General features: G+C 68.2%; 51 protein-coding genes and 1 pseudogene (2 of these 52 running past the window's edge). 27 read left to right on the top strand and 25 right to left on the bottom strand.

Translation table 11 applies throughout. The features are described from left to right. From ITP53_RS00270 to ITP53_RS00280, 3 genes are all read left to right on the top strand, one after another. On the top strand, positions 1-526 hold the 3' portion of the coding sequence (locus ITP53_RS00270) for a helix-turn-helix transcriptional regulator (RefSeq protein ID WP_195893198.1). It extends 437 nt beyond the left edge of the window; only the last 526 of its 963 coding nucleotides appear in the window; the start codon falls outside the window, past its left edge; the stop codon is at positions 524-526. 58 nt (positions 527-584) lie between these two features. Then, positions 585-1,826 (top strand): hypothetical protein, encoded by a 1,242-nt coding sequence (locus ITP53_RS00275; protein ID WP_195893199.1) that lies wholly within the window; start codon positions 585-587, stop codon positions 1,824-1,826. Positions 1,827-2,095: 269 nt separating this feature from the next. Then, positions 2,096-3,730 (top strand): phosphodiester glycosidase family protein, encoded by a 1,635-nt coding sequence (locus tag ITP53_RS00280; protein WP_195893200.1) that lies wholly within the window; start codon positions 2,096-2,098, stop codon positions 3,728-3,730. Positions 3,731-3,757: 27 nt separating this feature from the next. Here ITP53_RS00280 and ITP53_RS00285 read toward each other — a convergent pair. The 14 genes and pseudogenes from ITP53_RS00285 to ITP53_RS00350 all read right to left on the bottom strand — a co-directional run. Continuing rightward, a pseudogene (locus ITP53_RS00285) lies at positions 3,758-3,904 on the bottom strand (VOC family protein); the annotation flags it as partial. Positions 3,905-4,051: 147 nt separating this feature from the next. Then, complete coding sequence (locus ITP53_RS00290) at positions 4,052-4,291, bottom strand: helix-turn-helix domain-containing protein (RefSeq protein WP_195893201.1); 240 nt, start codon at positions 4,289-4,291, stop codon at positions 4,052-4,054. Further along, the gene (locus tag ITP53_RS00295) at positions 4,291-4,869 is read right to left on the bottom strand and encodes a DUF2975 domain-containing protein (RefSeq protein WP_195893202.1); all 579 of its coding nucleotides are present in this window, start codon (positions 4,867-4,869) and stop codon (positions 4,291-4,293) included. Before ITP53_RS00295 ends, ITP53_RS00290 begins: the two co-directional genes overlap by 1 nt. A 230-nt stretch (positions 4,870-5,099) precedes the next feature. Further along, a complete protein-coding gene (locus tag ITP53_RS00300) occupies positions 5,100-5,786 on the bottom strand; it encodes an MFS transporter (RefSeq protein ID WP_195893203.1) in 687 nt (228 codons plus the stop codon). A gap of 122 nt (positions 5,787-5,908) precedes the next feature. Further along, on the bottom strand, positions 5,909-7,636 hold the full coding sequence (locus ITP53_RS00305; RefSeq protein WP_195893204.1) for a gamma-glutamyltransferase family protein: 1,728 nt from the start codon (positions 7,634-7,636) through the stop codon (positions 5,909-5,911). Positions 7,637-7,718: 82 nt separating this feature from the next. After that, the gene (locus ITP53_RS00310; RefSeq protein WP_195893205.1) at positions 7,719-8,864 is read right to left on the bottom strand and encodes an NAD(P)/FAD-dependent oxidoreductase; all 1,146 of its coding nucleotides are present in this window, start codon (positions 8,862-8,864) and stop codon (positions 7,719-7,721) included. Between the two features lie 29 nt (positions 8,865-8,893). Beyond that, positions 8,894-10,237 (bottom strand): M20/M25/M40 family metallo-hydrolase, encoded by a 1,344-nt coding sequence (locus ITP53_RS00315; RefSeq protein ID WP_195893206.1) that lies wholly within the window; start codon positions 10,235-10,237, stop codon positions 8,894-8,896. A 20-nt stretch (positions 10,238-10,257) separates the two neighbouring features. Beyond that, a complete protein-coding gene (locus tag ITP53_RS00320; RefSeq protein WP_195893207.1) occupies positions 10,258-11,784 on the bottom strand; it encodes an amidohydrolase family protein in 1,527 nt (508 codons plus the stop codon). Between the two features lie 40 nt (positions 11,785-11,824). Beyond that, positions 11,825-13,543 carry a gamma-glutamyltransferase family protein gene (locus tag ITP53_RS00325; protein WP_195893208.1) on the bottom strand — a complete coding sequence of 573 codons (1,719 nt, stop codon included), beginning with the start codon at positions 13,541-13,543 and terminating at the stop codon, positions 11,825-11,827. Beyond that, entirely contained in the window at positions 13,540-14,562 is a 1,023-nt protein-coding gene (locus ITP53_RS00330; protein ID WP_195893209.1) for an ABC transporter ATP-binding protein, read from the bottom strand. The genes ITP53_RS00325 and ITP53_RS00330 overlap by 4 nt, the downstream gene beginning before the upstream one ends. Next, positions 14,444-15,559, bottom strand: coding sequence for an ABC transporter ATP-binding protein (locus ITP53_RS00335; RefSeq protein WP_195893210.1), 1,116 nt, complete (start codon positions 15,557-15,559; stop codon positions 14,444-14,446). The genes ITP53_RS00330 and ITP53_RS00335 overlap by 119 nt, the downstream gene beginning before the upstream one ends. 81 nt (positions 15,560-15,640) lie before the next feature. Then, a complete protein-coding gene (locus ITP53_RS00340; protein ID WP_195893211.1) occupies positions 15,641-16,489 on the bottom strand; it encodes an ABC transporter permease in 849 nt (282 codons plus the stop codon). After that, a complete protein-coding gene (locus tag ITP53_RS00345; RefSeq protein WP_195893212.1) occupies positions 16,486-17,442 on the bottom strand; it encodes an ABC transporter permease in 957 nt (318 codons plus the stop codon). Before ITP53_RS00345 ends, ITP53_RS00340 begins: the two co-directional genes overlap by 4 nt. A gap of 20 nt (positions 17,443-17,462) precedes the next feature. Continuing rightward, positions 17,463-19,070: an ABC transporter substrate-binding protein gene (locus ITP53_RS00350; protein WP_195893213.1), complete on the bottom strand. Its 1,608-nt coding sequence runs from the start codon at positions 19,068-19,070 to the stop codon at positions 17,463-17,465. A gap of 336 nt (positions 19,071-19,406) precedes the next feature. On the opposite strand from ITP53_RS00350, the gene ITP53_RS00355 reads away from it, so the two are divergent. Beyond that, positions 19,407-20,066 (top strand): GntR family transcriptional regulator, encoded by a 660-nt coding sequence (locus ITP53_RS00355; RefSeq protein WP_195893214.1) that lies wholly within the window; start codon positions 19,407-19,409, stop codon positions 20,064-20,066. Positions 20,067-20,094: 28 nt separating this feature from the next. Here ITP53_RS00355 and ITP53_RS00360 read toward each other — a convergent pair whose 3' ends face one another. Next, positions 20,095-20,508, bottom strand: a complete 414-nt coding sequence (locus ITP53_RS00360; protein WP_195893215.1) for a DUF7737 domain-containing protein — start codon at positions 20,506-20,508, stop codon at positions 20,095-20,097. Positions 20,509-20,567: 59 nt separating this feature from the next. Between ITP53_RS00360 and ITP53_RS00365 the strand changes: the two genes are divergently transcribed. Further along, positions 20,568-20,798, top strand: a complete 231-nt coding sequence (locus ITP53_RS00365; RefSeq protein WP_195893216.1) for a hypothetical protein — start codon at positions 20,568-20,570, stop codon at positions 20,796-20,798. A gap of 323 nt (positions 20,799-21,121) precedes the next feature. Then, positions 21,122-22,837 (top strand): ATP-binding protein, encoded by a 1,716-nt coding sequence (locus ITP53_RS00370; protein ID WP_195893217.1) that lies wholly within the window; start codon positions 21,122-21,124, stop codon positions 22,835-22,837. Positions 22,838-23,186: 349 nt separating this feature from the next. Here the strand turns inward: ITP53_RS00370 and cynS are convergent, their stop codons facing one another. From cynS to ITP53_RS00390, 5 genes are all read right to left on the bottom strand, one after another. After that, positions 23,187-23,627 (bottom strand): cyanase, encoded by a 441-nt coding sequence (cynS, locus tag ITP53_RS00375; protein WP_195893218.1) that lies wholly within the window; start codon positions 23,625-23,627, stop codon positions 23,187-23,189. Positions 23,628-23,681: 54 nt separating this feature from the next. After that, positions 23,682-23,807, bottom strand: a complete 126-nt coding sequence (locus ITP53_RS58875) for a hypothetical protein (protein WP_268960860.1) — start codon at positions 23,805-23,807, stop codon at positions 23,682-23,684. A 25-nt stretch (positions 23,808-23,832) separates the two neighbouring features. Further along, complete coding sequence (locus ITP53_RS00380) at positions 23,833-24,393, bottom strand: hypothetical protein (protein ID WP_195893219.1); 561 nt, start codon at positions 24,391-24,393, stop codon at positions 23,833-23,835. A 159-nt stretch (positions 24,394-24,552) separates the two neighbouring features. Further along, a complete protein-coding gene (locus ITP53_RS00385; protein ID WP_207755365.1) occupies positions 24,553-24,777 on the bottom strand; it encodes a hypothetical protein in 225 nt (74 codons plus the stop codon). An 84-nt stretch (positions 24,778-24,861) separates the two neighbouring features. Next, positions 24,862-25,716, bottom strand: a complete 855-nt coding sequence (locus tag ITP53_RS00390) for an NAD(P)H-binding protein (RefSeq protein WP_195893298.1) — start codon at positions 25,714-25,716, stop codon at positions 24,862-24,864. 82 nt (positions 25,717-25,798) lie between these two features. Here ITP53_RS00390 and ITP53_RS00395 point away from each other — a divergent pair, with 82 nt between their 5' ends. Further along, positions 25,799-26,755 (top strand): AraC family transcriptional regulator, encoded by a 957-nt coding sequence (locus ITP53_RS00395; protein WP_195893220.1) that lies wholly within the window; start codon positions 25,799-25,801, stop codon positions 26,753-26,755. Between the two features lie 181 nt (positions 26,756-26,936). Here the strand turns inward: ITP53_RS00395 and ITP53_RS00400 are convergent, their stop codons facing one another. Continuing rightward, positions 26,937-27,962 (bottom strand): LacI family DNA-binding transcriptional regulator, encoded by a 1,026-nt coding sequence (locus ITP53_RS00400; RefSeq protein ID WP_207755366.1) that lies wholly within the window; start codon positions 27,960-27,962, stop codon positions 26,937-26,939. A 47-nt stretch (positions 27,963-28,009) separates the two neighbouring features. Then, positions 28,010-28,924 carry an ABC transporter substrate-binding protein gene (locus tag ITP53_RS00405; RefSeq protein WP_195893222.1) on the bottom strand — a complete coding sequence of 305 codons (915 nt, stop codon included), beginning with the start codon at positions 28,922-28,924 and terminating at the stop codon, positions 28,010-28,012. Positions 28,925-29,227: 303 nt separating this feature from the next. Here ITP53_RS00405 and ITP53_RS00410 point away from each other — a divergent pair, with 303 nt between their 5' ends. The 4 genes from ITP53_RS00410 (at position 29,228) to ITP53_RS00425 (ending at position 33,316) form a co-directional block, all read left to right on the top strand. Further along, entirely contained in the window at positions 29,228-30,118 is an 891-nt protein-coding gene (locus tag ITP53_RS00410) for an ABC transporter ATP-binding protein (RefSeq protein ID WP_195893223.1), read from the top strand. Positions 30,119-30,231: 113 nt separating this feature from the next. Continuing rightward, positions 30,232-30,954: an ABC transporter permease gene (locus tag ITP53_RS00415; protein ID WP_195893224.1), complete on the top strand. Its 723-nt coding sequence runs from the start codon at positions 30,232-30,234 to the stop codon at positions 30,952-30,954. A gap of 76 nt (positions 30,955-31,030) precedes the next feature. Further along, positions 31,031-32,143, top strand: coding sequence for an ABC transporter substrate-binding protein (locus tag ITP53_RS00420; RefSeq protein ID WP_195893225.1), 1,113 nt, complete (start codon positions 31,031-31,033; stop codon positions 32,141-32,143). 3 nt (positions 32,144-32,146) lie between these two features. Beyond that, positions 32,147-33,316, top strand: coding sequence for an LVIVD repeat-containing protein (locus ITP53_RS00425; protein WP_195893226.1), 1,170 nt, complete (start codon positions 32,147-32,149; stop codon positions 33,314-33,316). Positions 33,317-33,320: 4 nt separating this feature from the next. Here the strand turns inward: ITP53_RS00425 and ITP53_RS00430 are convergent, their stop codons facing one another. After that, positions 33,321-34,538 (bottom strand): M24 family metallopeptidase, encoded by a 1,218-nt coding sequence (locus tag ITP53_RS00430; RefSeq protein ID WP_195893227.1) that lies wholly within the window; start codon positions 34,536-34,538, stop codon positions 33,321-33,323. Positions 34,539-34,589: 51 nt separating this feature from the next. Here ITP53_RS00430 and ITP53_RS00435 point away from each other — a divergent pair, with 51 nt between their 5' ends. From ITP53_RS00435 to ITP53_RS00470, 7 genes are all read left to right on the top strand, one after another. Beyond that, positions 34,590-35,654 (top strand): alpha/beta hydrolase family protein, encoded by a 1,065-nt coding sequence (locus ITP53_RS00435; RefSeq protein ID WP_195893228.1) that lies wholly within the window; start codon positions 34,590-34,592, stop codon positions 35,652-35,654. A 59-nt stretch (positions 35,655-35,713) separates the two neighbouring features. Further along, positions 35,714-36,661 (top strand): NAD(P)-dependent oxidoreductase, encoded by a 948-nt coding sequence (locus ITP53_RS00440; protein ID WP_195893229.1) that lies wholly within the window; start codon positions 35,714-35,716, stop codon positions 36,659-36,661. Positions 36,662-36,771: 110 nt separating this feature from the next. After that, complete coding sequence (locus ITP53_RS00445) at positions 36,772-38,022, top strand: M24 family metallopeptidase (protein ID WP_195893230.1); 1,251 nt, start codon at positions 36,772-36,774, stop codon at positions 38,020-38,022. Beyond that, entirely contained in the window at positions 38,006-39,037 is a 1,032-nt protein-coding gene (locus ITP53_RS00450) for a thiamine pyrophosphate-dependent dehydrogenase E1 component subunit alpha (RefSeq protein WP_207755367.1), read from the top strand. Before ITP53_RS00445 ends, ITP53_RS00450 begins: the two co-directional genes overlap by 17 nt. Before the next feature lie 34 nt (positions 39,038-39,071). Continuing rightward, positions 39,072-40,046 (top strand): alpha-ketoacid dehydrogenase subunit beta, encoded by a 975-nt coding sequence (locus ITP53_RS00455; RefSeq protein ID WP_195893231.1) that lies wholly within the window; start codon positions 39,072-39,074, stop codon positions 40,044-40,046. Between the two features lie 670 nt (positions 40,047-40,716). Further along, positions 40,717-43,680, top strand: coding sequence for a family 20 glycosylhydrolase (locus tag ITP53_RS00465; RefSeq protein ID WP_195893232.1), 2,964 nt, complete (start codon positions 40,717-40,719; stop codon positions 43,678-43,680). Between the two features lie 225 nt (positions 43,681-43,905). Further along, positions 43,906-45,057 carry a serine hydrolase domain-containing protein gene (locus tag ITP53_RS00470; protein WP_195893233.1) on the top strand — a complete coding sequence of 384 codons (1,152 nt, stop codon included), beginning with the start codon at positions 43,906-43,908 and terminating at the stop codon, positions 45,055-45,057. A gap of 222 nt (positions 45,058-45,279) precedes the next feature. On the opposite strand, the gene ITP53_RS00475 is transcribed toward ITP53_RS00470, so the two are convergent. Then, the gene (locus tag ITP53_RS00475) at positions 45,280-45,711 is read right to left on the bottom strand and encodes a VOC family protein (protein ID WP_195893234.1); all 432 of its coding nucleotides are present in this window, start codon (positions 45,709-45,711) and stop codon (positions 45,280-45,282) included. Between the two features lie 418 nt (positions 45,712-46,129). On the opposite strand from ITP53_RS00475, the gene ITP53_RS00480 reads away from it, so the two are divergent. From ITP53_RS00480 to ITP53_RS00495, 4 genes are all read left to right on the top strand, one after another. Then, on the top strand, positions 46,130-46,822 hold the full coding sequence (locus tag ITP53_RS00480; protein WP_195893235.1) for a TetR/AcrR family transcriptional regulator: 693 nt from the start codon (positions 46,130-46,132) through the stop codon (positions 46,820-46,822). 255 nt (positions 46,823-47,077) lie between these two features. Next, positions 47,078-47,665 carry a (2Fe-2S)-binding protein gene (locus ITP53_RS00485; protein WP_195893236.1) on the top strand — a complete coding sequence of 196 codons (588 nt, stop codon included), beginning with the start codon at positions 47,078-47,080 and terminating at the stop codon, positions 47,663-47,665. Next, positions 47,665-48,645 (top strand): FAD binding domain-containing protein, encoded by a 981-nt coding sequence (locus ITP53_RS00490; RefSeq protein ID WP_195893237.1) that lies wholly within the window; start codon positions 47,665-47,667, stop codon positions 48,643-48,645. The genes ITP53_RS00485 and ITP53_RS00490 overlap by 1 nt, the downstream gene beginning before the upstream one ends. Beyond that, positions 48,642-50,840: a xanthine dehydrogenase family protein molybdopterin-binding subunit gene (locus ITP53_RS00495; protein ID WP_195893238.1), complete on the top strand. Its 2,199-nt coding sequence runs from the start codon at positions 48,642-48,644 to the stop codon at positions 50,838-50,840. Before ITP53_RS00490 ends, ITP53_RS00495 begins: the two co-directional genes overlap by 4 nt. 16 nt (positions 50,841-50,856) lie before the next feature. Here ITP53_RS00495 and ITP53_RS00500 read toward each other — a convergent pair whose 3' ends face one another. After that, on the bottom strand, positions 50,857-51,864 hold the full coding sequence (locus tag ITP53_RS00500; RefSeq protein ID WP_195893239.1) for a LacI family DNA-binding transcriptional regulator: 1,008 nt from the start codon (positions 51,862-51,864) through the stop codon (positions 50,857-50,859). 223 nt (positions 51,865-52,087) lie between these two features. Here ITP53_RS00500 and ITP53_RS00505 point away from each other — a divergent pair, with 223 nt between their 5' ends. The 5 genes in view from ITP53_RS00505 to ITP53_RS00525 are tightly spaced (at most 26 nt apart) and all read left to right on the top strand, a layout consistent with a single transcriptional unit that may run on beyond the window. Then, positions 52,088-53,572 carry an ABC transporter substrate-binding protein gene (locus tag ITP53_RS00505; protein WP_195893240.1) on the top strand — a complete coding sequence of 495 codons (1,485 nt, stop codon included), beginning with the start codon at positions 52,088-52,090 and terminating at the stop codon, positions 53,570-53,572. Further along, positions 53,572-54,543 carry a carbohydrate ABC transporter permease gene (locus ITP53_RS00510; RefSeq protein WP_195893241.1) on the top strand — a complete coding sequence of 324 codons (972 nt, stop codon included), beginning with the start codon at positions 53,572-53,574 and terminating at the stop codon, positions 54,541-54,543. The genes ITP53_RS00505 and ITP53_RS00510 overlap by 1 nt, the downstream gene beginning before the upstream one ends. Then, positions 54,540-55,382, top strand: coding sequence for a carbohydrate ABC transporter permease (locus tag ITP53_RS00515; RefSeq protein ID WP_195893242.1), 843 nt, complete (start codon positions 54,540-54,542; stop codon positions 55,380-55,382). Before ITP53_RS00510 ends, ITP53_RS00515 begins: the two co-directional genes overlap by 4 nt. A gap of 25 nt (positions 55,383-55,407) precedes the next feature. After that, positions 55,408-56,850, top strand: a complete 1,443-nt coding sequence (locus tag ITP53_RS00520) for a sulfatase family protein (protein ID WP_195893243.1) — start codon at positions 55,408-55,410, stop codon at positions 56,848-56,850. Between the two features lie 26 nt (positions 56,851-56,876). Then, positions 56,877-57,345, top strand: partial view of a glycoside hydrolase family 2 protein gene (locus tag ITP53_RS00525; RefSeq protein WP_195893244.1) — the start only. Its footprint extends 1,352 nt past the window's final position; 469 of the gene's 1,821 nt are visible here — the first part of the coding sequence; the start codon lies at positions 56,877-56,879; its stop codon lies off the right edge, out of view.

The raw sequence follows: 57,345 nt of genomic DNA on the forward strand, positions 1-57,345 counted from the left end.
CGCACTCGTCGCCGCCATCGGAAACCGACGTCGCGTGCTGGTCACGTATCGAAGCGAGTCAGGCAACGAGTGGGAGGCCGAGGTGGATCCTTGGGCGGTCGTCGTACGCCATGGGCGCTGGTACCTCCTGTGTCACTCCCATCGCGCGGACGCGATCCGTACCTACCGGGTCGACCGGGTCCACGCGGTCCAGCAGACCGCGTACGAGTTCGAGCCGCCTGAGGATCTCGACCCGGTGGCGGCGCTGGAGGAGAACCTGGGCACCGGGTGGGAGTTCCCCACGCGCGTCGTGTTCGACGCCCCACTGGCTGAGGTGGCGCCATGGGTCCGGCCTCCCATGGGGCGGCTCGAACCGTCGGGAGACGGCTGCGTGCTCGTCGGCAGCACGAGCAATCCGGCGATGTACGCCCAGGAGTGGCTGGCCTGCGTGCCGTTCGCCTTCCGCGTCGACGGCGGGCGGGAACTGCGTGCCGCGGTCGCCGCGCTCGCTTCGCGTTTCTCCGCCGCCCTGGCCGGCCAACCCTGAAGGCGGCCCCGATGAGCGACGGCACGTACGCCCTCTGCTCGTGCGTCATGATTGTTCCATGAGTTGGCTCAAGCGCCTCCTGAGCAAGGACCGCAAGCCCTTCCGGCAGCCGGGGTCGGAGTCGCCCGCAGATGAGACCGTATCCAAGGGTGAGCTGCGCGATCTGGTGGAGCGGTTCCCGCTCCGCTCCGGTTCGTACGTCACCCTGCTGCCGCCCCTGACCGGCGAGTTGGTCCGCGCCCAGCGCGCCGGCACGTTCTTCGCCACCGACATCCTGCGTGGGTACGCCGACCGGTTGCACACCGCCATCCGGACCGCCATCGGCAGTGACGAGCCGCCGGTTCCCCGCCACAGCCTGCTGGTCCGGGCGGGAAGCCTGGCGTGGGCCGATGACCCGGCGCAGCCGGCGGTGCCACTGCAGGAGGAGGGCTTCTCCGGGACTCGGGGCACCTTGATCCGGCTCGACGAACGCGGCATCGTCCCGTACCTCCACCTGACGGCGGCCGCACGGACACTCTCGGGCGCGCGCTCGGCCGCCGAGACCGGAGCCCAGGCGGAGCTGCCGGACCTCCTCGACCAGGCGTGGTTCCTGCTGGCGTTCTGGCTCTCCAACAGCCTCGGCGACGGGCGGATGCTGGACGCGGAACGCAGGCTGATCGTCCACCTCGTCGAATGCTGCTCCCGCCTGCACGTCCTCGGTGAGGAAGCCGAACCGCCCCCGTTCGTCCTCGACGCCATCGACACCGACCTCGTCGTACGTCACTTCGGCGAGGAGTGGGTCACCACCGCGCACGTCCAGATGCCCGACGGCGAGATCAGTCAGGAAGGCCACATGTCGACCTACGACACGGGCCGGCCCCTGCACGTGGGCGCGCTCCTCCGCGCCCAGCTCCACCGCGACACGTCCCCCGGCGACCCCGCCGCCGAGTTCGCCCTGGGCCGGTTGAAGGCCGAGGCGGATGACCTCACCGGCGCCCGAACGGCCCTCGAAGCCGCCCGCTCCCACCCCGACTGGTCGCACCGGGCGGAGAGCTCCCTGAAGGACCTGCGGCCGGAAGAGGCGAGCATGGAGCTCCTGACGATCTTCACCAACTGGGGGATCGAGACCCGCGCCAACAGGCCACCCGACCCCGGCAGCCCAGCCAGGGCACAGGTCGTGGAGATCGGGGAGCGGCTCCACCTGGCCGGTGGAACGACACTCATGCGCCAAACCCACGAGGCCTTCCGCCGGCGTACGGACCGGGAGGAGACGAACTGGCTGGCGATGATCTGGAACGGGATCGGCGACTGGCAGAACTAGCCGGCGGCTTCCTCGCGCTGGAGGCGCTTGGCCTGTCCGGCATCCTCCTCTCCCAGGGCGCCGACGGCAGCGGCGGGAGCTCGGCCGGCGACGAGCGGCGCGGATGCGCAAACCGACCGCATGCCGCTGCCGATCATTCATTCTCCCGTCCACCGCCACACCCATAACTCCGCCCCGGAGTTCGTCTGGCTGCGCTGGACTGCCGACTCGGTCATATTGCCCCGAACCGGTCACTTTACCCGGCCGTCCACCGAGTCTAAGGATGTGTCATGGACAACAGCCACAGCAGCGACCGCAACTCTCGTGCGCGACTCCTGCTCGGCGCGGCGGCGCTGGCGGTCATAGCACCTTTGTCGATCCCCGGAGTGGCCGTCGCCGCGGACACGCCGGCCGCACCTGCTGCGTCCGCCGCCCCGGCCACCAGCGGCACCACGGCGCAGTGGACGACGCGGACGGTCGCGCCGGGGGTGGAGGTACGCACCGGGACCCTCAAGAACCCCGCCGCCGCGCCCAGTTGGACGATCACCGTGCAGGCCGAGGTGAAGGCGCGGTTCACCGGCGCCCAGGCGTGGGCCGCTGTGGGCACGGAGTCGTGGGCGTCGCAGACCGCAGACCGCTTGCGCGCTGCCGGTTTCGAGCCGGTGGTGACCAGGATCTCGTGGCCGGACTACTCCGACACGCCGAGCGGCCTCATGGGTGTGCGGGTCCGGATCGGCTCCTTCCCGACCCAGGACGCGGCGCGTAGTGCGGCCTCGCAGGTCACCGCGGCGGGATTCCGCAACGCCGTGGAGTGGACCGGCTATGACGCCGACCAGCCGGCCGACGTGGAGAACATCAACATCGCGGTCATCGACCCGCGTAGGTTCCGCGGCACGGTCGAGGCCACCCACGACGGCAACGTGGCCGACCGGGAGACGACCTCCTCGGTGGCGGCCGAGCTCGGCTCGCTGGTAGGCGTCAACGGCGGTTTCTTCCTCACCTCCAGCGCGGACGGCGTACAGGGCACCATGGCGGGCATCGGCGCCTACGATGGGGAACTCACCTCGATGGCGGTGGGATCGCGGGCGGCGCTGATCCTTGAGGACGGCGGCCGGCGCACCCGGATCGCCGACCTCACCACCACCGTGACCGCCCGCGCCGGCCGCGCCGAACACGCCGTCGAGGGCATCAACCGCACGCCTGGACTCCTCCGTAACTGCGGCCGGCCGGGCGCGGCCCCCACCGCCGAGCCGCGCCACGACACCACCTGCACCACGACCGACGAGCTGGTGAAGTTCACCGACGACTACGTCCACGCCCTGCCTACCGGCGCCGGAACACAGGCGGTGCTGGACTCCAAGGACCGTGTCGTGTCGGTCGGAGACCGGACCGGTGCCGTCGCGCCCGGCCAGACCGTGCTCCAGGGCATCGGCGCGGCAGCCGGCTGGCTCACCGAGCACGCGAAGGCGGGCAAGAAGATCTCCATGACGGAGGACGTCCGCGACGGCGACGGTCGCAAGATCAGGCTGGGCGCGGACGACAGCATCGTCAGCGCCGCCCCGACGCTGGTGGAGAACGGACGTACTCGCATCGACGCCGCCACGGAGGGCGTACTCGACCCGCGGGACCTGTCCTTCGGCTTCGCGTGGGCGAACAACCGCCAGCCCCGCGCGATGGCCGGCATCGACCGGCAGGGACGGCTGCTGCTGGTGACCGTGGACGGCCGGCTCAGCGGTGGCAGCGAGGGCTTCACGCTCGCCGAGGGCGCGGCCTTCATGCGCTCCCTCGGCGCGGTCGACGCCCTCAACCTGGACGGCGGCGGCTCCTCCGCCCTGGCGGTGAACGGCGTCCTCGTCAACCGTCCGTCGGATGCGACAGGCGAGCGGCCCGTAGGCGACACGATCCAGGTGCTGCCTACCCGCTGACGCCCCACCGGGACGGGGCCGGAGCCTTCAGCCGAGCTGCTCCGCCAGTCCGACGATGATGCCCTCGGGGCCGCGGACGTAACAGAGCCGATAGACGTCCTCGTACTGCTCCAGCTCGCCGACGAGTTCGGCCCCGTGGGTGCGCAGGCAGGCGATGACGTCCTCGATATCCTCCGCTCCATCGCCTTCGAGAACTGCGGGGTCTGTCAGGATCATGGAGTCTCAGCGAGCGGCCTGCACCACTCAGAGGTTCAGTGGCACAGGACCATTGGCCTGAGGTCACCCTTGATCATCAGGAAGGACGTCCTTCATGCTCGTACCTCATCGTCCCTTTCCAGGGTGATAGCTGAGCAGGTCGCCTGGCTGGCAGTCCAGGGCTTCACAGATCTTGGTCAGGGTGGTGAACCGGATGGCCTTGGCCCGGCCGTTCTTCAGGATGGACAGGTTGACCACGGTGACCCCTACACGGTCGGCCAGTTCGGTGAGCGTCATGCCGCGCTCGGTCAGGAGCCGGTCGAGGTGGACGGTGATGGCGTGGGTGTCCGTCTCGGCCGGCGGCATCAGACGATGCCTTCCAGGTCGTCGCGCATCCGGATCCCAGTACGCAGGACGCTCGCCAGCGCCAGCAGTCCGAGCCCGACGAGCGGCACGATCACCGGGATCTCCTTCACCCCGAAGTAGGCCTCGTTCACGGTCATCGTGTCCAGCAGCGTCATCATCGCGAAGTGTTCGATCTGGGGAGCCAGCAGGCCGCCGGCCAGCAGCCACCAGCCCAGGACGCGCACCTGGCGCGAGACCTGCGGAAGGTAGACGCCCTCGCGGGCCCGCCACAGCAGCCGCCACAGCAGGAAGAACGCGCCGACCGTCACTACGAAGCTCGGGAATGTGGTCAGGACCTGCAGGACGTACTGGCCGGTGTCGGGCGAGCCGTCGATGAATTGAAGATCACGTGCCACGGTCGCGACGCCTGGTCGGGTCGTCCCCGGCTCATCGAGACCGATGCTGTAGCCGTTGGGTGACAGCCCCACCACGTACTGGCGGGTCAGGCCGAAGAATCCGGCCCGGGAATAGAGCACCATGCCAGTGATCACTCCGGTCACCAGAATGAGGACCGCGAAGACCACAGGGCGATGCGCCACTCGTGCGACAGCGCTGTGCTGGGTGAACATCAGCCCGACTCCGATCCATATCGTTTTTCGATGGTATCGAAGAACGATAGCATCGAAAAACGATATGACAAGCCGCGCTGATGGGCGGGGCATCGCACCCCTACCCGCGCCGTTCCGGCGCTACCCGTGACCCGGCGCCGTCGGGCCTCCAGGCAATGATCCGGCTCCAGCCGATGCCAAGGACGCGGACGATATTTCGGTCACGTCTCCGGAGGGGCGTTCCAAGGCCGTTGCCCGGCTGGTGGATAGGGCATGCCGGCCGAATTCGGTTGTGCGGGTCGCCGGGTCAGGAGCAGCACGAATCCGCTGACGGCAGCGGCGATCAGCCCCACCACCAAGGGAAGCACCGTGATGAGGTATCCCAACCTCCACGTCAACGCGCTGGACAGCCCTTGATTGATGAACGGGCCCAGAATCAGGGCGAGGAGACCCAGACCTGCGAGTATCGCGACCACCGCGCCCGGGCTGCGGCCCGCCCGCCGTGCGACTGCCACCGTCGCCCCCACCACGCCACCGGCACCGAGCCCGCTCAGCACCCGGCCGGTCAGATAGATTCCGGCGTCGGGGGCGAACGCGTTCAGCAGCACACCGGTGATCATCAAGGCGATGGCCGTCATGCCCACCGTCGTCAGCAAACGTCCACCAAGACCAACGCCCAGGGCCCCACCCGCTGTCGCGCTGATCAGGTACGCAACGAGAGTCGTGAGCAGGGCGGATTGGCTGGACAAAACGAGATCCGACTGCAGAGAAAGCCGCGCTGCGGGCCCGAAGGGCATCGTCAGCAGGTACAGACCGGTAAGCGCAGCGATTCCTGGGCCGATCAACGCCCATACCGGTCGCTCACCGCCCGGCAGCGCGGCATTCCCCTGCGGTTGCTGATCGTGCATGGGGATCAGTTTGCATCGAGCTTGACTGCCTCGTCCACCCCGCCGCAAGGAGGAATGACTCGCAGCCCACTGTGACGCTTGGTTCAGGGTAGATCTACGGGTTGTAGCGGGGTAGCCGTCCGCTACCAGCCCAGGGCGTAGGCTTCTGCTCTGGCGTCGGCGCCGCCGCAGAGGGCGCCGTTGTCGTGGTCGACGACGATGGCGCAGATGTTGCCCGCCCTGCGGCTCCACCGTGGCCACTGCTCGATGACGTGACCGCGCCGGGCGAGGTCGTCGACGACGGACTGCGGGATTCTGCCTTCCACCCCCATCCCCGCAGGCGTGTACGGGTGCGGCCACCCGGTGCCGGGGAAGTTGCTCGTGGCGACCCGCGGCTGTTCGATGGCCTCCTGCACCTCCATGCCGAAGTCGACGATGTTCACGAAGGCCTGCACCATCGCCTGCGGCTGCATGTCGTGACCCGGCGTCCCGAACGGCATCAGCAGCTTGCCGTCGCGGAAGGCCATGGCCGGACTCGGGGTCAGCCGCGGCCGCTTCCCGCCTTCGATCCTGGCCGGATGCGCCGGATCGAGCCAGCTCTGGTAGCCACGCCCGGAGCAGAGCAGGCCGAGGCCTGGCACGATCGGTGAGGTGACCATGCCGTCGCTCGGGGTGGCAGAGAACGCGTTGCCGTCTCGGTCCACGACGCACACGTAACTGGTGTCAGGTTGGGGGAAGGGCGACCGCTCGGGTTGCGGTCCCGGCTCCGCCCGGTCGCTCCTGAGGCCGAGGCCTCCCGCTGGCATCCGGTCGAATGCCCGTTCCATCGAGATCCGGGCGCGCTGGTACGCGGCGTACTCCTTCGACATGAGCCGCTCGATGGGCACATCGGCGAATCGCGGATCCGCGTAGTACGCGTCGCGGTCGGCGAACGCGAGGTTCAGGCTCTGGGCGACCACGTGCAGGTGATCCGCCGAGTTGTGCTCCATGCCGGCGAGCGCGAAGCCTTCGAGGATGTTCAGTGCCTGGCCGAGCACCGGGCCCTGGCACCACGGCCCGCACATGTACACGTCGATCCCGCGATAGGACGTGCTCACCGGCGTTTCGACCTCGGCCCGGAAGCCGGCGAGGTCGCTGAGGGACATGAAGCCGCTGCCGTCGCTGACGAAAGCGGCGATGGTCTCCGCGATCTCGCCCTGATAGAACTCGTCGTGCGCGGCCTCGATCTTCTCCTCCCTGGTCCCATTCGCCTTCTCCTCGGCCGCGATCAGCGTGCGGAAGGTACGCCCCATATCGGCCTGTACGAGGATGCCGCCGATCTCCGGCTCCCCGCCGCCGCGCAGGAAGATCTCGGCGTTGGACGGCCAGGTCCGCAGCAGGCCCGAGGACTCCCGGATGCTCCGCTGCAGCGACGGGTACACGGGGAATCCCCGTTCGCAGAGCTCCAGCGCGGGCTGCGCGATCTCGGCGAACGACATGGTGCCGAACCTCGCCAGCGCCGTCAACCACGCCGAAGGAGCTCCGGGAACGACGCATCGCGCCACTCCTGGCGGGATCCTGTCGCCCCAGCGCTCCCGGTACGCCTCCAACGTGACGTCCCTGGCCCACGGGCCGAGACCGCTGATGCTCCTGAGCTCGTTCCTGCCGCGGTCGTAGGCGATGATCGGCGCCACGCCACCGAAGTTCGTGAGGTCGGGCATGAGGACGTTGAGGCAGATCCCGGCCGCCACTCCGGCGTCGGTGGCGTTGCCGCCCCGGTCGAGGATCCGCATCGCGGCCACCGTCGCCAGATAGTTTCCGCTGGCGGCCAGGTAGTGTCTCGCCCGGATGGGAGGGCGGTGGCTGAGCCGCCTGGCGGGATCGTCGGGCATGTCTTCTCCTTCTCACTGCGACTGGCTCACTTGTGACTGGCTCATGTGACTGGCTTACTTGTGACTGGTTCGCGCCACTGGCTCACTGCCGGTTCACTGCGAACGGCTCGCTGCGACGCGGCCCGAAGAATCGTGCCGCGTGAAACTCGGCGGGCAGGTCATCCGCAGGTCCACCGCCGCCGACGATCTGCTCGGCCGCGACCCTGCCGGCGTACGGCCCCCAGGTGAGCCCCGTGTGCCCGAGGCCGGTGACCAGGAACAGGTTCCGGGTCACCGGCACCCGGCCGAGCACCGGCAGCCCGTCCGCGGACCGCGGCCGCAGGCCGGCCCGCTGTCCAACGAGCGGTGCGCCGGCGAGCAATGGAGCCGCGCCCAACGCGGCCGCGGTCAGCGTCGCGAGAGCGCCGACCGTCGGCACCGCGTCGAACCCGGACCCGTCCTCCCTGGTCGAGCCGAACACCACTCGATCGCCGGGGAACGCGGCCAGATAGTTCCGTCCCGGTGTCGACACGATGGGCCGCCCGGCGCTGCCCGGCAGGTGCGCGTCGAAGAGCTGCCCGCGTTGCGGCGCGATCCAGTCACCAGGAAGGCCCGCACGGGCCAGCAGTCGCCCGGACCAGGCGCCGGCCGCCAGTACGACGACGTCGGCGGTCAGCCGCTCGCCGTCCACGCGTACCTCGACGGTGTCGCCACGCAGCGACAAGGCAGCGGACCCGGACACCGTCCGGCCGCCCAGCCGCTGGAATCCCCTGGTCAGCGCGGCCAGGAACCGGCCGCCGTCGACGCCCCCGACCCGGTCCAGCCACACCGCCCGATCGGCGCGAAGGCCCGGCCAGAGCCGCTGGACGTCGTGGTGGCCGACGAGTTCCGGCACGCCCAGTGCGTCGTCGCCGTACCGTTCGCCCCACTCGGCGGCCTGCGCCATGGTGGCGCTCAAGCGCTCCTCGTCGCCGATGATCAGCTCTCCCACGCGCGCCCACCCGTGGTCGGGCAGGCCGAGCTCTTCGAGTTCGGCGGCGAGCTCCACGTAGTAGCCCGCCGCCCTGGCGCCGAAGACGCCCCAGGCCGGGCCGTGGGAGCCGTCGTCGAGTGCCGACACGATGCCGAGCGCGGCGTCCGTCGCCCGCCCGGCGGCACCCGCGTCGACCAGCACGGTGTCCCGGCCCGCCCGGCGCAGGTGGTACGCGCAACCGGCACCGGCGATGCCGGCGCCGATCACGACGTCCATGACCGCCGCACCCGTCGTGGTGACACGGCTTACTTCCGCAGCAGCGGCATGAGCTTCGCGATGCCCAGTGCCGCGCGATGGAAGTTGTCCAGGCGGATGCTCTCGTTCGGCGCGTGGATGTTCGACAGGTGGTCGCCGACCGCCGGCCCGGCGCTGACCGGCAGATCGCTGTCGCCGCATATCGCCCTCATCGGACCGGCACCGGGAATCATCGGATAGCCGACGAACCCTTCGTACAGCTCATCCGCCACCATCCGCACCGCGTCCGCGATGCCGCCGGCCGAGCCGCGGTACGGCGGCACCGCGTTCAGCACCTTGACGGCGATGTCGTCGAAGCCCGTCCTGGTGAGGTGGTCGCGGATCGCCTCGGCGATCACCGTCGGATCCTGGTTCGGCACCAGCCGGATGTCCATGCGCGCCGACGCCGTCGCGGGCAGCACCGTCTTCGTGCCGGAGCCGACGTAACCCGCCGACAGCCCGCTGAGGTTCAGCGTCGTGCCGAAGACGTGCCGGCGTACCAGCTCCTCGTCGCCGAGGTCGGTCCGCGCGCCCATCCGCCGCAGGGTCGCCGCCTCGTTGGCGTGGTAGCCCTTGAGCTCGCGCCTGTCCTGGTCGCTGAGTGGTTCCGCGCCCGCAGACAGGCCGTCAACCACCGGCTCGCCGTCGGCGTCCCGCATCGACGCCAGCGCTCGTACCAGCCGCCACACCGGGTTGGGGACCACGGTCGCGTACATCGAGTGCAGGTCTCCCCGTGGCGCCGTCGCGACGAGCTCCAGGCCGAGTACGCCCTTGACGCCCTCGTACGACACCAGTTCGCCCGCCGCGTTCACCGACCCGCTCTCCCAGATCAACCCGTCCAGGGACAGCTTCGAGCGCACCACGTCCGCCACCGCGTTCAGTCCCGGACTGCCGATCTCCTCGTCGCCCTCGATGATGAAGCAGACGTTCACCGGCAGCGATCCGGCGGCCCGCAGCCACGCGTGGACGGCGGCCAGCCTGGTCACCAGGTTGCCCTTGTTGTCGGCGATGCCCCGGGCGAACAGGCGGCCGTCCCTGGCCGTCGGCACGAACGGGTCGGACGTCCACTCGGTCAGCGGATCGACGGGCTGCACGTCGTAGTGGTCGTAAAGGCCCAGCGTGTAGTCGGAATCCCCGGCGATCGTCGCGATCATCACCGGATGGCGGGGGGTCTCGACGCGTTCGACCGTCAGGCCGACGTCCATGCACATCCGCTCCACCAGGTCGGCGCACTCCCCGACGCCGTCGGCCGCCGCCGAGATGCTCCGCTGGGCGCACAACTCGACGAGCCAGCTTTCGTACAGGTCGCGGTCAGCCTCGAGCGCCGCGGCGACCCGGCCATCGAACTCGGACACGGTGGTTCTCCTTCGCTGAGTCACGGCATCGGGTCCAGCTCGCTCAGACCGCGCTTCTCCCGCTCTTCGCGCACCTCGTCGCGGACCCTGGCCAGCAGGTCGGGCGCGGAGTACACGATGCCGTCCTTGATCGTGAGCTTGACCCCGCCGACCCGTCGCAACGTCCCGTCGCCCTGCCGCCGCAACCGGCCGTTGCCGTAGAGGACCTTGAGATTGGCCACCGGGTTCTCCGCCACGACGAGCAGGTCGGCGAGCTTGCCTGGGGTGATGCTGCCGCGCTCGTCGCCGGCGCCGATCAGCTCCGCGCCCGCCAAGGTGGCGGAGCGGATCACCTCGAGTGGGTTGAGCCCCGCCTCGCGCAGCAGCTCCATCTCCTCGACCTGGCTGAACCCGTAGATCTTGTACGCGTTCCCCGCGTCGGTCCCGGTGGTGACCCGCCCGCCGCGGTGGAAGAAGTCCCTGACGAACGTCATCCACCGTTCGTAGGCGTGCCGCCAGGTGACCTCCATCTCCGTGGTCCAGTCGTAGAACACCGAGCCGTGGCTGTGCGGGCTCGGCGTGTAGAAGTCCCACTGCTGCGGCGCGGTGTAGTCCTTGTGCCACGACAGGTTGCGTACGCGCTCGGCGTCGCGGTTGCCGATGTAGACCTGGAACGTCGGGTCCAGGGTCGTGCCGAGGCCGACGAGTTCTTCGATGACGTCGTTCCACCTGGCCGAGCCCGGCTCGGCGGCCTGGTGCCACACCTTGCCCGAGTTGTGGAAGCGGGCCTGCTCGTCCTCGTAGTTGTAGTCGATCGGGTAGTCCTGAACGCGACGCGCCTCGAACATCGCTTCGGCGAGGCCGTAGAAGTGCTCGACGCTGGACAGGCCCCAGCGCGCGGACGTCAGCGCGTTCGCCTGGGGGAGGTTCGGCTGCGCGTGGTGGCAGGCCGAGCCGAGACCGAGCCGCTTCGCCTCGTCGAGCGCGGCCTCGAAGATGTCCGCGCGGTAGCCGAAGAACTTCAGGCCCTTGGCGCCGCGCTCGGCGACCGACTGCACCCAGGCCCGCGCGTCGCCCGGATCGGTGAACGGCTCCTGACGGTCCTGCCCGAAGCCGACGTACGGGGTGATCCGCGGGGCGGCGATCTCGTTCCTGTCGCTCCGCTCGGCCTCACGGCGGACGAAGTCGAGTCCGTTGCCGAACGACCCCGGGTCCCTGAGGCTGGTCACACCGTGGGCCAGCAGCAGGTCGTAGTAATACTGCGCGGACGGCGACTTGCTCGGCGGGCCGATGTGGGCGTGGCAGTCGACGAGGCCGGGCAGCACGTGATGTCCCGCGAGGTCGATCTCACGACCGTCCGGGCCCGGCTGCGGCCGGCTGGGGCCCTGCATCTGCGCCAGCGGGCTCGCGACGAGATGGACCTCGCTGATGCGGTTCCCGTCGATCACGATGTCGACCGGGCCCTGCGGCGGTGCGCCGGTCCCGTCGATCACGGTGACGTTCCTGAGGATCAGCCGGTTGTACGGGCCGTCTCCGACGGTCCTGCCCGGTGCGGCGTGTTGCTTCATGATGGGGAGAGATCGCCCTTCTCGCGCTGCCTGTCCGAGGTCACCAGCCCACCGCGTACGACTCCGCGCGGAAGTCCGCGCCGCCGTTCAGGCCGCCGTTCTCCTGGTCGACCACGATCGCGCACACGTTGCCCGCCTGCCTGCTCCAGTCCGGCCAGTACTCGACCTGGTGGCCGCGCCGGCCCAGCTCGTCGCCGATCGCCCTGGAGATCCTGCCCTCCATGCCGAGCGCGGCCGGCGTGTAGTGGTGCGGCCACCCGGAGCCGGGGAAGTTGTACGTGGCGGCGCGCGGCCGCTCGATGGCCTCCTGCACCTCCATGCCGAAGTCGACGATGTTCATGAACACCTGCGCCATGGCCTGCGGCTGCATGTCCAGCCCCGGGGTGCCGAACGGCATCAGCAGCTCGCCGTCGTGGAAGGCCATGGCCGGGCTCGGCGTCAGGCGTGGCCGTTTCCCGCCCTCGATGCGCGACGGATGGTCCGGTTCGAGCCAGCTCTGGTAGCCACGAGCCGAGCAGATGACACCCATGCCGGGCACGATGGGCGCGGTGAGCATCCCGTCGCTCGGGGTGGCGGAGAAACAGTTGCCTTCACGGTCGACCACGCAGACGTAGCTGGTGTCCGGCTCGGGGCCGCGCGGCCTGCGCGGCTCGGCCTCGACCCGGTCGCCGGCGGTCAGCCCACCGGCGGGCATCTCGGCGAACGCCTTGTCGAGCGAGATCCTGGCCCGCTGCCGTGCCGCGTACTCCTTCGACATCAGCTCGGCCATCGGCACGTCGACGAAGCGCGGGTCGCCGTAGTAGGCGTGCCGGTCGGCGAAGGCGAGGTTGAGGCTCTGGGTGAGCACGTGGAGGTAGTCGGCGGAGTTGTGCTCCATGTCCCTGATCGGGAAGCCCTCCAGGATGTTGAGCGCCTGGCCGAGCACCGGGCCCTGGCACCACGGGCCGCAGGTGTACACGTCGACGTCGCGGTAGCTGGTGTGCGTCGGCGTCTCGAGTTCGACGCTGAACTCGGCGAGGTCTCGTTCCGTCATGAAACCGCCCGCACCGGAGACGAACGCGGCGATCTTCGCGGCGATCTCGCCCTGGTAGAACTCGTCCCTGGCGGCCCTGATGCGGTCCTCGCGGGTTCCGGTGGCCCGGTCCTCGGCATCGATCATGCGCCGGAAGGTGGCGGCCAGGTCGGGCTGACGGAAGATGCTGCCGATCTCCAGCGCGTGACCGTTCCTCAGGAAGATCGCGGCGCTGGACGGCCACTGCTCGATCTGGTCCAGTCCGCGCAGGATGTTGCGGTTGAGCGAGGCGTAGACGGGAAAACCGCGCTCGCACAGCTCCAGAGCGGGAGCCACGGCCTCCTTGAAGCTGATCGTCCCGAACTCGATGAGCGCCGTCAGCCAGGCGTGCGGAGCACCGGGGACGACCGCGCGCGCCGCGCCGAGCGGGATCGTGCCGTGGAAGCGCTCGCGGTATTTCTCCAGGGTGAGGTCCTTGCTCCAGTACCCCAGCCCGCTGATCGTCCGGAGCCGGTCACCGGCCTTGTCGTACGCGACGATGGGCGCCACACCGGCGAAACTGGTCAGGTCAGGCATCACGGTGTTGATGCACATCCCCGCGGCCACGCCGGCGTCGGTGGCGTTCCCACCGGCTTCGAGGATCCGGACCGCGGCGGTCGTCGCCAGGTAGTTTCCCGAACAGGCCACGTAGTTCCTCGCCCTGATGGTCGGACGATGGCTCAGACGGCGAATCGGGTCCAGCGTCATGGTGCCTCCTCTGGCGCGACATGCAGGTGGCAGGCGACCTTCCGGCCGGCTTCGACTTCGGTCAGTACCGGCTCGACCGTCTCGCAGACGGCGCCGATCTTCTTCGGGCAACGGGACTGGAAGGGACATCCCGGCGGCGGGTCGCTCGGGCTGGGCACCTGGCCCTTGAGGCCGACGGGCTCGAACCCCGGCCGCGGTATCGCGTCCATCAGGGCCTTGGTGTAAGGGTGCAGGGGGTCCCTGAAGATCTCGCGGGCCGGGGCGTCCTCCATCACCCGGCCGAGGTACATCACCAGCACGCGGTCGCTGATGTGCCGTACCACCGCCATGTCGTGCGAGATGAACGCCATGGTCAGCCGGCGCTCACCCCGCAGGCGCATCAGCAGGTTGACGATCTGCGCCTGGACGGTGACGTCCAGCGAGCTCACCGGCTCGTCGGCGATGATGAGGTCGGGCTCGAGCAGCAGCGCCCTGGCGATGCCGACCCGCTGCGCCTCACCGCCGGAGAGCTCACGGGGGTATCGATGCGCGAACCTGGACGGGTCCAGCCCCGACTGCCGCAGGCTCAGCGCCACCCGCTCCACGGCCTCGTCCCCGCGGACACCGTGCACGCCGAGCGCCCGGTGGAGCAGCGTGTCGACGCTCTGCCGCGGGTTGAGGCTGCCGCGCGGATCCTGGAAGATCATCTGGAGCCGTTTGCGCATCGGCCGCAGCTCCGGCTCGGACATCGTGGAGATGTCCTGGCCGTCGAAGAGGATCCTGCCGCTCGTCGGGGTGTACAGCCGGAGCAGCGTCCGTCCCAGGGTGCTCTTGCCGCAGCCGGACTCGCCGACGATGCCGAGCGTCTCGCCGCGGCCGACCGTGAGGCTCACCGCCCGTACGGCCTGGACGGTCGTACGCTTACCGGCGATCCTCTCCAGCAGGCCGCCGAGCGTGAAGTACTTGGTGACCTGCTCCGCCCGCAGCAGCGGTTGCCGTTCCGTCGCGGAGGAGGCAGCGGCACTGGTGTTCGCGGTCATGGGTGACCAACCTCTCTGGAAGTGTGACCAGTCGCGGCGGCGTGGACCGGCAGAGGTCGATCGCCTCGGGACATCGGGCCGCGAACCGGCAGCCGGCCAGTTCGTCTGCGGGATCGGGGACGTCCCCCTCGAGCACGGCGAGCTCGGCGGACTCGTCGTCGATGTTCGGCTGGCTGGCCAGCAGCCGCTGGGTGTACGGGTTCTGCGGGTTCTCGAAGATCTCCTTGGCCGAGGCCAGCTCGAAGAGTTGCCCGCTGTAGAGCACGGCGATGCGGTCACAGAAGTAACTGGCGACGTCCAGGTCGTGGGTGACCAGGAGCACACTGGTGTTCATCTCGCGTACCAGCTCGACCAGCTCGCGCAGGATGGTCGCCTGGACCGTCACGTCGAGCGCGGTGGTCGGCTCGTCGGCGATCAGCAGGTCGGGCTCGCCGGACAGGGCCATGGCGATCGCCGCGCGCTGGCGCATCCCGCCGGACAGCTGGTGCGGGAACCGCCTGGCGCACCCGGCCGGGTCCGGGATGCCCATGCGGGCCAGCATGTCGACGGCCATGGCCCAGGACCTGCCGCGCCTGGCCAGCCCGCCGGAGTATTTGCGCAGCGTCTCGGTCAGCAGCGACGTGGATTCCCCGGTGTCGTGGTGCAGCCGGATCGACTCGGCGATCTGCTCGCCGATGGTGAGCACGGGATTGAGCGACGCGGACGGATCCTGGAAGACCACGCCGATCCGCTTGCCGCGGAAGGCCCGCAGCTCCGCCTGCGTGCTCGACGTGAGATCGGTGCCGTCGAAGGCGATGGTCCCCGCGGTGACGCGGCCGTTGCCGGGCAGGAGCTGGGCGATCGCCAGGCCGAGCGTGCTCTTGCCCGATCCGGACTCCCCGACGAGCCCGACGATCGCGCCGCGCTCCATGGTGAGGTTGATGTCGCGGAGCGCGGGCATCCGGGTGTTGCCCCGCGTGTAGGCGACGTCCAGGTCGGCGACCTCGAGCAGACTCACAGCGCCTCTCTCACAGTGCCTCTTTCACAGTGCCTCTTTTCGCAGGGACTCTTTTCGCAGGGACTCATTCACGGTGCTCTTTCACAGGGCCTCCGATGTGCCGAACGACCGCTGCAGCGCGCGGCCGAACAGGTTGGTCCCCAAGACGGTGATCATGATGCAGAGGCCGGGGAACACGGCGAGCCACCACGCGCTGTGGAAGAAGTCACGGCTGTCCGAGAGGATCAGTCCCCAGGTCGGGGTGTCCGCCGCGACCCCCAGGCCCAGGAACGACAGCGCCGCCTCGCCGAGGATGCCGGCCCCCACGGCGCTGGTGGCCTGCACGATGATCGGGCCGAAGGCGTTGGGCAGCACCTCACGAGCCAGCATCGGGGTCTTGCGCATGCCGATGACCCGCGCGGCCGTGACGAACTCGCTGTCGCGCAGGCGCAGGGTCTCGCCGCGCACCAGGCGGGCGAAGTCGTCGACGTAGGTGATCGAGATCGCCAGGATCACGTTGCCGAACCCGTTCCCGAGAATGGAGACGATCACCAGCGCGGCGATCAGCTCGGGGAACGCCCACTGCACCTCGACCAGGCGGCTGATGACGTCGTCGATCCAGCCGCGGAAGAACCCGGCGAGCAGCCCGAGCACCGTCCCCACGATGCCGCCGATGAGCGCCACGCCGATCCCCACGGCCACCGACACCCTGGTCCCGTTGAGTACGCGGGAGAACACGTCACGTCCCAGCGAGTCGGTGCCCATGAGGTGGGCGCCGCTGGGCGGGAGCAGGAGGTCGTGTTCCTGGGAGTTCGGGTCGTACGGCGAGAGCATCGGCCCGAAGACGGCCGCCAGGATCAGCACCAGGAGGATGGCCATCGAGACCAGCCCGAGCCTGTCGTGCAGCAGTCGCGAGCGCACGGAGGTCCGCGTCGTGGCCGTCGTCGTCATGCCGTACCTCCGATCAGCCGGATGCGCGGGTTCAGTACCGCGTAGAGCAGGTCGACCAGGATGTTCACCACGACGAAGACGACGCTGATCAGCAGGATGACCCCCTGGATCGCCGGGTAGTCACGGTTGGTGATCGCGTCGACCAGCACGCGGCCGACACCGTTGATGGCGAACACCGTCTCGGTGACCACGGCGCCGCTGAGCAGGCCGCCGGTGTGGATCCCGGCCATCGTGATCACGGGGATGAAGGCGTTCGGCACCACGTGCTTCGCCATGATGACGGACTCGCGAAGGCCCTTCGCCCGCGCCATCTGCGCGTACGGCTCCCGCAGCGCCTCCGCCATCGAGCTCCTGGTGATCAGGACCAACGGCGCCGCGTAGGCGAGCCCCAGGCACGTGCCGGGCATCAGGATGTGGCCGAGCCACTGCCCCAGCCCTTCTTCCATCGGCGCGTATCCGTACGCGGGCAGCCACCCCAGGTCGACCGCCATCAGCAGGATGAGCAGCATGCCCAGCCAGAACGTCGGCAGGGACAGCCCGATCAGGCCGACGCCGCTCGACACGGGCCCGGCGATCCTGTTCCTCCGCCTGGCCGCCCTGGCGCCGAGCGGGATCGCCAGCAGCAGGCCGACGACCAGCCCGATCAGCGTGAGGCTGAGTGTCCTCGGTATCGCCTCCACCAGCATGTCGCGCACGCTGGTCCCGCCGGCCACGGAGTCGCCGAGGTCGAGGCTCAGGGTCCGGCCGAGGTATTCGCCGTACTGGACGATCAGCGGTTGGTCCAGGCCGAGCCGGCGTTCGAGGACCCTGGCCGCCTCGGGGGTGTAGTCGGCGCCCAGGAGGGCGTCGACCGGTCCTCCCGGGACCAGTCGCACGATGAAGAACACCACCGTGATGACCAGCCACACGACGATGGCGGCGTGGATCAGCCGCTTGACGCAGTACAGAAGCAACTGACGAGCCTCTCCCGTTGCTACTTGTCGAGCCAGACTGTCCTGAGGCTTCTGAGCTCCGGGACCTTCTGGTAGCCCTTGAGCTGCGCGCTCATGCCGAGCAGGTCCCGGCTGTGGTACGTGAACACCGCCGCGACATCGCTGATGAGCAGGTTCTGGATCTCCCAGAGGATCTTGGCGCGTTCCGCGCGGCCGGGCGTGACCCGTTCCTTGGCGATCAGGTCGTCGACCTTCGGATTGCTGTAGCCGAAGGTGTTCGTGGCGCCGTCCGTGGTGAAGTACTTGTAGACCGAGTCGTCAGGGTCCGGGTCCGAGGCGCTGCCCGAGTGCAGGATCGAGTAGTTGCTGTCGCGATAGCCGCGCGCGGAGTAGACCGACTTCTCCACACTCGTCAGCCGCACCTGGACGCCGATCTTGCCGAGCATGTCGGCGAGCACCTGGTCGGTGCGCTCGAAACCGGGCGTCGTCATGAAATCCAGCGATACGTTCGACACATTGGCGTCGGACATCAGCTTCTGGGCGCCCGCGAGGTCGTAGTCCTGGCTGGTCGGCACCTTGGGGTCGTACGCCCACTTGACGGCGAGGCTGTACGGGCCGTACCCGGGGTCGCCCTGCCCGAAGAGCGCCTTCTGGATCAGCGTCTTCCTGTCGATGGCCTTGGCGAACGCGAGACGGACCCGCGGATCCGCCAGATACGGCGCCGCCGTGCTCTTGTAGTTCATCCACATGCCGCTCCAGCCGACACCCGGCTCGCTGACCACGACGAGGTTGGGTGACCTCCGCAGCGCCTCGTACGACTGCGGCCGGAGGATGTGCGCGAACTGCACGTCGCCGGACAGCAGCGCGGACTGGACGGTCGTCGGCTCCGGCACCAGGTCGATGACGACCTCGTCGAGCAGCGGGAAGCCGGCCTCCCAGTACTTGTCGTGTCTGGTCAGGGTGAGGTGGTCTCCCGGCACGTGCTCGGTGACCTTGAAGGGCCCGGTGCCCACGGGCGTCAGCCCGTACTTGTCCGCGCCCATCTCGGTCAGCGCCCGCTTGTTGACCGCGCCCATGATCGCGCCGGGCATCGCCGTCAGCTGCGTCAGGAGCAGCCCGGACGGCTGCTCCAGCTTCATGACGATCGTGTGGTCGTCCGGCGCCGTGACCTCCATCGGCGGGAGGTTCGCGTTCGCCGACCCGAGTTCGGGGTCGGTCGCCCGCTGATGCGTGAAGATGATGTCCTGCGCGTCGAACTCGTCACCGTTGTGCCAGACGACGTTCTTGCGCAGCTTGAAGGTGTAGGTCTTCCCGTCCTCGCTGACCTTCCAGCTCTCCGCCAGAGCACCCTCGACGTCGAGTTCGGGGGTCAGCCGCGTCAGGCCCTCGACGATGTTGACGAGTAATGCGAGCTGGTCGAAGCCGGTGGTCCGCTGCGGGTCGAGGGTGAGGAACCTGTCGATGTTCCACGCCGCCTTGATGCTGCCGCCGCGCCTGGCCTGCTGCGACCCGGCGCCGGCCGATTCCGCCGGGCTCCCTGACGATCCGCAGGCGGCGAGTGTCAGGGCCGCCGCCCCGCCGAGGGAGTACCGCAGCAGGGTCCGCCTGGACACCCGGTCGCCACTGAGCTCTGACCAATCGTGAGACATCTACGCTCCAAGCCGGCGACGGTTGCCGCCCTGATGATGAGGGGGATGTTGGGAACGCGTAGGAGATATTGCTCGGCGGCCTGCCCAGGGCGCGCGGGGGACATCGGGGCGTTTCCCTCGGTGCGAGCCGGTGGGGCCGCGGTGGGTATGAAGCTGTCTTCGAGGTGGACGCGGATCGATGTGCTGGTTTCGGCTGGGCGCATCTGACGCAGGAATGTCAGCAGGCCACTCCAGGCAAAAACGGAATACCAACCTGTATACAGATTGGCGTGCGAACTGGCAAGGTTTCCCGATTTTCCGAGGAGTACGCGCCCTCCGGCGGATTACCCTTGTCCTATGACCGACTCCGGACCGCGGGGCCCGCTTCTCGCGTCAACCCTGGCGGACGTCGTCTACACCCGTCTCCATGAGGACCTCGTGCTCGGCCGACTGCGGCCCAACTCCCTGCTCCTCGAGGGCGAACTGGCCGACGGCCTCGATGTCAGCCGCACCCCGGTGCGCGAGGCCCTGCAACGGCTCGCCAAGGACGGCCTCGTCGTCTCCCGCCGCCGGCGATGGGTCGTGGTGGAGCCGACGCTGGAGGAGATCCGCGACATCTACGACGTCCGGACCGCCATCGAGGGATTCGCCGCCCGGCTCGTGATCGAACGCGCCACACAGGGTCAGCTCGACGCGATCATCGACGCCCTCCGGTCCCGCGAGCACGCGGGACCGGGCTTCGACGAATTCGTCATCAGCAACGAACGCTTCCACCGGCTCATCGTCGAGGCGTCGGGAAACCGCAGGCTCATCGAGGCCCACGAACGCAGCAAACACTTCTACTTCAACACCCAGGTCGCCCGCCTCTACCTGCCTTCAGAGCTGGAGGAGTCCCACCGTCAGCACCAGGCTCTGGTCAAGGCGATCCTCGAGCGGGACGGCGACGAAGCCGACCGCGTCACCCGGGAGCACATCACCGGCGCTTTCGCGATCATCCAGCAACGCGGCGGCCGCTGACCCGGGCCTGCTCCCGGTCCTGCGCGAATCAAGCCCGAAGCTGGCGAGTGATGGAGGGGTCGGTGATGGCGGTGTCGTTCGCCAGCAGGAAAGCCTTGCTGAGGATGAGCGCCAACCGGCCGTCCTCCTCGAAGGGAAGGAACAGTCCGGCGTGGGGGTCGCGTGCGGAAACGATGCACAGGTAGGCGTCGTTGGGTTCCATCAGGATGTTCGCCGACCCCAGATGGATCTTGTACGTACGCAGATCACCCCGGACCACTAGGAAACGGTCGGTCATGGTGCATCGGTCGGCGATGGTCGTACGCCCGATCAATCGGGACAGTGCGTCGCGCCGTACCTCCGCAGAGGGCGGCAGAGCCGCGAACGAGCCGGTCTGCCCGTAGTCCCGCAGCCGGTCAGGCCCCTGGCCGGTCCACTGAGGATCAGTCGTGATCGAGGCCACGGCCGCCTGTCTGCACGGTCGTATGTCGGCAGGGCGCCGACCGAGTGCTCTCCCGGACGATGGCGGAGGCGATCGCGTCCGATGATGGGTACGCCGCCCGCGACGTACTCGGCTACCCCGCGATAAGCCTGACCAGCGGACCCCGCAAGGCGCTGGCCCGGCTGGTGGCCTCCGCGGGCCTTGGAGCCGGGGTTCTAGCCGAGCCTCTGCTCGGCTCGCTCATCACCTCAGCGCAGTTCGCCGCAGAAGCGCTGGCCAGGTCGATGCTCGGCGCGGCTCAACGGGCCTGACAGCCAGAGTTCCCGCTACGAGGGACGGCTCGTTTGCGGATCTGATCCGGCCGCCGTTCGTGTGGGTGAGACGTACGGCGGTCCGACGCGGTCAGGAACATGGTCGGCCGCACGGTCGAGCGGTTCGGCCGCCTGGATTGCGCGCTCAATAACCCCGGCGTGGAGCTCCGGGGCCTGATGTGAGGTTTGTCGGTCCGACATGGGCATGAGGACTGACTGAGAGATGGCACTCACCCGCGATCTCTCAGTTGATCGCAGTCCGTCGCAACAAGGCCTCACTGAGAAACGTTGCCTGGGCAACGTTTCTCAGTTACTCTCAGTATGTGGACCAGCAGGAAGCGTTGAACGCACTGGCCGTCGTAGGGAACGGTGTAGTCGCGGATGCTCTTGAGACGGAGACGCTCGACTTCAAGGTTGTAGGAGAGTCTCAAAAGTCTACTTATAACCTGCTAGCGGATGCTCTCGTATGTTTTGCGAATGCTCGTGGCGGAACGGTCGTATTGGGCGTTGACGACAAAGCAACGAGTCGGCATGATGCGCTTCGTGGAGTGCCGGCGGATTACAGTATTGACTCGATACGCAAAGGCGTATTTGACCGCACAAGACCTCCCATAACACCGTTTGTTAATGATGTGATCATTAACGGTGTCCGGCTTATCCTGATCACCGTTCCAGAGGGTGTAATGCCGCACAGCAATGCGGCAGGGCTCTCAACGCGCCGTCTAGGGAAAGAGTGTCTTCCGTATCCGCCTGACCAGCAGCGTGAAGTGATGATCGCACGTGGTCAGGTGGATTGGTCGGCCGACTCGTCCAGCGTTGACTTTTCGAATCTCAGCGCTATCGAATTCGAAAGATTGCGCCGCATCTTGACCGCCGGCGGACGCGACAACTTGGCTGACCTATCAAACAAGGCACTCCTGGAGTCGCTAAGATTGATTGCATCTGATGGCAGTGTAACGAATGCTGGCGTACTCCTGCTGGGAGACGAGTCGCTAATTAGTACGGTCGTTCCCAGTTATGGCTACTCGTTCCAGTTCAGGCCGAGTTCCGGCAGTGAGGCGACCGGAAGGATACGAGGAAATCGCCCTCTAATAGCAGCCATCCCAATCTTGACAGAAGCGATAGAGGCGCGCCGCGAGATCCATCCGCTTAATTTGGCCGGTGGGGTACAACTATCACTCACAGACTACCCCAGCGAGGCTATTAGAGAGCTTATAATAAATGCGTTCATTCATCGCTCATATGAGACCAGTGGAACGGTGGATGTTGAGCACTCGCCAGAACGTCTAGCGATCGTAAGCCCCGGTGGTCTAGTCGCGGGGGTGACGCCGGCAAATATTCTTACGTATCCATCGACTCCTCGGAACAGGCTGTTGACAGAGACAGTATCTGTTCTACAGTTGGCAGAGCGAACAGGCCAAGGAGTCGATAGAGCCTACCGTGAAATGCTGCGTATAGGCAAAGAGCCGCCGCAATTCGAAGATAAGGGTACCCTGGTTCGAGCGACGCTTGCCGGAGGGATCGGAAACGACGCATTTGCACGTTTCGTAAGCGATTTGCCGGTTAAAGCAGGAAGAGATCTAAATGTCCTTCTCGCTCTGTCGCATCTGCGTCACAATAGCAGCATAGACGCCTCCAAGCTCGCAAATATAATCCAGCGCACGCCAATAGAGGCGCAAGAAGTGCTTGCGGCAATGGCGGATGAGTACGGCCTCCTCGAGGCCACCCGCCGAACCATTAGCAAACCGTTCCCGACATATCGACTGCGATCAGAGGCTCTTGCAGCCATGTCTCGATCGGTCACTTATCGCCGCCGCGTGATTGACGACACCGATCAGAAGGTTATAGAGCATGTAAAGGAGTATGGATTTATCACAAATCAGACTATTCGTCGCCTGTTTGATCTCCACGTCTACGCCGCCCGCGACCTGATCAATAGTCTTCGTGATCGGGAAATTCTGGAAAAGATTGGAGATGCGAGAGGAGGGGTCGGGGTGCGTTATGGGCCTGGGCCCAAGTTTCCCAAGAAGAAATCGTGAGCCTCTACGCACCGCAGCCTTCGGGAAACGACCCGGCCAGGAGTTGGGTCACGTACTCCTGCGAGGGTGGCCCGCAACACGCGAACACCTCATTGATAGCGGCCTGCAGCGTGGGCAGGGCCCAGGCGCCTGGCAGTAGTTCGGGCGGAAGCGGCGGCACGCGCAAGGTGTCCACCAGTGCGCCGCCGAACAGTCGGACGTAGGCGGCCGGCGTCGCGCCGTTCGGTTCCGGGCCCGGAGTCCAAAGGGCCCGACGAAGAGCCCACCAGCCCTGGCCGAATGCCCGCTTCTGCCGCTGGTAGGTGCGTGTGTCTGTCCTTTGCTCGCCATGGCAGGTCCGTTCCTGGCCTCACCACTGGTAGGGCAGGAATTTCCCGTCCAGGGTCACCACGACCCGGTCGCCGCCCGGGTCGGGTACGCGTTTGACATCGAGGCGGAAGTTGATGGCGCTCATGATGCCGTCGCCGAACTGCTCGTGGATGAGTTCCTTGATCGTCGGGCCGTAGACCTGGAGTATCTCGTAGAACCGGTAGATCGTGGGGTCCGTTGGCACCGCCGTCTCCAGCGCACCGCGAGTGGGCTGAAGCTGCAACGCTTGCTGAACGTCCTCATCGAGATCCAGCAATGACGCCGCGGCCGCGGCCTGCTCAGCGCTCATCGGCTGCTGCCCCAGCAGCGCTGATGTCGTCCATGCCGGAGGGCGTCCGACTGCCTCGGCGAGTTGGACCCACGTGATGCCTAGCCGGGCCTTGGCCGCGCGAACGGCCTCCGCCGCCTCCTTCTTGGTCATCATGGCGTTCCTCCCAGGATCGACGCCGATGTGGATAGACGCATCGCAGACACGCTACGTGCCGAAGATGCCGCCCGCGTTACATAGGTGACCTCCCAGCAGCTCCGCGGCGTCCGCCCCCGCGGTGAGCCCGACCCCGGACAGCGCGCCGACGAGTAGGGACCACCGGGAAGCGGTCAAATGTCATGGGCTCAACCGCCGGGCGTCACGTCGTCACCTGCATGCTGCCGTCAGGCCCCAACGTCACGCTCATCTCGCCCCGCTTGGGCGCTCCGATGCGGATGACCGCCCGCTTGCCTTCGGTGCGTACCAGGGTGAGCGAGATGCCGTTGACGTTGGCCGTGTCGTCCGGCCCCGGCTGGGTGAAGGTGGCGCCACCGGAGGCCAACGTGTAGACGATCTTGTTCTCGCGGATGCTCTTCACCTTGAGGTCGCCGAATCCGGCCTTTCGCATGGCACGGGCGTTGAAGCGGATGACGTCACCGGTGCTGACCTCGACCTCGCACTTGGCGTCCGAGCAGGCCGCCAGGCGCCTTCCGTCCGCGGGCTTCCTTGCTGCCGGGCTCGCGCTCGACGGGCTGGACGGCGGGGTGGACGACGGCGCGGTTGCCACAGGTGACGTGGGCGCGGTCGTGGCCGGTGACGTGGGCGCGGACGCGGCCGTCGGGTCCGGCTCGGCGGCGCCGCAGCCTGCGAGCAGCAGCATCACGGCTGGGGCGAGCACCGCCCATGCGGCGCGGCGTTCCTGGTGTCGCTCTTGGTGCATGGTCTCCCGCCTTCGGGCTGTCCCTGGAACTTTCGGCAAGCTAGCACCTTCCGCCCGGAACCGGCCACGGATCGCCAGATTGCTTCCACCTGCCGCTCGACGACACCACGCAGGGGGAGCGGGGAGAACTTGTGGGCCCGCCTGCGGCGGGCCCACAAGTCAGCCGGCTACCTGAAGAGCATTCGCTTCCCGGTGATCCGGGCGATCGACCCGCGTCGCGCGCTTCAGCGCGTTCGTGACCCCGGGGATCAGTACGTAGACCATGGTGAGCACGAGTACGGCGGTCAGGATGAGCGTGCGCAGCGGCAGGGCGAGCTGCGACAAACCGAAGTGTTCGAAGAGCCACAACGCGAGGGTCAGGGCCGGGTAGATCGACAGCCACATGACGGGCACCTGAACCAGGCGATGGGACCGTGGCCGCCGATGGTCATGTCGGGCCTGGTCGAGCTGTGCTCCGACTTCCCGACGTCAGGCTCCACCAGAGGGCTCAGCATGGGCTTTCCAGACTCCGGTCGCGGCGGTCTGATGGGCATACTCCGTGAAGTCGCGGGGCGGGCGGCCGAGAATGCGCTCGACGGTGTCGGTCACGTGGGCCCTGCGGCCGTCGAAGACCTCGACCATCAGGCCGGCCAGTTGCGTCGCGTACTCGGCCGGCACACCTCGTCCGGTCAGCGACGAGACGAACTGCTCGGGCGTGACCGGCAGATAACGAACCTCCCTGCGGGTCGCCCTCGCTATCTCGCCGACGGCATCGGCGAAGGTGAGCAGTCGTGGTCCGGTTACTTCGTAAATCCGGCCGGCATGGCCGTTCTCGGTCAGCGCCGCGACGACGACATCCGCGATGTCCTCTGCGTCGATGAACGGCTCCGCGACGTCGCCGACCGGAAGCGCGACCACACCGGCCCGGACCAGCTCTACGAGGAACGCCTCGCTGAAGTTCTGCGTGATGAACCCCGCCCGCACGATGGTCCACTCCGCACCGGAGTCCCGCACCGCCTGTTCGCACCGCTCGGCCTCGGCAGAACCGCGGTCAGCGAGCAGGACGAGGTGCCGGACGCCGCAGGCCACCGCGAGGTCTGCGAAGGAACCCACGGTCCTAGCCGCGCCGGGGAACGCCGCATCAGGATAGAAGGCCACATAAGCAGCGTCGATGCCTCGCAGCGCGGGTTCCCATGTGGTGTCGTCCTGCCAGTCGAAAGGCGGCTCAGCACGCCGTGAGCCAACCCGTACCGGCACGTTACGCGCTACGAGCCCGGACACTACCCGGCGTCCGGTCTTGCCTGTCCCCGCGAGGACCAACGTTGTCGGTGCAGTCACTGTCATGATCCACAATCTGCCGGAATGCCGGGCTACGGGCCATGGTCGAGGCTCGCAGGCCCATAATGGTGCGTCTTATACTGCGCCGATGGACCCCTTGTCGATCCTGCTCGACAGAGCCAGGGCCAGGAGCGCGTTCGTGCTACGGTCCATCCTGAACCCACCGTGGTCGGTGCAGGTACGGGACAGGGCGCCGCTCAACGTAGTGGCCATCCTGCGAGGGACGCCCTGGGTCGTACCCAGCACTGGCGATGCGGTGCGACTGGACGCAGGCGACATCGCGGTGATGCGTGGCCCGGACGTGTTCACCTTCGCCGATGATCCCCGCACGCCGATCCAGGTGGTCGTTGAGTCCGGCCCCCGACGGACGACCGCGACGGGCGCGCAGCTGCCCGAGGTCGCGGACATGGGTGTGCGCACCTGGGTCAACGGCAGGCGAACCTGCGACGACGGCGCGGACGACTCGTCGGTGCTGCTGATCGGCAAGTGCCGGGGACCGGGCGAGATCGCCACGCGCCTGCTCAGCGCGTTGCCGCCGCTTCTGGTCATCCCCAGTGCCGCCCACGTCGAATCCGCGCTGGTGTCGCTGCTCGCCGAGGAGACCGTACGAAACGAGCCGGGCCAAGATCTCGTGCTCGAACGACTTCTCGATCTCCTGCTGGTCGCCATTCTCCGCGAATGGTTCACCAGGCCCGGTACCGATGCGCCGGCCTCGTACCGAGCCAAAGGGGATCTCGTCGTCGGGCCCGTCCTGCGACTCATACACAGCGACCCGGGCCATCCCTGGACGGTGGCCGCGCTCGCCCGGCGGGCCGGGGTGTCCCGAGCGACGTTGGCCCGCCGCTTCACCGACCTCGTCGGCATGCCACCAATGGCATACCTCACCGGGTGGCGAATCGACCTGGCCGCCGATCTCCTCATTGAGTCGGACGCCACGATTGACACCGTAGCCCGTCAGGTCGGTTATGGCAGCGCGTTCGCGCTCAGCGCCGCTTTCAAACGAGCCCGCGGGATCAGTCCACAACGCCACCGTGACCGGACATGACCGCCGGTCCTGGGGCGAAATCAACATCATCGGCGCCAACCGGGTGCACGCAGTCCCTGGGGCGGCGGGCGCAGGAGGGCTGATGTCGAAGGTTGCACGAGACGGCAATGCCCAGCTCCAGGTCAACGCTCCACGGACCGACATTCCACATGACAACCCGCCCGTCCGCGACGTCCGGTGACTAGAGCCGGTGTGGCGGGGCGGTGGACTGGCGGTTCACCAGCGTGAGCGGCAACAGGATGGAGCGGGCCGTTCGGCCGGGGGCCCGCAGCCGCTCCAGGAGCAGATGCGCGGCCTCGGCCCCGACCTCGTAGTGAGGAATGCGCACCGTCGTGAGCGGAGGGCGCAGCTTGTCGACGAACGGCATGTCGTTGAATCCGACGACGGAGACGTCGTCCGGACACGACAGCCCACGTTCGGCCAGGGCGTCGTAGCAACCGAGCGCGAGAAGGTCGTTGCCCGCGAGGACGGCGGTGAACTCGACCCCGTCGTCGAGGAGTTCGGTGACCGCCTGCGCGCCGGCGGTCTCGGCCCACGCGGAGCAGAGTTTCAGACGCGACGGGGAGTCCTCCAGCCCGTGGTCCTCCAGCGCCTGCCGGAAGGCACGCAGCCGGTTCACCCCGGTGGACAGGTCCTGCGGACCGGCGAGATGGACGATCTGGCGGTGCCCGAGGTCGACGAGGTGGCGCATCGCCATCGCGACGCCGCCTGCGTCGTCACCTGTCACCGAGGGGACATCGGACAGCGCGAGCCTGCGGTTCACCAGGACGGTGGGGGTGCCTTCGGCTGCCAGTCGCTCGACGACCGGATGGTGGAGACGCGCCGTCGCGAGGATGAAGCCTTCGACATTCCGGTTCCTGAGGGACTCGATGGCGGCCGTCTCACGGACGGGGTCGTTGTCCGTGTTGATGATCGAGGCGATGTAGCCGACGCCGCCGAGCACGTCCTCGATGCCTCTGACGATCGGTGGGAACAAGGGGTTGGTGAGGTCGGGGATGATCAGGCCGATGCTTGAGGAACGCGCCGTCTTGAGGCTGCGGGCGATGGGGTTCGGCTGGTAGCCGAGTGACTCCGCGACCTGGTGCACGCGCTGTGCCGTCTCCTCGTTCACCAGGTGACGCGTTTCGGGGTTCAGCGCGCGGGAGGCGGTCGCCGCGTGGACGCCCGCCTCACTGGCCACGTCCTTGAGAGTCGGCCGCCGTGCCACGGACCCGGTGTGGACGCTGGGTTCGGTGGCGGGGGGCGGGGGAGGCATCACGACGCGGATCCGGGCAGGAATCGCTCGTCCAGGAGCCCGGGGTCGCGGCGCAGGGCGTCGGCGAGACCGGCCGAGCCGGCATGGTGGCGCATCCGCAGTCTCACCAGTGTGTCCAGCGCCTCCTGGTCCATACGGCCGTCGATGACGAGTCCCTCCTCGGGGTCGGTGAGCAGTTGGACGTACCGCCGGACGTCTTCGTCGCCCAGCTTCATGAGCTTCCCGGTGATCGAGGACGCGCACTCGTGGAGGTCTCCGGAGGCCAGCCGGGCCGAGGTCTCCACGATCACGCGAACGAGCGCCGCGAGCCACTCCTCCTCGTGTTCCGCCGTGGTCGCTAGGACCGTCCCGGCGTACGGGCCGAGCTCCTTGGCGCGCGAGAGCCGGTGGCAGCCGCCTTCCTCGGCGCGAAGGTCGTTGCCCGCGTTGAGTACGGTCGCCGTGCACCGTCCCTCGATCAGCGCCTCGGCGCGCCGGGGAGTCGATCCGAGCGCGATGACCTCGCAGTCGATCCCCGCCCTGACGCCGTGCCGCGCGAGCAGCTCGTAGGCGACGAAGGCGAAGCCCGAGGTGGGTACGTCGACGGCGAGGACGCCCCCGCGCAGCGAGTCGATGTCCTTCACGGTGGGGGCGGCGAACAGGGACAACCCGAGCCCGCGATCCACAGCGGCGAGAATCCGCAGGTCGGAGGTGCGTCCGAGCGGGTTGTCCGCGACGAACCGGTAGGCCAGGACGTTGTCCGGACTGGTCATGACGGCGTCGAGTTCGCCGGCGAGCAACGCGGTGAACTGCTCGGGGGAGCTGCGTGCGGGCACCTGGGTGATCGCGAGCGCGGCATCGCCGAGTGCTCCGGTCTCCGTGGCGACACCGAGCACCACGGACGGACTGAACGTGCCGATCCGCAACGTCCGCATGGTGCACCTCCTCCGCGACAGGGTACAGCAAACGATTGTTATCCACCGACCGCGGCCGGCCGGCATCCCACCGTCGCCGGGCGGACGCCGCCTCCGAGGTCGGCGAACACCGGGCGGAGGTAGATCGGCTCGCACATGTCTCAGGCGCGTCGCGCGCACCGGGATGGGCGGACCCGGGTGAGAAGTCATTGACGCCGCCGTAATCATTAGGTACCGTACCGCAAACGATTGCAGTGTGAATCGCGTCACAGTCCGCTCATGCCGGCACGGAAGCGCCGCGCACGGGCTGGGCAAGGAGCTGAAATGGTGCACGTCGGGTCTCATGAAACCGATCGTCCGGCCAAAGAGCACGCGAGTACCGTCGGGTCCACACTGATCGAGGCGGCCGAGGTCAGCGCGGGATACGACAACAAGCGTGAGCGCACCCGGCTGATCGCGCTGCGCGACATCTCACTCAAGGTGACGCAGGGCGAGTTCCTGGCCATCGTCGGCCCGTCCGGGTGCGGCAAGACCACCTTGATCAACCTGATCGCCGGATTCGTCAAACCCATCTCCGGCGTGGTCAAGGTACGAGGCGTGGAGGTCGACGGCCCAGGGGCCGACCGCGCGATGGTGTTCCAGGACTACGCCCTGCTGCCGTGGCGAACCGTCGAACGCAACGTGGAGTTCGCGATAGAGAACCGGCGTGGACATGTCCCGAAGCCCGAGCGGCGGCGCCGGATCGCGAGCGCCCTGAGCTTGGTGGGGCTGGCCGGATTCGAGAAGTCCTATCCGCATGAGCTCTCCGGCGGCATGCGTCAGCGGGTCGGCATCGCCAGGGCTCTCGTCGGCGAGCCCGAGATCTTGCTGATGGACGAACCGTTCGGTGCCGTCGACGCCATGACGCGGGAGGCCATGCAGGCCGAGCTGGAGAGGATCATCGCTGAGACCCGGCAGACCGTCGTGTTCATCACCCACTCGATCGACGAGGCCATCACGCTCGGCGACCGCATCGTCGTGGTGTCCAACCGCCCGGGGACGATCCGGGAGATCATCGACGTCGACCTGCCGCGTCCCCGGTTCGACGAGCGCAGTGACTCCAAGCGATCGGCCAGGTTCGGTGAGATCCGCAGCCACCTCTGGAAGCTTCTCTCGGACGAGGCGCTCGGCGCCAAGTGGGAGTCCGTCGCACAGCGGGAGGGTGAGACCACGTGACGCACGTCGCGCCGACCGAACAGAGCACCCAGAGGATCACTCAGGTCGAGACGATCACCGTCAGCAAGTACGCGCCGTTCAAGAGCGCGGCGGTCACCATCGCCAACCTCACGGTGTTCTTCCTGCTGTGGGAGCTCCTCGCACGTGCCGAGGTGATCAACGCGCTGTTCTTCCCCAAGGCGTCGGAGATGTTCTCGGCCATGTATCACGGTTTCGTCGATGGGACGATCCTGCCTGAGCTATGGCATAGCCTCTCGAACTTCCTGATCGGGCTGACCATCTCCATAGTCATCGGCATTCCCGTCGGTCTGCTGATGGGCGCGAGCAGGGTCGTGGACCTGATCCTGAGCCCTTACGTGTGGGCGATGGCGTCGCTGCCCCGAGTCGCCCTGATCCCGTTGCTGATCCTCATCATGGGATTCGACAACTCGATGCAGCTGACCATCATCGTCCTCTCGGCCGTCTTCCCGATCATGGTCAACTGCATGGCCGGCGTGAAGACCGTCGACCCCTCGCTGTTGCGTGCAGGACGGGTGTTCGGTACCAGCCGCGTACAGACGTACTCAAAGATCATTTTTCCGTTCACGCTGCCGTTCGTGATCGCGGGCGTGAACCAGGGAATCGCTCGTGGCCTCGTCGGGATGCTGATCGGCGAACTCCTCGGCGGAGGCGGCAACGGCCTCGGTTTCATCCTCGACCGGGCCGGCGATCAGTTCGACGCGCCGATGCTGTACGCGGTCCTGATCCTCCTCGCCGTCATGTCCGTGGGCCTCATCCAGTCCATGCGCTTGCTCGAGCAACGCGCCGCGCCGTGGAGAGACACCTTGCGCACCTGATCGCGTTCCCGGATCCTCCCCGACGATGTCGCCCCCAGACCCGGACCTCGTCATCGGCAGAGTAGGAGTCAAGCGAATGAACAGGTTAACCAGAAGCATCGGAGCGGTCGGCGTGTCGCTCCTCTTCGCGGGTTCGCTGGCCGGATGCGGTGGCTCCAGCGACAGCGCCGGTACCGCGAGCGCCGGGCCCATGGACGCGAGCAAGGCCAACCTGCCGAAGACCGAGGCCGACGTCAACGGGACGATCGACAAGAGCAAGGTCAAGAAGAGTCTCGTGGTCGGGGTGGACAACCCGTACTACCTCTTCCACCACGACATCGAGGTCGCGCTCTCCAAGGGCTATTTCAAGGAGTTCGGCATCGACACGGTCGAGATCAAGACGATCGAGGACCCGCTGCCGCCGCTCATCGGCGGCTCACTCGACCTGGCCCTGTACGACACCGACACCGCCATCGCCGCCGCCAGGAAGGGCGATCAGAACCTGCGATTCCTCTCGGTCTACCTCGGTGGTGAGGCGAACGTCCTGGGCGTGGGCAAGGGGATCAACTCGGGGGCCGATCTCAGGGGCAAGACCATCACCGGCGGCCAGTTCGGCAGCAGGAACGACGCGATCATACGTCAACTGCTTCGGGACAACGGCGTCGAGCCCGACAGGGACGTCAAGATCGTCAGCACTGGCGGCCAGTCGAACGAACGGCTGCAGGCGGTGATCACCGGTACCGTCGACGGCGCCAGCATCCAACTGCGCCACCGCACGGTGCTGGAGAAGGCGGGCGGCAAGGTCCTGTTCGAGGAGACCCGCGAAGTGCCGCAGAGCGGCTGGTCCGCGACCAAGCTGCTCCAGGAGAGCCCGGAAACCGTGACCGCCTTCCTCGCCGCCACGCTGAAGGCGCGTCAGTTCATCACCGACCAGGCCAACAAAGAAGAAGTGCTCACCATCATGCGCGCCAAGAAGTTCGACATCCCCACCGAGTACGCGGACGCGTACGCGGCGGAGAACGCGCCCGCTTACCACGTGAGCGACGGCGGGTTCAAGCCGGCGGACATGGAGAAGTTCATCGGTGACCAGATCGCGTACAAGACGGTGCCCGAGGGTACGGACTGGCGCCAGTACACCTATCTCCTCCCGCTCTGGCGTGCGCAGAAGGCCCTGGGCCTGCCGCTCAACCCCGCGCTAGCGGACATGTGACCGATGAACGTGAAGACGGCTGAGGCGAAGGGCCTGCGACTGCTCGCACATCACGATCTCGCCGGTCAGGGCGACGGGATGCAGGTGATGCGTCATGAGGACGTCGTGTACGTCGGTCATACGGGAACATCGAGGGCGGGCACCTCGATCCTCGACGTATCGGATCCCCGGCAGCCGAAGCTGGTGGACCAGTGGGCCGCGCCGGACCACACGCACACGCACAAGGTGCAGGTCGCCGACGGCTTGCTGCTGACCAATCACGAGCGATTTCCATACCGGCCCACCGCACCGCTGGGGCAGCACTCGGCGGGCCTGGCGGTGTACGACCTCGCCGATCCGCTCGCGCCGAGACAGATCGCGTTCTGGCGGTCCTCCGGCAAGGGGGTTCATCGGATCGTGTGGGAAGGCGGGCGTTTCGCCTACGTTTCCGTCACGCCGGACGGCTTCACCGACCGGATCTGGGTGATTCTCGACCTCTCGGACCCGTACCACCCGGTGGAGGCCGGCCGGTGGTGGTGGCCCGGCCAGTGGGCGGCCGCGGGCGAACAACCGACGTGGCCGGCCGGACAGCGGCACGCGGCCCACCATGCGCTCCTCGACGGCGACCTCGCCTACCTCGGCTACGACGACGCGAACCTCGTGGTCCTCGACATCGCGGACCCCTCTTCCCCCCGGGCGATCGGGTTCTGCCGATGGGAGGGCGGCGCCACGCACACGTGCCTTCCACTGCCCGGCAGGAACCTGCTCGTGGTCACCGACGAGCAGCAACACGACGGACCGTGGGCCCCGGCCCGGCGCATCCACCTGATCGACGTCCTCGACCCGGCGAACCCGCGCTATCTCGGGGCACTCCCGGAGCCGAAGGGCGACTTCACCGGACTGCCCCTGCGATACGGGCCACACTGCCTGCACGAGAACCGCCGAGGGTCGTTCCAGAGCGGACGTCTGATCTTCGCGACGTACTTCAGCGCCGGCGTCCGGGTCTACGACCTGGAGGATCCTGGCCGGCCACGCGAGATCGCGCACTGGATCTCCCAGACGCCACCCGGTCAGGCCGCTCCACAGGCGAACGACCTGTTCGTCGATCGCGACGGCCTCGTCTGGGTGACCGATCGCATGGAGGGAGGGCTGTTCGTCCTCGAGCCCGAGGGTGAGCTCGCCGCGTTGATGTAGCCCCTCACCGTTCCTGAGCAGCCGTACGGTCCCGAGCCGTCGAAGGGGCGAAGGGAAGGGTGAGCAGGCCGGGCGGGAACCGATGCAGGGAGCGGCAGCCGGTGTCGGTGACCACGACCATCTCGCCGGTCTGCACGCCGGCGCGGAAGTCAGGAGTACAGATGTTGGGCTGCACCACGAGAGTCGTCCCCGCGCGTAGCGGCTCGGCGTGCAGGCCACGCGGTGTGAGGTCCCGCCCGCTCAGAACAGGGGGCAGGTATCCGCCGCCGAGCCCGTGGATGAGGTCGTCGACGGTCGTCATTCCCTCCGCCCGGACGTGCCGCAGGCTCGCCGGCAACTCGGCGGGCAGGACCCCGGCGCGCAGACGGCCCATGACCTCGTCACGGACCGTCTCGGCGATCTCGTGCAGGCGGCGGTACAGCGCGGTGGGCTCGGCGCCGACCGTCGCGGTGCGCAGCAACTGGGCGGGGTGGTCCGGACCCCAGCCGGCGCTGAGCTCGAATATCACGACCGCACCGGGTCGCGTCCTGCGCTCGCTCGGCCACTGTGCAGGAACACAGCGGTCGGGCGCGCTCATCGACGTCGTCGTGACGTAGCAGATGTGATGTGTGCCCCCTTTTGTGCGGTACGCGTGCTCCGCGGCGGCGACCATCTCCCGCTCATCGGCCCCCTGCCCGGCGGCGTCGAGCAGAGCCTCGGCGGCCAGGTCGGTCAGGGCCGCCGCGTGCTCCAGCCACCGGAGCTCCTCGTCGGACTTGACCATACGGAGGCGGGTGTAGTGCTCGTCCAGCACCACGACGGCGCTCGCCCACTCGCCGACGGCGTCCCGTATCCGGGCCGGGACCGGTCCGACGAGGCCGACCGGGCGCGCGGGACCGAGCCGCCTCAGCGCCCGCACCGCGGCGTGTGCCGGGTCGTCGCCGATCGGGCCGACCGCATCGCCGAGGCCGGCGTCGAGAACGGTGCGCCGTGCGTCCGGCACGTGGTTGTGGAATCCCACGAGCAGCTGCCCCGCCCCGTCCGGTGGGAGCACGAAGAGCGCCTCACGGGTGACCGGCCAGGTGGTGAGCCAGGGGATCGCGCTGCCGGTCCGGTTCGCACCGTACGCGAGCACGACCTCCGCACCGTGCGCCGTGGCGGCGGCTCGCATGAGCGCACGTCTGGAACGCAGCTCTCCGATGCTGAACGGGGCGGGGGGTGTTTCCCTGGGGAACGTTGACATGACTCATATGATCGAGGAGTATGCAAACGATTGCAACAGAAGGAGCGGATCATGGACGAGCTCGTCGCCTCAGCGGTCTCGCACTGGGCCCCGCGGTTCACGACGAACGGGGTCGCGGTCGCGGATTTCGAACGCGTGCTGTCCGGCCTGAAAGACTGGGACGGCTGGTGTTCCGCGTGGTCCTCGGTGGGGGCGGAGTACGAGGCGCTCGGCGCCGAGGCCATGCGGGAGGGGCGCCTCCGGTCGGCGGGGCAGCACTACGTCCAGGCCGCCGTCTGTCACCACTTCGGCAAGTTCCTCTTCGTCCAGGACCAGGTCCAGATGCGCGAGGCGCACCTGGCCGCGGTGCGATGCCTCGACGCCGCGCTCCCGTACCTCGATCCGCCGGGGCGGCGCATCGAGATCCCGTTCGACGGATCCCGCCTCGTCGGGGTGCTCCGCCTGCCCCGCGGCCGCGGGCCGCACCCGGTGGTGGTCATGGTCCCGGGCCTGGACTCCGCGAAGGAGGAGTTCCGATCGACCGAGGCGCTCTTCCTCGATCGGGGCGTGGGAACCTTCAGCGTCGACGGCCCCGGGCAGGGCGAAGCCGAGTACGACCTTCCGATCCGCGGTGACTGGGAGGTCCCCGGCGGCGCGATCCTCGACGCCGTCTCGGCGGAGCCGGACGTCGCCCAGGACCGGCTCGCGGTCTGGGGCGTCAGCCTCGGCGGCTACTACGCCCCTCGCATCGCCAGTGGCGACAGCCGGGTGCGCGCCTGTGTCGCGCTCGCCGGACCCTACGACTTCGGTGAGTGCTGGGGGCAGCTGCCGGACCTCACGCGACAGGCGTTCCGTGTCCGATCCGGAGCGGAGAACGACGAGCACGCGCGCGAGATCGCGCACACGCTCAGCCTCGCAGGGCGGGCCGGCTCCATCACCTGCCCGCTGCTCGTGGTCACCGGCAGGCGTGACCGGCTCATTCCGTGGCGGCACGCCTCCCGTCTCGCGAAGGAGGCGGGAGGAACGACCCGGCTGCTGCTCCTCGAAGACGGGAACCACGGGTGCATGAACGTCGCGGCACAGCACCGTCAGAAATCGGCGGACTGGGTGGCGGCCCAGCTCGGAGCGGGTGAGTGAGCCTTGACACTGCATAAGTGCCTCAGTACGTTCGTAGCAATCGATTGCAAGGAGTCCGCATGAGCCTTGTACCACTCCCGCCGCTGCGTGTCGGGTGGATCGGAGCGGGCCGGATGGGCGCGGCGATGGCACGTCGGCTCGCGCGGGCCGGCATCGACGTGGCGGTGTGGAACCGGACGCGATCGAAGGCCGAGGCACTCGTGGCCGACGGGGCACAGGTGGCCGAGTCGATCGGTGAGCTCGCCGACCGCGACGTGGTCTTCACGATGGTGTCCTCGTCGGAGGACCTCGAGCAGGTGCTGCTCGGCGAAGGCGGTCTCCTCACCGCGGGTGGTCCCGTTCCCGCGATCATCGTCGACTGTTCCACGGTGTCGACGGAGACCTCGGCGGCGATGCGGGCGGCCGCTCGGCAGCGCGGGTCCGAGTTCCTCGCCTCCCCGGTGAGCGGCAACGGCAAGGTCGTGGCGTCGGGGAAACTCAGCTTCGTCGTCTCCGGTCCCGAGGAGGTCTACAAGAAGGTCGCGCCGCTGCTCGGCGCGATCGGCCGTTCGGCCTCCTACGTGGGGGAGGGGGAGACGGCCCGGCTGGTGAAGATCTGCCACAACCTGTTGCTCGGCGTCGTGGCGCAGTCGCTCGCCGAGATCACGGTGCTCGTCGAGAAGGGAGGCGTCTCACGGACGGCCTTCCTCAGGTTCCTCAACGACAGCGTCATGGGTTCCACGTTCACCCGCTACAAGACGCCGGCACTCGTGAAACTCGACTACACCCCCACCTTCACCCCCGTTCTGCTGCGCAAGGACTTCGACATCGGGCTCAGGGCGGCCGCTGAACTGGGCGTGTCCATGCCCGTGGCAGCCCTGACGCAGCAGTTGGTCCAGGCCACCATCGGAGGCGGCCGGAGCGAGGAGGACTTCTCCGTCCTGCTCGACCAGATGGCCGCCGCCGCGGGCCTGGAACTGAAGCCCGAGACCGCGGAGGTCGACGACGGTCTCGGCTCGTACACGTGACGTGGCGCGTACACGCGAACGGCTAGTACACGTGACGTGGTTCGTACACGTGACGTGGGCAAATGCTCGGACAGAGCTCAGGCAGTGACTCGGGCGAGTGAGGAGACACGATGAGCGGTGACACAGGGCCACTCGTGCCGGCCTTCGGACGGATGGGCGTGGACTTCGAACAGCGGGTCGGCTTCGGCCGGTTACGCGACCACCGCCTGGCCCGGGCGCGCGCCGCGCTGGACGCCTCCGAACTCGGCGCGCTGCTCGTGTTCGACGTCAACAACATCCGTTACATCACCTCGACGATGATCGGGGAGTGGGCGCGGGACAAGATGGCCCGATACGCGCTGCTGGCCCGTGAGGCCGAGCCGGTCCTGTGGGACTTCGGATCGGCCGCCAAGCACCACCAGCTGTACGCGCCCTGGCTGCGGCCGGAGAACTCACGCGCCGGGATGCTGGGTCTGCGCGGATCCGTCGCGCCGGAGGCGGGCCTGTTCGAGCGGGCCGCCCGCGAGATCAAGGGACTGCTGGAGGAGGCCGGCGTCGCCGGCCTGCCCATCGGCGTCGACGTCGCCGAGCCATCGATGTTCTTCGAACTGCGACGCCTGGGCCTCGACGTACGAGACGGCCAGCAGGTGATGCTCGACGCGCGCCAGATCAAGTCGGACGACGAGATCGCGCTCCTCTCCACGGCGGCCGCCATGGTCGACGGCACCTACCAGACGATCGTCGACGCGCTCAAGCCCGGCATCCGGGAGAACGAGATCGTCGCACTGGCGAACAAGCGCCTGTACGACATGGGTTCCGACGACGTGGAGGCCATCAACGCGGTCTCGGGCGAGCGCTGCAGCCCCCACCCGCACAACTTCACCGACCGCATCATCCGGCCGGGGGACCAGGTCTACTTCGACATCATCCAGTCCTTCAACGGCTACCGGACCTGCTACTACCGGACCTTCGCCGTCGGCCGCTCCACCCCTGCCCAGCGCGACGCCTACAAGCGGGCACGTGAGTGGATCGACATCGCGATCGCCACGGTGAAGCCCGGCGTCGGAACCGACGAGATAGCGCGCCTGTGGCCGCGCGCCGAGGACTTCGGGTTCGAGAACGAGATGTCGGCCTTCGGCCTGCAGTTCGGTCACGGTCTGGGCCTCGCGCTGCACGAGCGGCCGATCATCAGCCGGCTGAACTCGCTGGAGAACCCGGTCGAGCTCAAGGCGGGCATGGTGTTCGCCCTCGAAACGTACTGCCCGGCCTCCGACGGCTACTCGGCGGCACGGATCGAAGAAGAAATAGTCGTCACAGAGGACGGCCCGCGGGTCATCACCCTCTTCCCGGCAGAGGAGCTCTTCGTTGCCAACCCCTACTGAGCTGGGCCTGCCCGAGACGCCCACCTTCCGGCACGAGGTCGACGCGGAGACCGAGCTCGAGCTCTACCGGTCCATGGAACGGCTGCGCAGGTTCGAGAAGCGTGCTTACGACCTGTTCCTGCAGAACATGGTCAAGGGCACCAGCCACCTGTCGCTGGGTCAGGAGGCGATCGCGGCGGCGTTCGGAGCGACCATGCGCCCCGGCGACTGGACGTTCGCGACCTACCGCGGGCACGCGCACACCCTCGCCAGAGGGGTGGGAATGGCGCCCATCATGGCCGAGCTGCTCGGACGGTCCACCGGCCTGATGGCCGGCAAGGGCGGCTCGATGCACCTGACCAGCGTCGAGCACGGCGTCATGGGCTCGTACGCCATCGTCGGCGCGCACCTGACCATCGCCAACGGCGCCGCGTGGTCGGCGAAGCTGCGCGGCACCGACCAGGTCGCGGTCTGCTTCTTCGGCGACGGCACGACCAACATCGGGGCGTTCCACGAGGCACTCAACCTCGCGGCGACATGGAAGCTCCCGGTCGTCTTCGTCTGCGAGAACAACCAGTGGATGGAGTACACGCCGATCGGCAGCGTCACCGCCGTACCCCGCCCGGCCGCCGACCGCGCGCCGGCGTACGGCCTCGACTCGATCGTCGTCGACGGCAACGACGTGACCGAGATGTACGCCGCCGCGCGGGACGCACTCCTGCACGCGCGCTCAGGCGGGGGACCGGTGCTGCTGGAGGCGCTGACCTACCGGCACGGCGGGCACTCGCGGGCGGATCCCGCGAAGTATCGCCCAGAGGAGGAGGTCGAGCCGTGGTTGCGCCGGGATCCGCTCCTCACCTATCGGACGCATCTGCTGCGCAAGGGCGTGGACGAGGGAGTGCTGAAAGGCATCGGCGAGGACGTCCTGCGTGAGGTGGACGACGCGACCGAGGAAGCGAAGAACGCGCCGGAGCCGGACCTGACCCTCATCGATCGTGATGTGTGGGCTGACGGAGGCTCGGCATGGCGCAACTGACGATCCTCATCACCTGCGTTGAAGGGAACTCGGCATGGCGCCACTGACCTACCGCGACGCCGTGGCACGGGGCATCGCACAAGAGCTCGAACACGATGAGAGGGTCGTCTTCCTCGGTGAGGACGTCGGCGCGGCCGGTGGCGTGTTCAAGGCGACCGGCGGGCTGCTCGAAAGGTTCGGCCCGCAGCGTGTCGCGGACACGCCCATCTCCGAACAGGCCATACTCGGCGCCGCGATGGGCGCGGCGATGACCGGGCTGCGCCCGATCGCCGAGATCATGTTCTCCGACTTCCTCGCCGTGTGCTGGGACCTGATCGCCAACGAGATCGCCAAGACCCGCTACATGAGCAACGGGCAGGTCTCGCTCCCGCTGGTCATCAGGACCGGGAACGGTGGCGGGTTGCGGTTCGGTGCCCAGCATTCGCAGAGTCTCGAGAACTGGGCGATGGCCGTCCCCGGCCTGAAGGTGGTGGCTCCGTCCACGCCCGAAGACGTCATCGGCCTGCTCGCGGCCGCGGTGCGTGACCCGGACCCCGTGATGTTCTTCGAGCACAAGGGCCTGTACCCCATGAAGGGGGAGGTTCCCGACGGGGAGATCGTCGACACCCTGGGCACCGCGAAGGTGCGAAGGCAGGGGACCGACTGCACCATCCTCGCCCTGGCCGCGATGGTGCCCCGGGCGCTGAAGGCCGCCGACGCGCTCGCCGCGGCGGGCATCAGCGCGACGGTCGTGGACGTCCGCTCCCTGGTCCCGCTCGACACCGCGACGATCCTCGACTGCGTCGCCCGGACCGGGCAGTTGTTCACCGTGGAGGAGAACCCGCGGCTGTGCGGCTGGGGCGCCGAGATCGTCTCGGTGGTCGTCGAGGAGATCTGGGGCGACCTCGACGGGGCCCCGATCCGGATCACCACTCCGCACGTCCCGCTCCCGTCTTCGGACACACTCGAGGACGCGACGATCCCCACGGTCACACGCATCGTCGACACCGTACGAAAGGTGATGGAGTGACGGGTGCCGCAGCACTCGCCGGCAGCGCGTGCGGCGGGCCCCCTCACCACGGCCCCGGCGGAGTCCTGGGCTTCAGCCTGCGTACGTTGACCCGGACGTGACCGCCCCGGCAGGCGTCGGACGCGATCGAACGAGTCTTGGTCAGCCGCTCGCGACGAACCCATCGGCAAGGACGGCCGGTCGCGCCCGCCGGTGCTGGTGGTGATCGAAGAGGCGCACACGTTAGGGCGCGACAGCGCGTCCAGGAACTTCATCGGCTCGCCTGCCGAAGCCGGCGACCGTACCACTGTGGCTGCTACGCGTCACCGGCATCCCGGTATAGACCGGTTGCCGGGCCCACGCTCCCCGTCGTTGCGAATCCGATGCTCGGCGGTATAGACCAAGGCGTGCTATCTGTCTAAGCTGACCCAAGATCCTTATAAAAAGGATATATCCGCCGTCCTGGCCACCAATCGGTACAGACCAGTCACCCCCCCAAGGACAAGGAGGCGGTAATCGAGTCGAGCGAGAGGATCGCCGGGACGGTCGCCCTCCAGGCCGTGACACCGCCCAGCACCGATCAGACACCTGCACGGACACTCCCATGTCGAGCGGGTGGACCGGACATGCCAATCAATGCCCGAATGCGACCTGTGCTGGAGGTATGCGGCACCCCGATGTAAGGAGTGACGTGAAGTTCTCGTTCTTATCGCCGAAACGCGCGCGGAGGTATGGCGGAGGCCATCGGTCTCGGCCCCGCGCATTCTCCGCTCTGACAATCGGTGCGCTTCTGGCCGCATTTCTCGTCCCGCTGACAGTGGGACAGGCATTCGCCGACACGCCCACGACCTCCGCCGATCCCTCACCTTCCGAGAGCGTCAATCTCGCCCTCCTGCCGGGTGCGGTCGCCTCCGCCAAGTCCCAACGTATGACCAGGCCCGATGCGACGTACGCGCCCGCCAACGCCGTCGACGTCTTCGTCCACAACGGTTGGACCTCGAACTATGCGTCGGTCGGGGATGGCTATGACCCGGCGCAGGACTGGTTCCAGGTCAAGCTGGCCGAGCCCGCCCCGGTCCACGAGGTGTTCAGCCTCTGGACGTCTGCGGCCAAGCCGACGGAGTACGACCTACAGGTCGCCACCGACGCCGACTGTCAAACGTGGTCGACGGTCGCCCACGTGGTGAATCCGAGCGACAAGGATTCCCAGGTGATCGACCGCAAGGACCCGATCTCCTGCGTCCGGATGCAGGCCCTGGCCACGAATTCCGTGACCGGATACACGATCAACGAGTTCGAGGTATGGTCCGGCCCCAAGCCGGCGCCGGTCGTGGGTCACATCATTCCCGTGCCGGTGCGGCAGACGCCCGGCACAGGTCAGCCGTGGGAGCTCACGGCTGAATCCCGGATCGTGGTCTCGGGCAGTGGCCTCGCTGCCACGGCTGAGGTTCTTGCGGGCTACCTGCGGCCGGCTACCGGGTACGGACTCCCCGTGGTGACAGGTTCTGCCACCGCCGCCGATATCGCCCTCACCCTCGCGCCAGTGCCCGGCCTTCCACAGGGCAACGAGGTCGCCGCGGCCGAAGGCTACTCCCTCAAGGTGTCAAGTGCGGGCGTAAAAGTCGTGGCCCCGAAGGCGCACGGCCTGTTCAACGGCTTTCAGACCCTTCGGCAATTGTTGCCGGCGGCGAGCTACTCGCCCACTGTTGGCATGGGGCCATGGACGGCACAGCCCATAACGGTCGTGGACTACCCACGATATGCGCATCGAGGTCTCCAACTCGATCCTGCCCGTAACTTCCTGACGGTGGCCGAAACAAGATCCATGATCGACCAACTGGCAGCGTTGAAGGGCGACCAACTGCACCTGCACCTGAGCGACTCCCAGTCCTGGCGCCTTGAGATCAAGGGCTACCCGGCGCTGGACGGCACCGGGTGCAACGGAGCGGGCTGCCTCGCGGGTTTCTACACGCAGGAGGACTTCAAGGACCTGGTCAAGTACGCGGCCGATCGGTTCATCGAGATCGTCCCCGAGTTGGAGGGCCCGGCCCATGCCACGGCGGCGGTCAGATCCCTGGGCGGCCTCGCGGTCATGGGTTGCCAAGGCCAGACCCAGACCGACCGGTTCTGCACCGATCCGAACGACCCGGCCAGTGCGCGGGCCCTCGCGTTCTGGAGAGACGCGATCGCGCAGCTTGCCGCGATCTCTCCCGCACCCATCATCCACATCGGCGGGGACGAGGCCATCGGGATGCGCCACGAAGACTACATGTGGTGGATCGGGCAGATGGAGATCATCGTCAACGACAACGGCAAGCGGATGATGGGCTGGAACCCAGCGCTGGAGGGATACGCACCGAATTCCACCTCCATCAACCACTACTGGTCCGACTACACCGGCGGTGGGCCCCCTCTCATCAAGCCTGAGTGGTTCAACCAAGGCCGGGACGTCATCGTGACCCCGGAATACAACGCCTATCTCGACTTCGGGTATGACGGGTCCCCCGGCAGAACGCCGCGGACGGAACTTCTCCAGTCCTACTCGTGGGACCCGGAATGGGTGTACGAAAAGTACCGGTCGGTCTGGGCTCAACCCGCCTACGGCGGGCCGAAGGCGGAGGACATCCTCGGCATCGAGGCGCCCATCTGGGGCGAGCAGATGCGTGGGCTGGCCACGAACGAGTACATGGTCTTCCCGCGGCTGGCCGGAATCCTGGAAAAGGCCTGGTCCCCCAAGACGCTCACCCAGGACTACGACGCGTATCGGCAGCGGCTGAGCGTGGCGGGACCCCGGTGGGCGTTCGCGAACGTGAACTTCGGCACCATATCCCAGGTCACCTGGAGCACGGCGTCGATGGGGACGGTCGCCCGTTTCGGCGCGGACAAGACCCTGAGCAATGCACCCCTGGCGCGTATGACCGCCGGCTCGATTCCGTCCGGTGAATTCGCGGCAGTGATCGATTGGGGCGACGGATCCCCGACGGAGCCGGCCGGCATCGCGGGACGCGATTACGTGGCGAGCCAACGGCAGGGTAGAAGCCTGATGTCGGTCAGCGGGAGCCACTCCTATCCGGCTGACCAGGTGTACCACGGAACCGTCACCTACAGTTATCAGGACCAGACCTGGGCCGTGCCGTTCATCGCGACCGGCGTCCCGTCCTGCACCAAGACGATCACCGGGACGCACCATGGCCCATTGACCGTCTCCTCGGGTGTCACGTGCCTCGATGACGCGACGATCACCGGACCCGTGACCGTGCGTACAGGTGCCGGGCTCTACGCGTCCGGGTCCGAGGTGCGCGGCCCGCTGACGGCGTCCGGGGCAGTCGACGTTCTGCTGTGCGGCACCACAGTGTCCGGGCCGGCCAGCCTGACCGGTGGGACGCGGGTCTGGATCGGCAACCGCAACGGGGACTGCGCGCCGGCGACGATCAAGGGCCCGGTGAGGGTCACCGGCACGACGGGTCAGGTGACGATCGAAGGCACGACCGTGGGCGGCCCGCTCGTCCTGCAGAACAACACGGCGGCGACGATCGTCGCCGGCAACCACATCGGCGGGCCACTGTCGTGCGCGGGGAACTCCCCTGCGCCGAGCAACGCCGGCCAGCCGAATACCGTGTCCGGCCCGAAGTCGGGGCAGTGCGCCGGGCTGTAGACGGACGATGACCGTCCGAGGCGTTAAGCCCGGTAGGTGAATGCTGGTCACGGCGGCAAACATAGAGACGCTCGATGGGAGTTCCTCCTTCGAGCGTCTCGTCGTTCGGCGCGTTTGGTAGTGCTGGCTATACCAAGAGACTCCAGCCTATGGGATCGAGGAGGTGATCTTTCCGGCGACAAGCTGTGGGGGTCAGCGAATGACGAACCCCCTTGAGGAATCCTGATGTTCAAGCCCCGCCCGACCGCCCTGCTCGCCCTCGGCGCCCTCGCCCTCGCCGGTGCCCTGACCACTCCGGCCGCGAGCGTCGCGACGTCCGCCGAGGACGGCACCGTCGCGCCCGTGCAGAAGGCGCTGGACGACCTCGTCAAGAAGGACAAGTTCCCGGCCGCGCTCGCCACGCTGCGGGACACCTACGGGCAGGAGCAGTTCTTCACCGCGGGCGTGGGCGACCTGAAGACCAAGAGCGAGGTCCCGCAGGACGGCCGGGTACGGATCGCCAGCAACACCAAGATGTTCACCGCCACCGTGGTGCTGCAGCTTGTCGGCGAGGGCAAGATCAAGCTGGACACGCCGATCGAGAAGTATCTGCCGGGGCTGGTCCGTGGCAAGGCCGGTGACGGCCGCAAGATCACCGTACGCCAGATCCTCCAGCACACCAGCGGCCTGCCCGACTATGACGAGATCGTGTTCGTCGACGGCCTCAAGACTCTGCGCAAGTACTTCAAGCCGCAGGACATGGTGGACTACGCGCTGAAGAAGAAGGCGCTGTTCAAGCCCGGCAAGGGCTGGGGTTACAGCAACACCAACTACGTGCTGGCCGGCCTGATCGTGGAGAAGGTCACCGGCCGTTCGATCGGCGACCAGATCACCTCGCGGATCATCAAGCCCCTCGACCTGCGTGACACGTACTGGCCGGACGCCCGTGACAAGAGCATCCAGGGCCCGCACCCGCACGGCTACTTCGCGGCCAAGCCCAACCAGCCCTGGATCGACGTCACCACCTTCGACCCGTCCTCCGGCTGGGCCGCCGGGCAGCTGATCGGCACCCCTGGCGACCTCAATCGTTTCCTGGTCGCGCTGCTGAACGGCGAGCTGCTCGAACCCGCACAGCTCGCGGAGATGAAGAAGACGGTCAACGCACCCGACTCCGGCGCCACCGAGGGCGGGCGCTACGGCCTGGGGCTGTCCACGGTCAAGCTGAGCTGCGGCGGCTTCGCCTGGACCCATGGCGGCGATGCCCCCGGCTACAGCACGCGCAACGCCGTGACCAAGGACGGCAGGGCGGCCGCCATCGCCGTCACCGCCCTGGCCACCACCCTGGAGGCGCACAAGAACGTGGAAAAGGCCCTCGACACCGCCCTGTGCGACCAATAGCGCTGCCCCTCCCGGAAGACACCGTAGGCTGCTCCGTCAGTATCGGACGCGTCAGCAAGACGTACGGCGGTGAGCAGCCTGTCGTGGCGCTGGCCGAGGTCGACGCCCGGTCGCCCGGCGTTGTGCGAACCCGAGCGGCCGGCCTACTCCTGCGCTCGGGGGGTCGCTGCCGCGGGCGGGTCGTCGGAACGGCGGCCACCGGCGGAGTCGCCCGCGCCACGATCAGCTCCGCCGGTCGGAGGAGCGGGGGCCAGGCTCAGCGAGCTCGATGATGGTGCCGATGTTGTCGGTGATGAACGCGATGCGCTGACCGATCGCGGGCACTTCCATGGGTCCTCCGATCAGCTGCACGCCTCGGTCGCGCAGTTGGGACACGGTCGCATCGAGGTCCTCGACGGCGAGGCAGAAGTGGTGCAGGCGTGACGGGTCCATGCTCGTCAGCACGTTGTCGGTCGGTGCCTGGCGGCTCGATGCGCCCGCCATCAACTCGATCTTGACATCACCGTTGACGATGAAGGCGAACGTCGTGCCGTGAGAGTCGAATCGCTGGTCAACGATGAAGCCGAGCTTGCTGGAGTACCACTCGACAGTGGCGTTGAGGTCCTCGGCGGTCACGCTGAGACCAACATGGTCGTGGGAGAAGGAAAGATTCATGAACACAACGTTCGCCCACGGACGAGCCCGTAACCAGGGACGGATCGACGGTAGGAGAACCGGTACCACGCTCGACTGCTGGTGACCAGCGAGAATCAAGGGAGACCCTGCACACCGCCGGTATCGATCCGGCACCCCGCCGGGCCGGGCCGACCTGGCGGCAGTCCCTGGCCGCTCAGGCTCACGCGCTGATCGCGCGTAAGGCGGAGGCCCTGGAGGGCGCCGAGAGTGACGCGGCGTTCGCCCGCGCGGTGGAAGGCGACCCTGGCTGGGCCGGCTACATGTTCCCCGGCCTGGCCGAGCAGCATCCCTCGCTCGCTCCGACCTTGGAGCGGCTGGCCGGGGAGCACGAGCGCATCGCGTGAAGTCCGAGGAATGCTGCTGGCAGTGATGTACCGTTGCGGTTACCGTTGTTATCGTGGAGCGAGATCTCACGCGTGAGCGGATCATCAAGGCGGCCTCCGACCTGCTTGCCCAGGGCGGACGCGACGCGGTGTCGACCCGGGCGGTCTGTGCTGCGGCGGGAGTGCAGTCGCCGACGCTCTATCGGCTCTTCGGCGACAAGCACGGTCTCCTCGACGCGGTCGCCAGCCATGGATTCGAGAGCTACCTGGCCGGCAAGACGGCCCTGGCCGAGACCGACGACCCGGTCGAGGACCTGCGGCACGGCTGGGACCTGCATGTGAATTTCGGCGTCACCAACCCGGCCTGCTATGCGCTGATCTTCGGCGATGTCCGGCCGGGCACAGAACCGCCGGCCGCGCGGCGTGCCGCCGCCGTGCTGGCCGCGAGGGTCAAGCGGATCGCCGAGGCGGGCCGGCTGCGGGTCAGCGAGGAGCGAGCCGCGCACCTGATCCACGCCACGGGGCGCGGCATGACCTTGACGCTCATCTCGCTGCCGGAGGAGCGGCGCGACCCGGCGCTGTCCATCATGGCCCGCGAGGCGATCATCGCCGCGATCACCACCGGCGAATCCACCGCCGCCGGGGACGGTCCGACCGGCATCGCGGTGGCGCTACGCGCGGTCGCACCCCAGTTGGCCCCGCTCTCCTCCGCGGAGCGCACCCTGCTGACCGAGTGGATGGACCGCGTCGCCGCATCGGACCTGTGACACCGAATCACCCGGCGTGACGGCTGACGGCCGCCCATGAGATAGCACTGCTAACGGCAAACAGTTGCCAGCGTGACCATGGCGGCGGTACGGTTGCTGTGTTGTCACTGCTATCACCGAAGCAGGTGGAATGACTCTGAAAGCGCACACCGTCGCTGCGCAGGGTCCCCTCCCGCGACGGCGACGGCGACGGCGACGACCGCATCCTGCGCATCGACCTCGCTCCCGTCCCGACCCCTTCGTGAGGTGAACGTCATGTCCGATGAAGACCTGACCCGGCGTACCGTCATCAAGACGGGCGCCGCCGTCGCCGCCGCGACCGCGATCCCCCTGAACGCCCTGCCGAGCCAGGCCGCGACGGTCAGCACCGTCACGGACGCGGCACGGATCTCACTGAAGGTCAACGGCGTGACGCACGAGCAGGAGCTCGAAGCACGCGTGACCCTGCTCGACGCCCTGCGCGAGCGGATCGGCCTGACCGGCACCAAGAAGGGCTGTGACCGCGGTGAATGCGGCGCCTGCACCGTCCTGGTGGACGGACGGCGGATCAAGTCCTGCATGACCCTCGCCGTCATGCAGCAGGGCCGCGAGATCACCACCGTGGAGGGACTGGCCCGCGGCGACGACCTGCATCCGGTACAAGCGGCCTTCATCCGAAATGATGGGTTCCAGTGCGGTTTTTGCACTCCGGGCCAGATCATGTCCGCGGTCGCCTGCATCAACGAGGGACACACCGGATCCGACGACGAGATCCGCGAATGGATGAGCGGCAACATCTGCCGCTGCAGCTGCTACCCCAACATCGTCGCCTCCGTCCGCCAAGCCGCGAAGGACATGACCTGATGGACGCGTTCGCCTACACCCGCGCCGACCGGCCCGAGAGCGCGGTCCGCCGCGCCGCGGACCCCCAGGTGGGCTACATCGCCGGGGGCACCGACCTGCTCAACCTGCTGAAGGACGGCGTCGAGCACTACGACCGCCTGATCGACATCAACGCGCTGCCGCTGGCCGACGTACGGGAGAGCGGCGGGCTCATCCGGCTCGGGGCGATGAGCCGGATGAGCGACGTGGCCCTGCACCGGACCGTACGCCGCCGGCTGCCGGTCCTGTCACAGGCGCTGCTCGCCAGCGCCTCACCACAGGTGCGCAACATGGCCTCACTCGGCGGCAACCTGCTGCAACGTACCCGATGCTGGTACTTCCGAGACGCCACCATGCCCTGCAACAAACGGCGGCCCGGCAGCGGCTGTTCGGCCATCAACGGCCAGAACCGCTGGCACGCCATCGTCGGCGGCAGCGACCAGTGCATCGCCGTCCACCCCTCCGACCTGGCCGTCGCCCTCACCGCTCTGGACGCCACCGTGCACACCCTGAGTGCCGAAGGCCCGCGCCGCATCCCCATGGCCGACTTCTACCTGCCCCCGGGAGAAACCCCGCACCTCGAGACCGCCCTACGCCCAGGCGAACTCATCACCGGCATCGACGTGCCCGTCACCGACCTGGCCACCGGCTCGCGATACCTGAAAGTACGCGACCGGGCCACCTTCGAATTCGCCGTCGTCTCCGTCGCCGCCCTGATCCGGCTCCGCGGCGACGAGGTCCGCGAAGCCCGCCTGGCCTTCGGCGGCATCGCACCCCGCCCCTGGCGCTCCACGGAGGTCGAGCAGGTGTTGATCGGCCGCCAGCTGAACGCCGCCACGATCGAAGCCGCCGGCGCGGCCCTGGTCCGCGACGCCCAGCCACGCGAGCACAACGCCTTCAAGGTCCCACTGGTGAAACGGGCCCTGTCCACCATCCTCAACCAGTTCGGGAGGGCCCGATGACCGAGTCCCAGGTCGGCCGGCCGGTCAGCCGAGTGGACGGCGTCGCCAAGGTCACCGGTGAGGCCCGGTACGCGGCGGACGCCGACGTGGCCGGGGTGACCCACGCGGTCCTGGTCATGAGCACCATCGCGCGGGGTCGTGTCACGGCCATCGACACCTCCAAGGCGACCACCGCGCCAGGGGTGCTGGGCGTCTTCACCCACCAGAACCTGGACCGCATCGCCCTCCCCGGCCCGGAGATCGCGTTCCTGAAGCGGTTCCTGCCCGTACAGGACGACCAGATCCGGCACGCGGGCCAGCCCGTCGCGATCGTGGTGGCGGGGACTCTGGAACAGGCCCAGCAGGCGTCCGGTCTGGTCGGCGTCACCTACCAGGCGGAGCCTGCCCGGGTGGTGCTCGCCGACGACATGGGTGAGGCGTACGTGCCGCCGGAGACCAACGACGGCCACAACGACTATGTACGCGGTGACGTCGCCGCCGGTCTGGCCGCCGCGCACACCGTGGCCGAGGCCACGTACACCACTCCGCTGCAGCACCACAACGCCCTCGAACCGTCGGTCACGGTGGCGGCCTGGGACGGCGACCGGCTGACCGTGCACGAGTCCACGCAGGCCATCTCCAACACCAAGAACGCGCTCATACAGGCTTTCGGACTTTCCCCTGAGAACGTACGCGTCATCTCGCCCTACCTGGGCGGCGGATTTGGGGCGAAAGGCCCGGTATGGCCGCACACCGTGCTCGCGGCGGCGGTCGCGCGACAGGTTGGACGGCCCGTCAAGCTGGTGCTGACGCGGGCGCACGCGTACACCTCCAACGGGCACCGCGCCGAGACGCACCAGGTGCTCCGCGTGGGCGCCGCCCGTGACGGGCGGCTCACCGCGATCCAGCACACGGTCACGCAGCAGGTGTCGCGCACCGAGGACGCGATGCTCAACAGCTCGGAGCCGACCCGGATCCTGTACGCCTGCCCGAACGTCCGCTCAACGCAGCAGGCCGTACGACTTGACCTGCCGATGGGCAGCTTCGCCCGTTCACCGGAGACCGCGACCAGTCACGCACTGGAGTCCACGCTCGACGAGCTCGGCTACGCGCTCGACCTGGACCCGGTCGAGCTCAGGATGCGCAACTGGTCAGCGATCAACCAGGACACCAAGGTCGCGCACGGCAGCAACCACCTGCGCGAATGCTACGAGCGCGGAGCCGAGCGCTTCGGCTGGTCGCGCCGTGACCCCCGGCCCGGTTCCATGCGCGACCGCGACGGGCTGATCGGCTGGGGCATGGCGACCGCCGCGCACACCGCGGGTGGCAGACCGGGCTCGTCGGCCGCCGTGACGATCGGCGTCGACGGCACCGCGCGGATCCGGTCGGGCACACAGGACCTCGGGACCGGCACGTACACGGTGATGCGCCAGCTCGGCGCCGAGGTGCTCGGCCTGCGGCTGCGTGAGGTCCGCTTCGATCTCGGCGACTCGGCCTACCCGCCGGCGTTCGCGTCGGCGGCGTCGGCGACCGTGCCGAGCGTCGGCGGCGGGGTCGTCCGCGCCGCGACCGCCGCCCGCGACCAGGTGATCGCGCTCGCCGTGGCCGATCCGGACAACCCGCTGCACGGTGTGGCCCCCGATCAGATCAGCGTCGGCGACGGAGACCTGTTCCACACCGAGCGGCCCTCGCGGCGGGTCGGCTACCGCCAGGTGATGCGCCGCCACGGCAGACCCATCGAGGTGACCAGCGAGGCGGTCTTCGCGCCCATGGGCTACTCCGTCGGCGCGACCTTCGTCGAGGTGCACGTCGACCCCGTGCTGGGACGGGTCCGGGTCCGCCGCGTGGTCGGGGTGTTCGACTGCGGCCGGGTCCTCAACCACCGCACCGCCCGCAGCCAGGCGATCGGCGGCGCCATCTGGGCGATCGGGTTCACCCTCAGCGAGCACACCCTGGTCGACCCGCACCTAGGCCGCATCGTCACCCCGAACCTGTCCGGCTACCTCGTCCCCGTCAACGCCGACGTGCCGGACATCGACGTCAGCTTCATCGACCAGCCCGACCCGTCCAGCCCGGCGCTCGGCGCCCGAGGCTTCGGCGAGACGCCCGCGACCGGGGTCACCGCGGCCATCGGCAACGCCGTCTACCACGCCATCGGTCACCGCATCCGCGACCTGCCGATCAGCCAGGACAAAATCATCGCCGCACTGTCCTGACCAGGGCCGGAGATCATCATCCGGCCGGTGGGGAGGCGGTGGAAGCGCGGTAGACCATGGAGACGGGGAGGACATCCTCTGCCGACGCGCTTCTGGACGCGATGCGATCGAGGAGGAGGCGGACGGCGGCCGCTCCGGCGTCGAAGAACGGCATGCGCACAGTCGTCAGCGGCGGGATGGTCCGGGCGGCGACCGGATGGTCGTCACAGCCGACGACCGAGCAGTCATCGGGGACGCTACGCCCTCGCTCGTGCAGCGCGTTGAGCACGCCGACCGCCATGAGGTCGTTCTGCACGTAGATCGCGGTGATGTCGGGCGCTCGGTCGAGCAGCCGGTGCGTGGCGGCGTACCCGCCCTCGACCTCCCACGCGCCGTCCTCGACGAGGAGCGGATCGTAGAGGCCGAGTTCGGTCAGCACCTCGCGGTAGACGGCGGTGCGCTGCTGCGCGCTGTGCCGCTGCTGGAGGCCGGTCACCGTGGCGATCCGGCGATGGCCGAGCGCGAGCAGGTGGCGGACCGGGAGCGCCGCGCTGCCCTCGGATTCGACGGTGACGGTCGGGACGCCGCCGCCGGCGATGTCGTGCAGGCTGACGGCGGGAGGCCCGGTACGCAACAGCCGCCCGACCTCCTCGTCCTCCTCGGTTGCCGGGGCGTTCATGATGATTCCGTCGACCCGGCGCTCCATCAGCACGCGCAGGTAACGCACGCAGTCGGAGCCGTCCGGCTCGAGGCTGCTGAGGATCACGCTGAGGCCGTGCTGCCGTGCTTCGCGCTCGATGCCGACGAGGGACAGCGCCGGCGTCGAGTTGCTGAAGTCGACGGTGATCACTCCGAGGGTCAGGGAACTGCGTGACTGCAGGCTGCGGGCCAGCGCGTTGGGTATGTAGCCGATCTCCTCGGCCGCCTCGATGATGCGCTGCCGGGTGGCCGGGGTGACGGCGCCCTTGCCGTTGAGCACTTTGCTCACCGTCTGGAAGCTCACGTTGGCGCGCGCGGCGACGTCCCTGAGCGAGACACTGGCCACGGTGTTACCTCCGGAGGGCGAACGTTCGCATCAACAGCGCGGCACCGCCGCATGAGTTAACACCATAACTCGCAAGGGTTGACGGAGTCACCTGCGGTGGCACAGCATAGGCGAACGTTCGCCTTCGGATCGGGCCCTCTCGGACCTGGTTCGGAGCCTTGACCATCGTCCCTCGTCTCAGTTCCCGCGCATCAGTCCCGGCGGGAAGGAGAGGACCCCCCCCATGACGACTTTTGGCCGTCGGCGATTCCTCGGGCTGTCCGGCGCCGCTCTCGCGGGCGTCCTCGGCGTCGCCGGGTGCAGCCGTTCCTCGCAGCAGGAGGCCGCCACGGCGGCCGGCGGCGACGTGATCCGCTGGTGGGATCACTTCCAGCCGCTGAAGCCGCTGTACGAGCAGATGTTCGCCGAGTACGGCAAGGCCCACCCGGGCGTTCGGGTGGAGCACGTGGTGTACAACCCGAGTGAGATGGGCCAGGCGCTGCAGCTGGCGTTCAAGAGCAACCAGATCGCCGATGTGCACTCCGTCGCCGGCCTCGGATCGTCGGAGGCGGCTCTGGTCGCGGGCGGCTGGTTCTCGCCGCTGGCGGACCAGGACGCGATCCGCGCGAAGCTCCCCGCCGACGGCCTGCTCGAGGGGTTGCACGTCTTCGACGGCAAGCTCTACACCTTCCCCGTCTTCAGCGCCCGGCAGTACGCCACGCTCAACTGGTTCAACCGCGAGCTGGTCGAGAAGGCCGGCGGCGACCCGGACAACGGCCCGGCGACCTGGGACGAGTTCCGCTCTCTCGCCGCGCGGATCACCAAGGACGGCGGCGGGCGGGCGCACGGCTGGATCCAGGGCCTGCAGTTCCAGGAGCGGATGCAGAGCCACGTGATCGAGCTGGCGATGTCCGCCGGAGCCCCGCTGGCCATGACCCCGGGGGCCAACGAGATGGGTCTGGTGGACCCGCGGACCGGCGAGTACGCCTACGCGGGCGAGCCGTTCGTCCAGGCGTTGGAGTTCCTGCTGTCCCTGGTGCGCGACAAGGTCGTGTTCCCCGCGTCGACCTCGCTGGACGCCAGGACCGCTCGGGCCAGGTGGGCGACCGGGGTGGCGGGCATGTTCTTCGACGGGTCGTGGAACATCGGCGTCGTCAACGGGCAGTTCAAGCAGTTCATCGACAAGGTCGGGATCGGCCCCATCCCGTCACCGGAGGGCGAGCCGGTCCTGTACGGTGCTCCCGCCCAGGGCCAGCTGTTCGTGTCCAGCCAGTCCGAGCACGTGGAGGCGGCCTCGGAGTTGCTCGCCAGGTGCACCGGCCCCGAGTTCAACAGGGCGCTGGCCACGTACATGGACCAGGTGCCCTTCGACCTGGAGGCCGTGTCGACCGCGGACGTGCACCCGACGTACAAGCGCGCGGTCGAGGTGTTCGGCCAGACCGTACGGCTCGCGCCCAGCCCCGTCGCCCGCAACCCCGCCGTCACACAGGTGATCAGCGAGATGAAGCAGCCGAGGCCCACGCTCGGCGAGATCACGCAGGGCATCCTCAGCGGTGAGATCACCGACATCGGGAAGACGTTGCGCGAACACACAGGAAAGCTCGCCGCCGAGCGGGAGCGCGCCACGCGGGTCGTGTCAGGAAAGGGCGTGAAGGTGAGCCTGGACGACTGGAAGTTCCCGAACTGGCAGCCCGGCGAGGACTACACGGCGGAGATGTACCAGCAGTGATGAGCAGCGTGACGCGGGAGGGCGCGGCGACGGTGAGCGGCCCGGCCGTCCCGGCCCGTCGCCGAGGGCTCGCCGCCAGGATCTGGTCGGAGCGGTGGTCATACGCCTTCCTGCTGCCCACCCTGGTGCTGTTCGGCATGTACACGGTCTGGCCGATCATCTCCAGCCTGTACTACTCCCTGCTCGACTGGAACGGGCTGGGTGCCGAGCGGCCCTTCATCGGCCTGGCCAACTACCGGGAGGCGTTCGGCGACCCGCTGTTCTGGAAGTCGTTCGGGATCACGCTGGTGATCATCGCGGTGACCGTACCTCTGCGGGTCGGGCTGAGCCTGCTGGTCGCGCTCGTCCTGAACAACCCGCGGCTACCCCTCGCCAAGCTGTTCAGGACCGCGTTGTTCGTCCCCGTGGTGACGACGACGGCGATCATCGGTGTGGTCATGGGGTTCATCTTCGACCCCGCCGGCGGCCCGGTGAACCAGCTGCTGCTCGACCTCGGGATCGTCGACCAGCCGGTCGACTTCCTGGGGGACCCCGCATCCTCCCTGTGGACGGTGATGGGCGTGCACATGTGGAAGTGGTTCGGCATCACCCTCGTCTACTGGCTCGCCGCGCTCCAGACCATCCCCGTCACGGTGTACGAGGCCGCCAGGACGGACGGCGCAGGCGGCTGGGCGTCGCTGCGCCACGTGACGCTACCGATGCTCAAGCCCTTCCTGATCATCATCGCCCTCCTCACGGCCATCGAGACCATGCAGATCTTCGACCTGGTCCTGACGATGACCAACGGAGGGCCGTTCTTCTCCACCCTCACCACCGAGGTCTACATCTACCAGCAGGCCTTCGCCAACTCCACGCCCCGGCTCGGATACGGAGCGGCACTCGGCGTGCTGTTCGGGCTCCTCACGCTCGCCTTCGCCGGGATCCAGGCCATCGGCATCCGTTACGCCAACCGCGCCAGGAGCGGCTCATGAGCGCTGCCGTCAACCGCCGCCGTCTCGGGATCTGGACACAGGTGATCGTGCTCGCCGTCATCTGCCTGGTGTGGATCTATCCATTGCTGTGGATCGTCTCGGCCTCCCTGAAGGATTCGCTGGGAGTCTTCTCCGGAGGGCTCGGCCTGATCCCCGAATCGTTGCACTTCGAGAACTACGTGCGTGCCTGGCGAGACGCCGACTTCGGGCTGTACACCTTGAACAGCGTGGTCGTCACCCTGGGAACGGTGGTGCTGGTCGTCCTGCGCTGCGCCCTGGCCGGCTATGTCATCGCCCGCCGGAGCTTCATCGGCAAGCGCGCGGTCGTCGCCGTGCTGGTCGCGACGCTGTTCGCACCGGGCGGCCTCACCATCATCCCGGTGGTCGAGCTCAGCGACCTCCTGGGACTGCTGAACTCGCGCACAGGCATCATCCTCGCTCTCGCGGGCGGCGGCCACGTCGCCGCCGTCCTGCTCTACGCCGGCTATTTCCACCGCATCCCGCGCGAGCTCGAAGAAGCGGCGATCATGGACGGCGCGGGCTTCCTGCGGACGTTCTTCCGCGTCGTGCTGCCACTCGCCGGCCCGGTCACCGCGACGGTGAGCGTCATGACCTTCCTGGCGGCCTGGAACAACTTCTTGCTGCCGCTGGTGTTCACCTTCAGCCGCCCGGACCTGCGCACGCTCTCGGTGGGCATGCTCGCCTTCCGCGGCACCAACTCCACCGACTGGTCCGGCCTCGCCGCGGCTGGCACCATCTCCCTGATCCCGCTGCTCCTCGTCTTCCTCGCGCTCCAGCGCCACTTCGTCGAAGGCGTCGCCGGGGCCGTGAAGTCCTGACACGCCCTTACCTCGAATGAGAGAAATGAACCAACCGAACATCCTGCTCATCTGCACCGACCAGCAACGCTTCGACGCGCTGGGCGCCTACGGCAACGACGAGATCGACACGCCCAACCTCGACAGGCTGGCAGAGCAGGGCGTGCTCTTCGAGAACTGCTACGTACAGAGCCCGGTCTGTGGCCCCTCCCGCGCCAGCCTGATGTCGGGCCGCTACGTTCACGCGCATGGCGCCTGGGCGAACGGCGTCGGGCTGCCCTCGCACGAGCACCTGTTCTCGCGCACCCTGGCCGACCACGGCTACGACTGCGGCCTGGCCGGGAAGTTCCACGTCGGCGGGGCGTGCTCCGGCGGCCGTCTCGAACCGCGGCTCGACGACGGCTTCCGCGTGTTCCGGTGGGCACACGACCCTTACCCCGGGTCGTCCGAGAACGCCTACCACCGGTGGCTGCGGGCCGTGCGGCCGGACCTGTACGAGTCCGCCGCCCAGGCCGGCCCCGGGGTCGGCTTCGACATGCTCCCGACGGAGTTCCACTACAGCCGGTGGATCGGCAACGAGACCATCGACTACCTGCGGCACTCACGCGACGCGGACAAGCCGTTCCTCTTCGTGGCCAATTTCTTCGACCCGCACCACGCCTTCGGCGCGCCGAAGGAGTACGTCGACCGTTACCGCGGCAAGGCCCTGCGGCGTCCGGTCACCCGCGACCAGGAGCTCGCCGGCAAGCCGCCCGTGCTGACCGAGGCCTCGCACCGCTCCTATGCCGGCCACGCCCGCGGCTACACGGAGTACACGGAATCCGAGCTCTACGACGTCAAAGTCCACTATTACGCGATGGTGAGTCTCGTCGACGACGAGGTCGGCCGGATTCTCGCCGCTCTCGACGAGACGGGCCTGGCCGAGGACACGCTGGTCGTCTTCACCAGCGACCACGGCGAGATGCTCGGCGATCATCAGCTCATGCTGAAGGGCCCGATGATGTACGAGTGCGCCGTCCGGGTCCCACTCGTCATGCGCTGGCCGGCCGGGCTGCCCGCCGGTGAGCGGCGGGCCGAGCTCGTCCAGTGGATCGACCTGGCCACCACGTTTCTCGCCGCAACGGGCGCACCGCCCCTCCCTGGCGGGCAAGGGCTGAACCTCCTGCCGCTGGCCCGCGGCGAGCAGGACGCGCCGGTCAGGGGCTGGGCGCTGTGCGAGTACCGCAACAGCGGCCACCCGTACGAGGAGCCCGTGCACACCACGATGCTCAGGCACGACCGCCGGAAGATCGTCGTCTACCACGGTGCGCCGTCCACGACCCGGACGCGCTCCGGCGAGCTGTACGACCTGGAGACCGACCCGATGGAGCTGGACAACCTGTGGGACGACCCGGCTCATGCGGCGGTCCGGGCCGAGCTGCAGGAGTTGCTGCTCGACGTCCTGGTCGCCACCGAAGATCGCAGCCAGCCACGGATGGGGAACTGGTGAGGGAACCCGTCAAGAAGGTGAGCACCATGCCTCAGAGCTCCGCCGTCCCCCGCCCGGAGTACCCGCGACCGCAGTTCACCCGCACCGCATGGCAGTGTCTGAACGGAACCTGGCAGTTCGAGAGGGATCCCGGTGACTCCGGGCTGGAGCGAGGACTGCTCGACCGGGACCTGAACGGCGAGATCGTCGTGCCGTTCTGCCCGGAGGCACCTCTGTCCGGCGTCGACGACCCCGACTTCCATCCGGCCGTCTGGTACCGCCGTACCGTCCGGGTGCCGGAAGAGTGGGCGGGGCAGCGGGTGCTGCTGCACTTCCAGGCGGTGGACCACGACGCCACGGTGTGGGTGGACGGCGTCGAAGCCTGCCGGCACCGGGGCGGATTCACCCCGTTCTCCTGTGACCTGGCCGCCGCGGCCGACCCGGCGCACACGTACACCGTGGTCATACGCGCCCGCGACCCCCGCACCGGACCCCAGGCGCGTGGCAAGCAGGCGG

The sequence above is a fragment of the Nonomuraea cypriaca genome (assembly GCF_015645445.1).
In the GTDB taxonomy this organism is placed as follows: Bacteria; Actinomycetota; Actinomycetes; order Streptosporangiales; family Streptosporangiaceae; genus Nonomuraea; species Nonomuraea cypriaca.

What these genes read in the sequence shown, in the direction of transcription:
- ITP53_RS00275 (WP_195893199.1), top strand. Translation starts at nt 585, where the DNA reads ATGAGTTGGCTCAAGCGCCTCCTGAGCAAGGACCGCAAGCCCTTCCGG.
- ITP53_RS00280 (WP_195893200.1), top strand. Translation starts at nt 2,096, where the DNA reads ATGGACAACAGCCACAGCAGCGACCGCAACTCTCGTGCGCGACTCCTG.
- ITP53_RS00290 (WP_195893201.1), bottom strand. Translation starts at nt 4,291, where the DNA reads ATGCCGCCGGCCGAGACGGACACCCACGCCATCACCGTCCACCTCGAC.
- ITP53_RS00300 (WP_195893203.1), bottom strand. Translation starts at nt 5,786, where the DNA reads ATGCACGATCAGCAACCGCAGGGGAATGCCGCGCTGCCGGGCGGTGAG.
- ITP53_RS00305 (WP_195893204.1), bottom strand. Translation starts at nt 7,636, where the DNA reads ATGCCCGACGATCCCGCCAGGCGGCTCAGCCACCGCCCTCCCATCCGG.
- ITP53_RS00310 (WP_195893205.1), bottom strand. Translation starts at nt 8,864, where the DNA reads ATGGACGTCGTGATCGGCGCCGGCATCGCCGGTGCCGGTTGCGCGTAC.
- ITP53_RS00320 (WP_195893207.1), bottom strand. Translation starts at nt 11,784, where the DNA reads ATGAAGCAACACGCCGCACCGGGCAGGACCGTCGGAGACGGCCCGTAC.
- ITP53_RS00325 (WP_195893208.1), bottom strand. Translation starts at nt 13,543, where the DNA reads ATGACGCTGGACCCGATTCGCCGTCTGAGCCATCGTCCGACCATCAGG.
- ITP53_RS00330 (WP_195893209.1), bottom strand. Translation starts at nt 14,562, where the DNA reads ATGACCGCGAACACCAGTGCCGCTGCCTCCTCCGCGACGGAACGGCAA.
- ITP53_RS00340 (WP_195893211.1), bottom strand. Translation starts at nt 16,489, where the DNA reads ATGACGACGACGGCCACGACGCGGACCTCCGTGCGCTCGCGACTGCTG.
- ITP53_RS00350 (WP_195893213.1), bottom strand. Translation starts at nt 19,070, where the DNA reads ATGTCTCACGATTGGTCAGAGCTCAGTGGCGACCGGGTGTCCAGGCGG.
- ITP53_RS00355 (WP_195893214.1), top strand. Translation starts at nt 19,407, where the DNA reads ATGACCGACTCCGGACCGCGGGGCCCGCTTCTCGCGTCAACCCTGGCG.
- ITP53_RS00365 (WP_195893216.1), top strand. Translation starts at nt 20,568, where the DNA reads ATGGCGGAGGCGATCGCGTCCGATGATGGGTACGCCGCCCGCGACGTA.
- cynS (WP_195893218.1), bottom strand. Translation starts at nt 23,627, where the DNA reads ATGACCAAGAAGGAGGCGGCGGAGGCCGTTCGCGCGGCCAAGGCCCGG.
- ITP53_RS00380 (WP_195893219.1), bottom strand. Translation starts at nt 24,393, where the DNA reads ATGCACCAAGAGCGACACCAGGAACGCCGCGCCGCATGGGCGGTGCTC.
- ITP53_RS00385 (WP_207755365.1), bottom strand. Translation starts at nt 24,777, where the DNA reads ATGTGGCTGTCGATCTACCCGGCCCTGACCCTCGCGTTGTGGCTCTTC.
- ITP53_RS00390 (WP_195893298.1), bottom strand. Translation starts at nt 25,716, where the DNA reads ATGACAGTGACTGCACCGACAACGTTGGTCCTCGCGGGGACAGGCAAG.
- ITP53_RS00395 (WP_195893220.1), top strand. Translation starts at nt 25,799, where the DNA reads ATGGACCCCTTGTCGATCCTGCTCGACAGAGCCAGGGCCAGGAGCGCG.
- ITP53_RS00405 (WP_195893222.1), bottom strand. Translation starts at nt 28,924, where the DNA reads ATGCGGACGTTGCGGATCGGCACGTTCAGTCCGTCCGTGGTGCTCGGT.
- ITP53_RS00410 (WP_195893223.1), top strand. Translation starts at nt 29,228, where the DNA reads ATGGTGCACGTCGGGTCTCATGAAACCGATCGTCCGGCCAAAGAGCAC.
- ITP53_RS00420 (WP_195893225.1), top strand. Translation starts at nt 31,031, where the DNA reads ATGAACAGGTTAACCAGAAGCATCGGAGCGGTCGGCGTGTCGCTCCTC.
- ITP53_RS00425 (WP_195893226.1), top strand. Translation starts at nt 32,147, where the DNA reads ATGAACGTGAAGACGGCTGAGGCGAAGGGCCTGCGACTGCTCGCACAT.
- ITP53_RS00430 (WP_195893227.1), bottom strand. Translation starts at nt 34,538, where the DNA reads ATGTCAACGTTCCCCAGGGAAACACCCCCCGCCCCGTTCAGCATCGGA.
- ITP53_RS00435 (WP_195893228.1), top strand. Translation starts at nt 34,590, where the DNA reads ATGGACGAGCTCGTCGCCTCAGCGGTCTCGCACTGGGCCCCGCGGTTC.
- ITP53_RS00440 (WP_195893229.1), top strand. Translation starts at nt 35,714, where the DNA reads ATGAGCCTTGTACCACTCCCGCCGCTGCGTGTCGGGTGGATCGGAGCG.
- ITP53_RS00445 (WP_195893230.1), top strand. Translation starts at nt 36,772, where the DNA reads ATGAGCGGTGACACAGGGCCACTCGTGCCGGCCTTCGGACGGATGGGC.
- ITP53_RS00455 (WP_195893231.1), top strand. Translation starts at nt 39,072, where the DNA reads ATGGCGCCACTGACCTACCGCGACGCCGTGGCACGGGGCATCGCACAA.
- ITP53_RS00470 (WP_195893233.1), top strand. Translation starts at nt 43,906, where the DNA reads ATGTTCAAGCCCCGCCCGACCGCCCTGCTCGCCCTCGGCGCCCTCGCC.
- ITP53_RS00475 (WP_195893234.1), bottom strand. Translation starts at nt 45,711, where the DNA reads ATGAATCTTTCCTTCTCCCACGACCATGTTGGTCTCAGCGTGACCGCC.
- ITP53_RS00485 (WP_195893236.1), top strand. Translation starts at nt 47,078, where the DNA reads ATGTCCGATGAAGACCTGACCCGGCGTACCGTCATCAAGACGGGCGCC.
- ITP53_RS00490 (WP_195893237.1), top strand. Translation starts at nt 47,665, where the DNA reads ATGGACGCGTTCGCCTACACCCGCGCCGACCGGCCCGAGAGCGCGGTC.
- ITP53_RS00495 (WP_195893238.1), top strand. Translation starts at nt 48,642, where the DNA reads ATGACCGAGTCCCAGGTCGGCCGGCCGGTCAGCCGAGTGGACGGCGTC.
- ITP53_RS00505 (WP_195893240.1), top strand. Translation starts at nt 52,088, where the DNA reads ATGACGACTTTTGGCCGTCGGCGATTCCTCGGGCTGTCCGGCGCCGCT.
- ITP53_RS00510 (WP_195893241.1), top strand. Translation starts at nt 53,572, where the DNA reads ATGAGCAGCGTGACGCGGGAGGGCGCGGCGACGGTGAGCGGCCCGGCC.
- ITP53_RS00515 (WP_195893242.1), top strand. Translation starts at nt 54,540, where the DNA reads ATGAGCGCTGCCGTCAACCGCCGCCGTCTCGGGATCTGGACACAGGTG.
- ITP53_RS00520 (WP_195893243.1), top strand. Translation starts at nt 55,408, where the DNA reads ATGAACCAACCGAACATCCTGCTCATCTGCACCGACCAGCAACGCTTC.